Source organism: Flavobacterium sp. RNTU_13 (assembly GCF_046614455.1).
Taxonomy (GTDB): domain Bacteria; phylum Bacteroidota; class Bacteroidia; order Flavobacteriales; family Flavobacteriaceae; genus Flavobacterium.
Genome location: NZ_JBKJHB010000002.1, coordinates 1 through 57,671, shown reverse-complemented (window position 1 = coordinate 57,671; position 57,671 = coordinate 1). Strand labels below are relative to the sequence as shown.

The following is a 57,671-nucleotide window of genomic DNA, read 5'->3' as shown; positions in this document are numbered from 1 at the left end:
AACCCCTATAACCTTACCAGTACGGTTACCGCCGGTATAGTATCGGCTAAGGCGCGTAACCTTAGTAAAGACGGCATACAGTCGTTTATACAAACCGATGCGGCTGTAAACCCCGGCAACAGCGGTGGCGCACTGGTTAACACCCGTGGCGAACTTATAGGCATTAACACCATGATATCGTCTACCACAGGTTCTTACGTGGGTTACTCATTTGCGGTGCCTAGCAACATTACCCGCAAAATTGTGGAAGACCTTATGGAATACGGTAATGTGCAGCGCGGTATGCTGGGCATACAGGGCGGCGAGCTAAACAGTAATGTAGCCAAAGAAGTTGGCGTCGCAGATACGCAGGGCTTCTACGTAAACAGTGTGGTAGATAAAAGCGGTGCCGACCGTGCCGGTATACGCAAAGGCGATATTGTAAAGAAAATAGACGATAAGCCAATAAGCAACTTTGCCGACCTTAACGGGGCTATTGTTACCAAACGCCCTAACGATGTGGTTCAGGTAACGGTAAACCGTGCAGGTAAGCTTATAACCTTGCCGGTTAAGCTTACAAAAAATGAAATCAACTCCTTTAAATATGAAGGGCTGGAACTGGAAGACCTTTCGGCAAATGAAAAGAAAAGCCTTAAGATAAACTACGGGGTACGTATTAAAGAGATTACATCTGAAGAATTTATGCCGTATTATGATTACATGAAGGATGGTATTATCCTATCTATAAACAACACTAAGGCAACTGATATTAATACGGTTACCGAAATCCTTTCGCGCAAGGCACAAGGCCAGCGCATGCAGGTAGAAATGCTTACCAAAGACCGCCAGGTAATGCGCTTTATACTTTAATATTCATCTTACTTACTATAAAGAGAAAGGGCCGCCTCACTACAGATGCGGCCCTTTAATATACATTCAGAACCTAATTGAAACTGTTATTTCTTGATTACTTTAAACGAAGCCGATGCGCCGTTTACATCTGTCGCTTTTACCAGGTAAGTACCGGCAGTAAGCGAAGCGATGTTATACTGAGATACGGCTGCATTTCCGTTAGAGAAATCGGCTACTTTTTGGCCCAGCATATTAAACACTGTTACCGCAACCACTGGCTTAGACGACGACACATTAAGCACATCGGTAGCAGGGTTAGGATAGCACTTAAAGTTAGCTTTTGCTACGTTATCTGTACCTAGAGTAATGTTTATACGTACTGCAAATGGCTCGCTGGCACATCCGTTAACCGTTTGCACCGCATAGTATGTTCCACTCTCCATTACAGAATAGGTTTCAAGTAAAGGGTTAACCTGCGCCAGGGCATCCTGTAGGGTAGCATACCAGGTAATCACACCGTTTGCAGTTGCCTGCACAGCAACCTGGCTTAGAGGCTGACCTTCCGCACCTACTACAAAGTCCTGTGTAGCTTCACCTGTAGGAGCAGGTACCGTAGTGACTAATGCACTTACTGCAATACGCGGGCTTTGGCACTCGCCAAATGACTGCCCTACATAATATACCACATCATTAACTAAAGGTGTAGTGGCGCTAAGAGGTTCACCACCCTGCGCTGTAGTATACCACGCTATGGTACCATTACCATTTATTACAAAATCAGCAATGGTAGCACCGTTACAAAACACCTGGTCTGCCGTAGCTTCGGGAGCAGGTACAACATCTACCGTTACATCTACCTGTGTACGTGGGCTTTCGCACACATTAGTTATTACAGCAGCATAATATATACCGCTTACCAGGTTTGCAGAACCAGCCAATGGCTCGCCACCTTCGGAAGCACTATACCACACTACACTACCGCTGTTAGAACTTGCCGTAAGCATACTTACCGTAGCTACACCACAAAATGACTGTAACCCCGGAGCCTGAGGTGCCGGTACGCTGCATGGGGCAGCTATATTAATAGCATAATCTTCAATTTGTCCGAAGCCCAAGCCTTCAGACGCGTCGCAAGGATCTACCGCTGCAATATTGTACAACTTAAATACGCGCATAACAGTAATACCTGTTTGTACCGTAGCAGGGATTTGTATATCGGCAGTAACCTGCTGACTGTCTTCACCGGTAGAGTTACGGATAGTACCGGCTACGCTAAACATTTCGCCTTGGTCTACAAAATCACCATCTCTATTAAAATCGATATAAACCGTAAAATAGTTGGTATAATTACCGTTTGTATTTCCTTTAAGCGTTATCGTGTAAGACTGTCCTGCAACAACCTGCGCAGGTGCAAGAGAAACGAAACTTTCCATTCCCGGAGACGAAGTAGCTGCAGAGCTGGCGTTGTCTATACCCGCAAAGTTAACCAGTGTAATAGGCTCTGTACCACCGTCAAAAACTGCGTCGCAGTAACAAGGGAAGCCTGTAGAGGTAACCTGCACGGCATTAGTAGTAACGGTTTGCTGTCCTGCGGCGCAGGTAACATTAAGCCTGTACCATGTAGTTTGCGTTTGTGTAGCCGTATACGTAGCCGAAGTAGCGTTAGCTATAGGACTGAAATCAGTTCCGTTTAAAGATGAAAACCACTGATAAGTAAGGCCCGAAACCGCCTGAGGGTTAAGAGCGAGGTTGATTTGCTGGGTAGCACACGCTGCTGTAGTTGAAGATGTTATAGCCACACCAGCCGGTACGCCGGTACAACCCGGAGAAGCACCTTGTATTACTGTAACATCATCAAAAAAAGCAAGGGCATCGGTTTCTGTATTTCCGTTTACCTCAGCTACAATACGTAAGTGGATGTTTGTACCCGATGGCGGGGTGAACGATACCGTTCTTAAACCGCAAATATCTGATGGCGTGTGGTCAGCATCAGAAATAACATCAATAGCTGTCCACGGCCCATCTAATGATGTACCGTACTGAACAGTAATGGTGCCCCAGTTTGCTCCCGTAAACGCCTCCAGTGTTTCAAAATCCAAAAGCTTAAAATTGTATGTAAGTGTAGCTTCCTGCCCGTTAGAAATACCTATAGGCATAGAATAGGCATCCTTTTCAAAATCATCCAGATAGTACAAATTGGTATATATAGATACACCATTGCAACTGAATGTGTTGTCTGTATCAAAATATCCGGGGTTATACCAGTCTATGGTTGCACCGTCAAAATTTTGAGAATAGTTAATCTGAGCACTACTTTTTAACCCTAAAAGCAGAAAAGAAAGGGCTAAAACAGCCCTAAAGAGTGTAAATTTCTTTGTCATAAAACATTTTGGTATTGGTCCTGATGAGTGTAAAAATATAAAAAATAAACAGCTAAAATTACTTTTACCCTAACTCTGAAGTGATTTAGTTAAATATTTAACAATTTTTACGCATTTTACCGCAACATTAAAAATACATTATCCTCAACACGAAAACATTTTCGTGAAAAAAATATTAAAAAATATTTCACGAAAACGTTTGAAATTTTATACATTTGCCAACAGTTAACCCGAACTAAACTACAAACTCTCATGAACAACTCAGTACTGTACGAAAAGGAACTTACCTACCAGGCAGACAGGAGAAAGGCTGGCGTAGAGCTAATTACAATAGTAAGCGAACTTTGGTACGAAAAATCTATTGAACTTGTACTTTTCCGTAATCAGCTTATAGACAAAAGCGTAGGCGAAATAATGAACCTGCATGACTATGCCGGCGAATTTGTAAAAAAGCCTATCAATATTTTTGACACTGTAGAAATTGCAAGAGCTTTAAAATCAGCTGATTTACCACCAAGCAGGCTGGATTTAGGAAAGCTGACTTACGAATTTCATGAAGAAACCAATACCTGCCACGATGCAGCGGTGTTTGTAGGAAACAAACTAAATGGCGCCCGCAACAGCGGAAACATTAAACCTAAAGACGTGGTACTGTACGGTTTTGGCCGCATAGGCAGGCTGCTGGCAAGGGACATGATGGACAAAATAGGCAAAGGAGCACAACTAAGGCTGCGTGCTGTTGTAGTACGCGATAAGGCTGATGCTAAGCTACTTGCCAAAAGGGCATCGTTACTAAAACATGATTCTATTCACGGGGACTTTAGTGGAAGCGTAATTGCTGATGAAGCTAATAACACCCTGGTTATAAATGGCACTACCGTACATATTATCAGTGCTAATGCACCTGAAGAAATAGACTATACCGCCTACGGCATTAACGATGCCCTGGTGATAGACAACACCGGCGCTTTTACCACCGCCGAAGCACTGGAACGCCACCTGAAATCAAACGGCGTAGATAAGGTTATCCTTACAGCTCCAGGCAAAGGCGTACCTAATATTGTGTATGGTGTAAACCACAAAGAGTTTGACCCTGAGGAGATTGACATTTGGTCTGCTGCGTCTTGCACTACAAATGCCATAACACCTGTGCTTAAGGCAATTGAAGATACACTGGGCATTACTAAAGGCCACCTGGAAACCATCCATGCCTATACAAATGACCAGAACCTGGTAGATAACATGCACAAAAAGTACCGCCGTGGCCGTGCCGCTGCCCTTAACATGGTTATTACCGAAACCGGAGCAGGAAGTGCCGTAGCCAAGGCAATACCTTCATTATCAGGAAAATTAACAAGCAACGCTATACGGGTACCGGTTCCAAACGGATCGTTAGTGGTTGCTAACCTGGAGGTGGAACGCGCTACCAATGTAAACGAAATCAACGAAATACTGAAACACTATGCGCTGGAAGGCGAGCTGGTGGAACAGATACAATACTCTGTAAATAACGAACTGGTATCCAGCGATATAGTAGGAACTTCGGCCCCTGCAATTTTTGACAGCAATGCCTCTATTGTAAGCCCGGACGGACGCAATGTAATACTATATGTATGGTACGATAACGAATACGGTTATAGTCAGCAAGTTATACGCCTGGCTAAATATGTAGCCAAAGTAAGGCGCTATACTTACTACTAAAATTGTCTTCAACCAAATCCTTTTTCTTCATAATTGTGTGTAATCTGCCCCGCCAATCCTCCAGGGGCAGATTTTTTTATTTGTAAGAAGTCCATTATTTTTTTGCCGAGATATTCCGCAATCTGTCTGTTTTTTGAGCTTTTTTTCTAAAAAACACACGGAATAGGAAACAACAAAAACGCCTCAACCTCCTCATATTAATCACTTTACATCAAGAACCTAATTATACGTTCCGCTTTTGGTGTATTTTAAATTCGTTGCCTACGCGCACCGCCATACAACAATAATCAATACCTAGTACTGAACGTTTCTGTTCAGCAGTTTGCCCCATGGTTTATAAACGCAATTCTACATTCTTTTAACCGGGTAATTTAAGCACTTCCTTCACTACCCTATTTGCAGTTTAAAAACCCAAAGTATCCCAGAGGTTATACTCGCTACGCACCATAAAAAAACTCCTACCCAATGGGCAAGAGTTCTATATATTTATTGTAAAAAGAAACCTATTATTAAGGCTTCTTTTTACATGTAGCATCAAGGTAAAGCCTGCGGCGCGTAGCTGTAGTTTGGTCGCCACTGCAATCAGGGGCGTTATCAAACGTGTAGTAAGCCGTAGGCGATGAACCCGGTATTTTAAGCTCAAGTTTAGTGCTGGCACCGTCTCCATCATCATCAGCATCAAGATAGTTAGGAATATAGTCGCCATCGGTGTCAACCTTACCTATATCTTCATTAGGATCCTGATCATATTCGTATCTATCTGGTATACCGTCTTTATCTGTATCGGCATAGTTAACCGCATATAATTTAAACGAAAACACAAGGCTTTGGTAAGCTCCTACAGCACCAGAACCGGTATTGTAATACCCTAATCCTGAAGGAACAAACATTATACCTGCACCGTAGTTTTCATAACGCGCCGGGTTAGGGCTGTTTGGCTCTGCCACATACGTACCGGCGTTAAACAGTGGCATTACCGCCTGCCAACCTTCTATTACACTGCTAAGCGAAAGAGGGCTTTGCGGGTACGGGTCGTAGTCAAACTGGGTTAGGTCCAGCCTTGTACCGCGGTAAGACACCAGCACATCGTCTCCTCGGGTAGGCTTGTCGCCCACGCCCTGGCGGAATTTTATATAATACACCTTATACTCCGGTGTATTGGTAGTATTATGGTAATATGCCAAATCCTTTAGTTTTACCGTAACGCTATCTATAGGGTATTCGGTTTGGTCCCATATAGAAGGGCGCGGATTGTCTGGGTCTATACTATCCAGCTGCACATTAAAGTCAGCGTCTACCGTCATGTAATGTGTTTTAAGGTATTTCTTTATACTATCCTTCTCAGAGGCGTATTGTACATTATAGTCGCGTGGCGGAGTATAGTTATTATCATCCTTTTTACACGAAGCCAAAAACGTAATTAAGCCAATGATGGCAAACGCCTTTAAAAATCTATTCATATTAATTTTTTATAGGGGTGCAAGATACAATTTTCCTGTATTTTTGTGATGGTAATAACACCGTTTTTTGAGAATTAGTATGAGGATAGACAAATATTTGTGGTGTACCCGATATTACAAAACACGCAGTATAGCCACACAAGCCATACAAAAAGGCCACGTAACCATAAACGGCCAGCAGGCAAAGGCATCGCGCGATGTACTGCCCGGCGACAAGATAACCGTACGCCGCGACCAGATTAATTATGTGGTGCGCGTGCTGGATATACCCGCTAACCGCGTAGGCCCTAAACTGGTAGACCTGTACCGTAAAGACGAAACCCCGGCAGAAGCATTTGCCCACCTGGAACTGCTGCGCCTGAGTAAAGAGCACTATCGTGCAAAAGGTACCGGACGCCCTACCAAAAAGGACCGCCGCGACCTGGATGACTACGCCGATGACGAATGGCCGGATGCTGAAGAATACCTAAACGATACAGATGCTGGATAAAAACTACTGGGAACACCGCTACCAAAATGGCGAAACGGGTTGGGATGCCGGGCGCGTAACTACCCCCATAAAAACATTTATAGACAGCCTTACCCACAAGGAGCAAAAAATACTGGTACCCGGTGCGGGTAACGGGCACGAGTACGAATACCTTATACAGCAAGGGTTTACTAACGCGTATATGCTGGATATTGTTCTTGCACCACTGCAAAATGCAGCAGCCAGGCTACCGCAGGTACCTGCCGGGCATTTTATACACGGCGACTTTTTTAACCACACTGGTGCGTATGACCTGATTATAGAGCAAACCTTTTTCTGCGCTATTAACCCGGAGCTGCGCGATGCATACGTAAGCCAAATGCACAAGCTGCTACAACCGGGCGGTATACTGGCAGGGCTTATGTTTTGCTTTCCACTTACGGCAGAAGGCCCACCGTTTGGCGGCAGCATAGCCGAATATGAGCAACGCTTTAGTACCTTGTTCAACATCAAAAAAATGGAGCCTGCTTATAATTCCATTAAGCCAAGGCAAGACAGGGAACTGTTTGTTATCTTTGAAAAGAAATAAAAAACCAATGGCTCACAGGCCACTATTTTAAAAACAACAACACAATGAACATTATCCTTAACCAACAGGAAATAGCATACAAAACCAGGCGTATGGCCTACCAGATCTACGAAACCTTTCCGGATGAAACCGAGGTGGTTATTGCAGGCATAGCCAGCAATGGATATGTATTTGCGCAACTGCTGGCTACAGAACTCGAAAAGATTTCAGATATTAAAGTAACCCTGTGCGAGGTTATTATAAACAAGCAACAACCGCTGGAACCCATACAAACTTCATTACCAGCTGCGGATTATACCAATAAATCACTGGTACTGGTAGACGACGTGCTAAACAGCGGCACCACACTCATTTATGGCGTAAAACATTTTTTAAACGTACCGCTAAAAAAGTTTAAAACCGCCGTACTGGTAGACCGTAACCACAAGCAATACCCAGTGAAAGCTGATTTTAAAGGCGTATCATTAAGCACCTCTATGCAGGAGCACATTATAGTAGAACTACAGGGCAGCGAAATATATGCCGCCCTGCGCTAAATAAGCCGTAATATTTCTTCCGCTACTATTTCGGGGGTTTTAGCATCTGTTACTACAGTATACTGAGCGTGGTTATAAAAGTAACTGCGCTCAAAAATATGCTGACCCACAAATTCTTTTAGCTCCTGTGGCATTTTCCCAGCTAAAAGCGGGCGTGTATTGCCTTGCGCAGTTACACGCCGTATAACCTCATCTATACCCGTTTTAAGGTATACCGAAACCACATCGGAGTGCTGCAGTAACAAATGGTTGTTAGCGTAGCACGGTGTACCGCCACCTAAAGCCAGTACAAAATCTGTGTTTTTTTCTACAACTTCCTTTAGGGTTTGGTGTTCCAGCAACCTGAATTTTATCTCACCCTCTTCTTCAAAAAGCTGCGAAACGGTTTTTCCGGTGTTTTTTTCGATGATTTCATCCAGGTCCAGGTAGTCAATTCCTATCGTTTTGGCCAGTAAACGGGCGGTTGTTGTTTTACCGGAGCCCATATAGCCACATAAAATTATTTTTTTCATATTATTAAAGCCTTACAAAACAAGGGTTTGAAAAATTCTTTCAAAAAAAAGTCAAATTTATGACAATTTCGTTTTGAATTATAAAGAATACCTCCGTATATTTGCACCCGCAATCAGGAAGTTAACACACTTCAAGACTTGGTAGCTCAGCTGGTAGAGCACATCACTTTTAATGATGGGGTCCTGGGTTCGAATCCCAGCCAGGTCACAACAAAGAACTTACTGAAATGCGGAGACTTGGTAGCTCAGCTGGTAGAGCACATCACTTTTAATGATGGGGTCCTGGGTTCGAATCCCAGCCAGGTCACAAAAAGTTAAGCAGAAACGCTTAACTTTTTTTGTTTATATTTATACCAGAATGGCCATGTGGAGAAATTGGTAGACTCGCCATCTTGAGGGGGTGGTGCCGTAAGGCGTATGGGTTCGAATCCCATTGTGGTCACTTTTTTTGACTGTAAAATGTGTCAAAAAACATAAAAAGCTCTGCAACTGCGGAGCTTTTTGTTTAACTACCACCGGCAAAATCATACTAAATCGTACCATTAAAATGCCTCCTATTTTGACCCCCATGCCTTCTACAGCATAAATCTGACCCCTAATCTGCCCCCTTTTTTGCAAGCCGAAAACAGTAAATAACACGATTTAAAGAAAAATCTATAAAATCGGCTGGAATTACACTATATATAGTGTTTTTTCATGTTGTTTAGTATTAAGCTTCTAATTCGGAGATATTGAACACGTTAAGGCTTTAAAATATTTTAAATCATATAAAGCCATAGAATTCAAAGCATTACTCCTTGAAAACCCTGTTATTCTACTAATATTTGTTCTTGAAAATAGTGACTGCCAGCTATTACACTAAGAAATATATTTCACATGGAAGATTTCAAAGTAAAGCCAATTTTAAGAAAGGACAAAAAGAGACAAGACGGGTTATGCCCAATCTATATCAAGGTAATAATCAAAAGGAAAAACATCAAGCTGCCTACCAATATGCTTGCCGAGGAATCAGTTTGGAATACCAAACTTGGTACTTTTAAAGAGGCTGCTTCAAGCATCAAGAATAGTTTATTAAAAAAGCAAACAAGTGAAATTGACACATATCTATGGCAGCAAGTTGCAGCTGAAAATGAACCAACCCTTGAGATGGTTAAGAACCAGTTTACAAAACAAAAGAATAGCGGTTTTTATGTGTTGCTCGAGGAATGTTATCAAGCGAAGTTTAGAGAAATAAAACCTGGCACTCAAAAGCACTACTTACTTGTGAGAAAACGCCTGAAACAGTTCCAACCCAACATCAACCTCAGCGACCTTAACCAAAAGTTCCTTATGAAATTTGAAAATTTCTTGGTTAAAGAGGGCGTGGGTATCGACGGTATCTGGCAGCACCACAAAATACTTAAGTCCATCATCAATTACGGCATTAAGAGAAAAGTGATAAAAAATAATCCTTATATAGATTTTAAGGTCAAAAAAGGCAAGCCAAGGATGGAGACGCTGACTGAAGATGATATAATAGTGTTGAAAAACTTAACATTTGAAGAAGGGGCAAGGGGAAAAAATACAGGTCTGGAACTAACCCGTGATATGTTCCTGTTTAGTTGCTACACTTCTTTAAGGTATGGAGATGCTGTGAGGCTTAACAAGAAGAACATTACTAAAGACAATGAAGGTGAACTGCAAATTACAATGATTACCGAAAAAACAGGGTCAGTAGTTAATGTGCCATTATCTGATAGTGCTGTGCAACTCATTGAAAAATATTCATGTGCCGAACGCGACACTATTTTTCCTGCAAAGAAGAATCAGGTTTGTAACAGGGATTTGAAACGAATAGCCGAGCTAAGCGGCATTACCACAAACCTGCACTTTCACTTATCAAGGCATACCTTTGGTAGCTTAATGGCGAGCAGGCTAAGTGCCTTCGACCTGAGTAAAACTATGGGGCATAGTAATATAAAGACTACTATGATTTATGTAAATACCAATACTTCTAACATCAGGAAGCAGATGGCTACATCGAAGATATATTACTAAAGGTTGCTAAAGAACTCCTGAGGTGTAATGTTGTGGATTTCTAAAATCCTGAAGAACGTTTTGAGGGTAATATTTGCACCGCTTTCAACACGCCAGTATTGTACTCTGTCTAAATCATATTCATTCGCGAAGGCTTCAAAACTCGTGAAGCCTTTTGCCTTTCTAAGTTGTTTGATTTTCTTAGAAACCTTGTCTATTTGTTGAATGATTTTGTCCTCAGGATTGTCCATCCTGCGAATTTTGGGAATAAATGCCTGTCAAAAAACCGCATTAATGCGAACTTTTATTACATTAGCTCCAAAATGAATTAACAATGAAAAAACTTACATCATTTGCAACTTTACTATTATTGGCTGCATGCGGGTCTGATGATTCGCAACCTGTAAACAACATTACAGGAAATTTAATTGGTAAATGGCATGTTAGCCAGGTAACTTACAATGGGGCTGTATCAACATGGATGCCCTGTAGCTATAATAATTCTTTTGATTTTAGCGAAGATGGTAAATGCGTTACCGAAGAATTCCTTGCTAATGAGTATGGAAATTGTGAATTAGCTGAAACTATAAATAAGACCTACACTCTTGATGGCAATGATTTAACGATAACGCACGATAACGGTGAATACGGTATCGAAACCAATACAGGCGTTATACAAGAGCTAACATCAGATAAGCTTGTACTATCCACCTATATGTATAACCATCCTGATGAACTGCTGCCTTACGTTGTTACTTACACTAAAGTCAATAATTAATGGCGCGATTTCCTTTAATAGTAGAAAACAGGCTGTATGAAATGGATGCTTTACAAAGGCGTGCGTTCATGGACGAGTACGACAGGAGAAGGAAATCGGTGTTGGTAGGCTATCTACTACTTATCCCATTGGGCTGGCATTACGCCTATGTGAAAAAATGGGGAATACAGGTGCTTTGCTGGTTTACACTGTGGGGCTTTTTATTATGGTGGCTGATAGATTGGTTCAGGATACCATCAATAATAAACCGTTACAATAAAGACCTTTCTATAAAAATCATGACGGAGATATCTTTAATATATGGCAACAACCCAACACGGGCAACAGCCCCTGAACCTGAAACGGCACTGAGCACATGGCTGAAACAAAATCCGGGCAGTTCTATCAACGACTACTACAGCAAGTTCGGTAGATAAAAAAGCATTTTTATTGTAAAGACTCTATAGTGGGCAGGCAATATTTGAGCTAAAAGCAATCAAAAAAATTACTGGCGAGGGCATACCTCGCCTTTTTTTGCTATAACTGACAGTGTTGCCATGAATTTTATGTTTTTGGCTACAGAGACAGTAATCAAAAACGGCTCTATTAATCAATTGATAATCAGTGGTTATTTAGAAATAATAGAATTTGTTTTTATAATGCTATTGGAACATTTCACAACTTTGAGTGCCTCAGTTATTAAACATAGAATTTTAAACAAAATTTTATGTCAGTAAAAAATGAAATGAGGGAAGTGCTGCTGGAGCAGCTAAGCCCTATTATTGAAACAATGCTCGATACGGTATTCGAGAATTTGCAACAACGTCTACAGGAAAGGCAGGATGCTACTTCGCCTGTCGATGATGAAGTGTTAACCTTTAAAGAGGTATTGCAAAGGTACAAAATTAGTGCAACAAATTTTGAGCTTAAAATCAGGGAGCATGGATTAGTGCCAGGCCAAGCAAAAAAGAAGGGAAACAGGCGGTTTCTAAAGAGTGAGTGCGACAGAATATTCATCAAAAAAATGCTGTAGGTTATGGTTTGTTTTATGTACATAGTCAATAGTTCGGTTGAGCTTGACACAGATGTTTTAGGTTTTGTTTGGGAAGATTATTACGAAAAGAATAGAAAGGTAGGCATCTACTGTAAGATTTTCTACAAGGATGAGCATGACCCAACGGCAGATGGTTCTTTGGATGTAATTATTTACGATAATAAGCCTGGCTTCACCATCAAGGGCAGCCTGAGGAAATTCTACCATGGCAAAAGTACAGCCGTGGCAGATCTTACACTTTTACAATTTCGTCGGTGTATAACCACAATAGCAAAAAGGCTTAAAGTGCCTGTAAAAGAAATCTGGTATGCAGATTTTACGTTTATGGAATTCGGAGCTAACATTGTCTTGCCGGCAATGTATCAATGCTTACTGCTGTGTCTGAGTACTTTTACCCGAAGAAAGAAAGATGAATATAAAGGAGAAACGGTGTATTTTAAAAACCAAAGCAGGGAGAGTAAGTTTTATGACAAACTATTGGAAATACAGGGTAAGTCAGGTATGTCGAAAAAAGCATATGAAATTTTAGCAAAATTTGTCCTTGTGTTTAGATATGAGGTACGGATTAAACCTGCCAACATTAAAGATTTTAGCGAGAACAGAGTAATTGATGTTTACAACAACTGGAATCTTTTTGTTGACTACTGGCTGAAAGAATTTGAAAAAGTCAGGTTCGAAAACAAGATGCCGGTCAAGGCCACTTCAGAAGGCGGGCTGGTTGGGATTAAGGACTTCAAAAATTACTTTATGTCGGAGTCTATTAAAAGGCTTGGAGGGCTTGATGAGGCCGAAAAAATAATTCGTAACTCCAAAGCTGAGCGGAAAGCTAATATCTTTCGCCAAATATCGAAGGCATACTTGCCTAACTACGATGCTGAATTTGTTCAAATGATAAACACGTTAAACTGCAAGGTAAAAAACAAAGCAGAAGAAAAACGGAGAATCATGTGATCACTTATATAATTATATTAATTATGGCATGAAAACATACATATCTACCTAATGCAACATGTGTAATTCCATATAAGAACATGTAGGTAGAGCCGTATGGCTCTATGTTAGGGGGTACGAATGCGTAAGCATTCTACCCCTTCTTAAACATATTGGGGGGTGCGGGGGGTAAACAAGTGATTTGATATATAAACAAGTATAGCCGCCATCATGGTTTCTACTTGGTACGCTTTAAAGGTTTCAGAGACATTCGCAGGCCATTTAAGACATTTTTAGACACCTGAAGTACATAATTATATTTCTCATCTAAATGATTGCTCAAATCGACTGTTTTTAAAATATTAAAGACATCTGTTGTAAATTCAGTGTTTATTTCTGACATTTGTGTCAATAAAAATATTATGCCATGGCAAGACCTAAAGAATTTGAAATTGAAAATCTGAAAGCGGCTGCATATTATGTGTTAGCTGAAAGCAATGAAAAGCCTAATCTAACTAATATTGCAAAGCAGGCAGGTATAAACCGCACCCAGTTGCAAAACCACTATAAATTTGAAGAGCTGCGTGTTTTGGCGGTTGAGCATGCATTGGATATATTAACATCAAACATCTTTAAGATTTTTAAATCTGAAGATGGTGCTTTCGATGTGAAAATTAAAATGCTTGTAATGCATTGCATGACCAAGGCAAAGAAACACCCTAACCTTGTTTCTTTTATTGGTAAAGAATATGACTTATTGGAAATCGAAACATTAAAAAGGTTCCGACAAAAAGCAAGTCTTGATTTAAAGCCTTTCGTAAATGAGCTTGAGAGGCAGGTTGCGCAAGGAAATTTTATTGCCACTGATGCTTTGCATGTCCTTATGTATATTATGTCTTTGGCTTCATACCCTATTATTGCCGGGGATGCTATTGAAATGGTTACAGGAACCCGTTCATATGCATACCGAAGAGTTTTATCAAAACACAGGGATGAAATTGTAGCGTTCATTCTAAAAGGCTTTAGGAAATAAATGTCACTTTAGTCATGAATTAAAATTAGGTCTATACAGTCGAAATTAAAACCCAGCCGACCCAAATACCGACCTAATCAATAATATCGGTCTACACTTTAGGTTTTCATCTTAAAACGGGGCAAGCCTATCTCATGCGCTTGCGGGTACGGCGCTCTATGGGTAATTGAAACATATTCACGTATTTGCCTGTGTGCATCATACTGCCTTTCGTGTACATACACTTCTGTCCTGTAAAAGCTGCCTTAGTTATTAATGACAGAAACCATAAACTCAACAGGGTAATATACCTTTAGGTAGAGGCTTTGGTAACTTTCCACAGCATAAGAGGCAGAATACGCTTTACAAAAAGAATGGTCGGTAAAGGATTCTATTTGCCTGTATCTTCCTAGCTAAGCTGAAGCAGATGCGTTTTAGGAGCACAATAGTCGAAATATTTTTTTTTGAGCCTTAAATGAAATTTCCAGTTTGTTTGTTATGCCATATCCTATTACATAATAAATGGTCTTATAATCAATATCTTTTTCTATATGTCTATATCGGCTTAATTTTTCAGAGATACTAGCTTGAATAGAGGCATTAAGCTCAATATTATATTTTGCCTTAAGAGTTAAAGCCAAATCATGTACACGGTCTTTAATAGTTGCTGATTTTCTACTTGTGCTCAGCACGTAAGCATAAGAAATAATTCCTAAACTATTCTGGTCAGATAAAAAATCAAGTAAATCGCGATAAAAAACATCTGTTTTGTAGATGTTTAATTTTCTGTAGTCTTTACTTTTTGTTTGAAGTCTATTTCTAAACTCTTCAATTTGTAGCTTGACATCTCTTATATATTCATCGTTGAGTTCTACTTGAAAAAAAAGAAGATTGGATTTAAAACTTTTTACAGCATCATTAACAATTGAATCTTTAAGGTTTGATGAGAGTTCATTTCCGTTTACTTTTAGAGTATCTAACACAAGTTTAATATCTGATTTAAAATTTGTTCTTAAACTATCTGAGTAATCTAATTGAGTTCCATAAAATATTCCATACCTAGTTTCTTTTAATGCAACATTATACTTTTCGTATCCTTTTGAATTTATTTTAACCTTAAATTTTTTGATATTAACCGATGTAGGTTGGTCACTTAAAAGGCTTGAAATTGTATCCAAGTATTTATTGAGACCAAACTGCTTCCGTATTTTTGTTATACCACATCTCTTGTAATAGAGATAATTAATACTATCAAGTAAATTTGCAGAATCAAGATCATTTTCTGATAACAAAAAAGAAGTTGGCTGGTAAGGATTTTGTATAGAATATATTTTACCTAGTATGTTAAAAATACTGTCTTGTGGAATCGGTATCTTAACTTCAGGATATTGATCCGCTGTATTTAATTTAAAATCTTTTTTGTTTGTTCCAAAAATATCTTTTGGGGTAATTTTATGTCCAAAATAGAGATTGTTTTTTGAACATCCTAATAAGATGGAGCTTAGTAATAATAAGTATAAAATATTAGTTTTCATATTAATAAGATTTGCAGATGTTAAATTAGGGCTTAAAAAAATTATATACAATACCTAACAATAGGTATTCTTAGAGTAAGTAATTTGCAAAAAATAATTCGTTTCACTCCATGTATAGGGTATCAAAACTGACCTTGATCACACATAGATATTTAAAGCAATAAGACAAAGCCTGAAATGACATTATTTGCTTTTTTTATCTTTAATCTTGTCACATTCTGTTGTTGGCAAGAAAAACGAAAAATATTTATTGGTATAGCCTCAACAAAACCAGTCGTATACTTAGGTATAGCGACCCTGAGTTTATTGAAAAGTTAGACCAAATGAGCCTGCCATTTTTAAATAAAGGCAAATACAGGGCTTTTCCCATCGAAGGTGACTCAATGCCTCCGCATCGTGAAGGGTCGTTTGTAATCGGTGAATATATGGAAAATAAAGCCGATATCAAGGCAGGCAGTACATACGTGCTATTGACTAAGGATGAGGGCATCGTTTATAAGCGGGTACATGCGTTCAATAAAAATATCGTGTTTCTTAGTTCAGATAACAAGGCGTATAAAACCTATGGTGTTAAGTTTACTGATGTCATTGAGGTATGGAAATTTGCCTGTAGCCTTTTGAACAAAAGAGTTTGAGGCGAATGATTGGAGTACGCAGACCTTAAAAGAAATTGTTAAGGAGTTGAGGCGGGAGGTAAAAGGAATGAAATGAAAGGGTAAACTTAAGTGAATGTGGAGTATAGAGAAATACCTGTGAAAGAAAAATAGGTAAAATTACCTATTGGTAAAATTCTCAAATTGTTATATTTGTTCTTAACAATATATTAAATTATAATTTGAAAATGATTGATGTTGTGCTTATATAATATTTAGTCCCTGGACGAAACATGCACACCAAATGTTAATTTGTCTTACTATAAATCTCCTAATCTACAATGTCGAAATTAACCCCATTAATTCAAAAAGCATTTGATCAAAATCAGGAGTTAAATTCAATCATAACTTTTAAAGGTATCAAGTTGTCGGAAGTACCGAGTAATTTAAAGGAAAAATTTATCGACTATTCCTATTGGAGTGAAGACAAAATAGACAGTACTCAACTATTTTCTAGAGATGCAAAAATAAAATTGATTACAGAACTTTCTTCTAATGGAGTAAATGCGAGATTAATTTCATATGAAGCCCTGATATATGGATTTAAATTAGCAAAAGATATTGGAATAGTATCTGATATTAAAATAATCGATTTTAGCATTTATGAATTCCATAATAATAATTTAGATACATCAATTCAAAATATTGAGGATTTAAATGAACAGGGCGAAGAATTAGACGAAGAGGAATACCATGAAATTTTTGCTTCTTCAATTGTTATTGACAATGCGACTTTCGTTCAATATCGAGATGGTTTATTAATGAAGAATGCTCGTATATTACACATCTTTTCAGCAAAAGAATTTAATATTAATGAATTTACAACTATTAACGAAAACGAAATTTCAATTACTGATTTTGTCTATAACTTTGAAAACAGGGATTATATAAAGAAAGTTATTGATATTGTCCGACAGGATTATAATCCAATAAATATATTAGTTGACAACGTCTTAAAAACTGACTTAAAAGCTTCTGAACAGCTTTCTATCATATTAGATTATTTTGACCAACTAAATATAACATACACTCTAAAAAGAATTGTTTTCGACCTTTCCAAAGCTTCAAGAGAAGAACTTAATATTTTGCTTAAAAAACATTGGAATTCAGATTCATTTAGAACTTTGAAAATCTATGCTGACCCAGATTTAACAAAAGATATTATTGAAATTAGTCAAGCTGAAGTAGTTGAAGCAATTATTGATGAATACGAAAATGGTAATCTCAGAAACAAAAATATTCAAGACGTTTTTCTTACTGCTCCAACTGGGGCAGGTAAATCACTATTATTTCAATTACCCGCAATCTATCTAGGTGAAAAATATAATACTATAAGTATTGTAGTTACTCCATTAAAAGCATTGATGGTTGACCAAGTTAAACAACTACAAGAAAAAGCTAACTATAATAAAGTTGCATTTATTAATTCCGACATCACTGTAATTGAAAGAGACGAAATTTTACAGGATATTCATAAAGGAGATATAGACATACTGTACTTAGCTCCAGAATTGTTATTATCTTATGATATTAGCTATTTTCTAGGAAGACGAAAATTAGGATTATACATTGTAGATGAAGCTCATACTGTAACTACTTGGGGAAGAGATTTTAGGGTCGATTACTGGTATCTTGGTTATCATATTAGCAAAATAAGAAAATATGGAAAAGATAATGAAGGTAAAAATCTGAAATTTGTTGTTGTTGCGGTAACAGCTACTGCACCATATGGAAGTAGACATGATGTTGTCTTTGAAACTTTGAAAAGTTTACAAATGCATTATGCGAAAAAATATATAGGTTATGCGAAAAGAGATGATATTACTTTTGATATAAATCATGTAGTAATTGATGGTAACTTACAAACTCAAAAAGTAAACCGCACAGTGGAGAGATTAAGAGAATTTGAATCCGCAAATAAGAAGACAATTGTATATTGCCCTTTTACTTCACAAGTTGATGAAGTAATTAACAGAGCTCGAGAAAGTAATTTAGAAGTTTTCCCTTTTCATAGTGGATTGAATCAAAGTATTAGAGATCGCTCATATGAGCATTTTAAAAACAATTCCTCCATAAGTATGATTGCAACAAAAGCTTTTGGAATGGGAATTGACGTAAGCGATATTACCCAAGTGTACCATTTAGCTCCCACAGGACTATTAACTGATTACATTCAGGAAATAGGAAGACTTGCGAGACGAGATGATTTGCAGGGCATTGCATCTGTCGATTTTAGCACTAGAGATTTTCAATTTATCAATGTACTTCATGGTCTAAATCGAACATTTGATTGGCAGCTAAGAGAAGTAATGAATAGAATTTATAGGCTCTATGAAGATGGTGAAAAACAAAATCATTTAATAAATTCAGATGAATTTGGACACATATTTCCTGGTACAACAGGTGAGAACTTACAAAATTCCTTAAAAAATGCGTTGATGTTAATTGAAAAAGATTTAAACATTAAGTACAACCGTATCCCTGTAATCATTGCCAGGCCTAAAAATTTATTTGCAACAGTTTTCGCAAGTATTAGCAATGATAAGGTTGAATCTATAAAAAAACTACTAAAAGAAGACTGTTACCGAATAGTAGAATATGAAGGATTAAAACAACATTATAGATCGATAATTATATTAGAGTTAGATCGTATTTGGGAACAGAACTTTAGGGACAAGTCCTTTGCCCTCCTTAAACGGGACTTTTTTAAAAATACCCTTTTTGCCGATATTGAGTTGGAGCCTAAAATTAGGATTAATATATCTTTAAATGATAATCTCGCAAAAACACAAACAATTATTCAGGATTACTTTAATAGAATTTCAATGGCCTTAGCTAACCAAGCTGGCTTTTTCGAAAAAGAACAATTTATGCTTGCATTAGTAAGAAATGGTATGGAAAGAGAGATAGCTGAAAGAATTTCTGAATTCATTTTACCGATGTTTAGTCAAAGAGATAACTTAAATCTTACAGTTGCTGATGTAGCAGAAAATTCAAATTTCTTGCAATCAAAAAAGTTTGATGATCGATTGAAGTATAGAATTGTTGATGGAGCTGTAACGCAAATTATATCGAATATAAGAAGAACAATTAATACCCAATTTCAAAATAAGCGATCAATAGAAAAATACTTATCTCGTGATTCGGCACAAAAGAAGTTATATTCAAAAATTGGCCAGATAATTGAGGTTTTTGAAATCGGAACATATTCAGTTACTGGAGGCGAGAATCCAAAAATATTCGTACGTATTAATGATCCTTTCAGGCTTAGGCAAGTGATTAATACGAATTACAAAAATATCTTATTAGCTGATGTGAGGAATCGACACATATCAGGTGTAGCATTGATGCAAGAATTCTTCTCATCTACAATGTCTTCAGAAGAAAGATGGAATTTCATTGAAGAATATTTTTTAGGGCAAAGAGTCTAAATTTTAATAACCTTAATTAGTTCCACATTCAGAAAGTATCTTTGTGGACAACCTTTTCATTTAGAACTGTACAGCCAAAATCAAAACCCAGCCGAACCAAGTACCGACCCAGGCAATAATATCGGCGTACACTTTAGGTTTTCATCTTAAAACGGGGCAAGCCTATCTCATGCGCTTGCGGGTACGGCGCTCTATGCGTCATTGAAGCATCTTCACGCATTTGCCGTAGGCATAATACTGCCTTTCTGTGTTAAGTGTAAAAGGCATCTTTGCCATCTTGTGCATTGTTATGGCTGGGAAGTGGTAATCAACCTCAACAATACCCAGTAACAAATAACAGCTGCCACCCTGAAACGGATAGTGTTCCAAACAATCGGGAAAATGGGCAGTGTCAAAATAATTGCCTTCATAGTCTATTCATGTGCCAAAGTACATTTCACCTCGCTTGGTAGGCACGTGCTTGCGAGATATAAGGTAAGCCAGCATCTTCACCGTTTGCTTGTGGTGGCTTGTGAGGTCTTTTGCCATTATACTCCCTCTATATTTTGTTTGTAACAAGCTGAAGGGGCAACAAGATACAGGAAAACCAAGTAGTTCTATTTCATCAAAGGCATCTTCAAATACTGAGCGTTCCAACACGGGCAGCTTGTATTCCTTTGCAGGTTCTTTAAGTAGTTGCAGGATGCGGTTTTCAGGCTTGTAGTTCACAAGCAGCATACGGGCTATTACAAGCAGCTCATTCTTTGTTTTTCCAGTAAAGCGGAATGCACCAATAAAAATAAGCGTCTGTAATCCTTCAATACCAACAGGGATATGTGGAAAATAAAACCGATATTAAGGCTGGCTGTACATACGTGCTACTAACGAAGGATGAAGGTATAGTTTATAAGCGAGTACACGCGTTCAATAAGAATATTGTGTTCCTTAGTTCAGATAACAAGGCGTATAAAACTTACTGTGTCAAGTTTTCTGATGTTCTTGAGGTATTGAAATTTGCAGGTAGCCTCTCAACAAAAGAGTTTGAAGCTGATGATTGGAGTACACAGACGCTAAATGAGATTGTTACGGAGTTGAGGAGAGATATAAAACTCGTGAAATTAATTAAATAATAAATATTTATTTTTTTAAAATACTGATATTAAATGATTTAACATAAACTATCAACCCTGAATTGGAACTTAGCTTTAAAAAAAGTGTCAAATATTTGTTTTTTTATAATTTTTTGCGTAGTTTTGCAATGTAAAAAATGTTATTATGGTAGATATAGATACTTCAGTGCTTTTAAGGAACAATACTGGTAACAAAACAAAAGAGAGTTTGGTTGGTGGCTTTGTTGTAAGAACTGGTGTGTTTAATAGAATTTATAAAGAAGTTAGGACATCAAAGGGATTTAGACATGAGAACTATTTAATTATTGGTCAACGTGGTGCAGGCAAGACAACATTGCTGTATCGCCTAAAATATGCATTTGAAGATGATGCAAAGCTTATGGCTACTGTTATCCCTATCATGTTTAGTGAAGAACAGTATAACTTGCTTGACTTGTATAGCCTATGGCAAGGTGTGGCTGATTACCTTGAAGAATTTCCTGGGTTTGATACTCTGCCGGAAGAAATTTCAACTATAAATTTAGCATATTCGGAAAGAGAAGCCAAAGCCTTTGAGATTCTACAAAATAGATTGTTAGCAACCGGCAAGACAGTAACACTCTTTATAGAAAATATTGATGTTTTCTTCAAAAAATTAGGTAAGGAGGGGCAAGCCAGATTTAAATCGGTTCTTGTTGATTCATCTCCTGTACGCTTAATATGTTCATCTACTGTGTACTTCGAAAGTGTTAGCAGTCCCAAAGAATTATTTCACGACTTTTTCGAAATAATAGAGTTAAGGGGATTGTCTAAAACAGAAAGTTCAAAACTTTTATACCAACTTGCTGGGCAGTTTAAGCAACTGGAAAAAATAAAAATTATTATCACAAATCACCCTAAGCGATTAGAGTCTCTTAGAAGATTAACAGGTGGAAATCCGAGGATAATCTCATATTTGTTTCAGATATTTTTAGATAACGAAAATGGGAAGGCTATAATTGATTTATACAAATTATTAGATGATATTACATTTTTATATAAGGCTGAATTAGACCAATTATCACCTCAACAACAGAGGGTAATAGACAGCATTGCAAGGAATTGGGATGCGATATCTACGAAGGAAATGTCTGTAAAAACAGGTATCGAAGGGAAACAAATATCATCTATTTTAAATGTACTTGAAAAAAACCAAGTGATTGAAATAGTACCTACAAAAACGAAAAATAATTTGTATAGACTTAAAGACCGTTTTCTCAACATTTGGTATTTAATGAGGTTTGGTCGAAACCATGAAAGAGCAGATGTTGTCTGGTTAGTCCGATTTTATGATGTATGGTGTGACCAAACAGAATTGTCAAATCATATAAATGAGCATATTAAGAACCTCAAAAATGGCCAGTATGATGTTGGCGCAGCCTTAGATATGGGTAACGTGTTTTTATCCTGTGCTAATGTGCCGGGGCATGTTAAATATGATATATATAAAACCACTAAGTCCATTCTTCCTTTGCACAAGATAAAAGAATTAAAATTATCAAGATCGGTGATATATGACTCTTTAAGGGGGTTAGTGGAAGATAAGAAATTTGATGAAGCTATCGAGGTACTTAATGGACTTAACCCTGTGGAAAAATATTATGATATTGCCAGTTGGGTTTATTATATGAAGGGCGATTTAGATAAAAGCGTTGATCTATTAGTAAGATTGTATGATATTAAGCCAAGTGGAGATTTAGCAATGCAGATAGCAGGTTTATATGAAACCCAGTCGCATTATAATAAATCAATTCAATATTATAAGCTGGCTATTAGCGACCAAATATGGGAAGCATATTATCATCTTGGTACTATCAGTTACAATAATGGAAATCTTGAAGAGGCTGAAGATTATTTCCTGTCGGGAATAAATAACGGTGTAGATAAATGTTATAATTCTTTAGCAGCTGTTTATTACAATAGCGGTAGGCTGGATAATAGTGCCAAATTGCTGCAGGAAGCAATCGCTAACGGAAATACATTTAAAAGCTTAAAAATAAACTTAGCGTTGATTTATCATAAACAATTGCAAACTGATAAAGCGATAGCTTTGTTGCATGAAGTAATTAATCAGGGTGATCTGAAGGCTTACGTTAATCTTGCTACGATATATATTACTAAAGAGGAACCCGACTTGTTGACTGCAAGAATGTTACTTGAAGAGGCTATTGATAAAGGATACACTAAAGCTTATCACCATCTTGCAAGATTGTACTTGAAAGAAGACAATATTAAGCAGGCAGAATATTATTTGTTTCAGGGCTATGAACGAAAAGATGCTGAGTCAGCACATTTGTTAGGACATTTTTATTGTGAAGGTGATGATTGGTTAAAAGGTGAGGAATATTTTATAAGCGCTATTAAATGGGGTAAACTCTCTGCTCTTATGTGTCTTGGAGAATGTATATTGACAGATAAGCGTAACGACCGTAAGACTTTTATCTTGAAATTGTTTAAAAAATATCAGCAGAAGATTCATGGAGAAATTGCCATAGAGTTAACTTATATAAAGATTCTTATATGGAGTAATAATTTGAAAGCAGCAGTTGATAAATTACAACATATCGGAACTATTGTTGCTAATAAAATTGAATCCCGCAAAAGTGACGAAAGATTTGTTGATAATATAATAAACGACCTAACCACAATTTTTATTATGTTAATGGCTAAAGAGCAATATGGCGTGCTTTATAGTATGTTTAGCAATAAAGATTTCAGTTATAAAAGCATGCTGAGACCAGTTTATTTCAGTTTGATGAATTTTATGAAAGATGAATTTCCAAACGAATATCTTAAACCCGGAGCAGAATTTAGAGAAACTGTGAACGAAATCATTAATAAAGTTTTTGATTATAGAAAAGAAGAAATGTCTAATTCTAAACAAAGTAATGATATGATGTAGTAGTAAGTAATATCAGTAGTAAGGTATATTAAAGGCTCCAAGAAAGTACCAGTTTCTTGAAGCCCAATAGAAGGGATACAAGTTGAGACTTGCCTCGATAAATCGAGTGTTATCCAGTAATTCACGTACAAAGATATTGTTTCAATGTTAATGTACAACTAACTTCTCTTTAATATATTCTTAAAAGGTTCAGCAGGTCTCCGGCAAAAACTCTCTAATCCGTAAAAATTTTGAGGGTTAACCTAATATCTAACAACATGCCAGGTAAAAACCAGCACGTAGTTCCACACAAAGACGGCTTTGCTGTCAGAGGTGCAGGTAACAGTAAAGTTACTAAAGTTACTGACACACAGAAGGAAGCAATTTCTGTAGCAAGAGAAATCGCTAAAAATCAGCAGTCAGAGCTATTCATCCACAGGCCAAATGGCCAAATTAGGCAAAGGGACAGTTATGGGAATGACCCACACCCTCCTAAAGGATAAATTAAGAGCAACAGGCTCTACTGAGCCTGTTGTTTTCTACAACTTAAATTTAAGAATATGAATAGAAATTACGATGAATTAATTAAAGGAATTGAAAATAGAATAAATCCTGACGCTTATACACAAAGAACTGTTATGTTTTCAGCTGATGCGCCGCCATCTGCATTATTTGAAAGCCAAAAGGTTTTGGAATCAAAGGGGGCAATGTACATTAAGAAAGCGATGATGGCTGTAAATCAGACGTACACAATGAATAGTAAAGTCGCAGCTGAAAAAGTTAAAGCTCACCTTTTAAAAAAGCATAAAAGTACAGTGGATTATGAGTATCAAGGCTCTGTTATGACAAATACTCACATAATTAAAGATCATGATATTGATTTAGTACAATTGACATCTCTCTCAAAGGGAATGGATCATGTAGGGCTTGATAAAGCCTTATCTTCACCTTCTCTATTGAAGCCGGAAGAACATACAAATTTAAAGAAACATAAGGATAACTTCAGTCGTTACGAAGGGAGTCAAATTTCTGATTTAAGAAAAGTAAGACTGAATGCAGAAGAAGTTTTAACATCAGAATATAAAACTGTTGATGTATCTGGTGCTAAATCTATTGCTGTAAAAGTAACAAACCCTGAGCGTGATGTTGATGTCGTAACAGCTGCTTACTACAAAGGTGTAGACTATATGAAAAGCAACAAGAAGTATAGACGAGGTATACAAATATATAATAAGGACAGTGATAGTGTGATGCCCGTAGATTACCCTTTTTGGAGTATAAAAAGGATAAATGAACAAGACATATATGTAAACGGACGACTCAAAAACATGATTAGGTTTTTGAAAAATTTAAAATTTGATTCTCCAGATATAGATAATGATACTTGTTTAATTAAGAGCTTTCACATCAATGCTATTTGCTATGATATAGATAAAGAATCTTATCGTTTTTCACACTATTTGGACTTAGCGTCGATTTTACATAAACAATTATATCGTATCTTAAATGATGCAGGTTATATGCAGAATTTAAGATCTGTCGATGGTACCGAAAAGGTGTTTGAAAAGGACACTGATAAAAAACTAAGGGAGGTTAGGGTGTTGTACAATTTAATAGATGCTGTCTTAGCGGATATTCATATTCAACGTTTACTAATTGGTTAATATGGAAACTATGAAGAAAGCTATTCTGAATTGGGCAAAGCGACACCTAATACTTCTTAAGATAGTAGGTTTTATACTGAATGTCTGCACCATTTTACTCTTATTATTATGGGTGCTAAAAATGAAGGTAAATGCCCTTAGTGATTTCGATTTTGAGGCTATTTTAGCTTGTGTTTCACCATTGGCGCTATCGTTAAATCAACTGCATAGAAAATTACTCGAAGAAAATGAATACTCTCCAGCTGTTGTATTAGCTCATGGATATATATATAACTTCTTATTGCCGGTAATTACGCAGCTTAAAGAGGATGGAGTGGTCAAGCCAAAAATATGCTTATATAAAGCACATGATATTGATGACCTAACTGATAAGAAGATTGACCTGATGAAAGCGGATTTGATTAATAAAAGTTTTCAATTGTCAGAGGTAAAGCTAAATCTTAAACAAGCCAGGGCAAGAGATATATTGACTATTAGTAAGGGTTCTAACCAAACATATTTTGATTTCCCTAATACACTACTATCATTATTTAATTATATAGATTATAAGCTTGAGACTAAATCTAATAGGCATTCTGATAAACAGAAAAAAGATTTGGCAGAAAAATTGGTTGGTGAATTCTATGATACTTTAGACGATTTATTGATTAAAAATAGAATTAAGCAATATATCAAGTACTGTGATTTTAATCTTAAAGTTTTCGGTTAATTACTTGCACATATTAAAGCTTCCGAAACTAAGAGTTTCGAATACTAACCGGATTAAAGTTTATCTTGACGGAATGGCTTCAAATAAACAAGACCTCTAACCTTAAATAATAATTAAAACATTAAAATATGGCAAGATGTACAGCACCAGTTCATGGACATCGCACTGCGAGCGGGGCAGAAGCATGCCCCGCTTGTAGCAGTCGCTACAGTCGTAGTTACAATTCTTATACTTCTTATTCTTCTCACCCTACCTATTCTTCATCTTCAGGTAGTTCAGCGACTCGCAATACAGGACAATCTCGAAGTATGAAGGCTCGTTGGTCTTCACCAAGTTCAACCCTTCTATATACTCCTACAGAAATCCGAACTCTTACTCCTATACGTGAAAATGTAGAAAAACGTTCTGATTTGCCTGACTTAAGAGATGTTTTTCTTTGCCATGCTTGGGATGATAGAAGGGACGCTGCTAAAGAGTTGCATGATTTATTAGAATCTAAAGGTGTATCTGTTTGGTTTAGTGAAAAAGATGTTTTGCTTGGTTCATCGTTACTCCGTGAGAGTGATAAGGGTTTAGCAAAGTCAAGAGTTGGTCTTGTGTTAGTCACTCCCGCCTTTATAAAACGTGTTAAAGGCGAGGGAATTGCAGATAAAGAGCTTTCTGCTCTCTTGGCTCGTGATTTACTTGTTCCTATTGTGCATAATACAACATACGAAGAACTTCGCGAAGTTAGTCCTTTGCTTGGCTCTCGAAGCGGACTGAGTACTACAGAAGAGCCTATGTCAGATATAGTATCTAAGCTTGCTGAGTTAGTTACCCTTGAGCCTGCATAGCTAACGGTTCACTTGTATAAAGAATATGAAAAGCTCCATAATATGGAGCTTTTTCTTTATATTCGAGTTGCAAAATCATGTACCGAGTTCAAAGGTAATTAACACTAAAGAGTAGCTTAAAATTCGCCAGTAATAATTTTAAAAACCCCTATTCTGACCCCTACACTTTTTTACTCGGTATAAACTCCCGAAAACACTACACCTTTCAAAATAAGTTCTGACCCCATTGTGGTCACAACAATAAAAAAAGGACAAAGTAAAACGCTTTGTCCTTTTTTTGTTTGCACACCTCAGCGATGTCTTATTTGTATTGAATCATTACATTTGCTATTAGCAAAAACAACCAACCATGAAGAAACTGGCCTGCTTACTTATCTTATGTAGTCTTAATATTAATTCACAAACCTTAAAGTCCCTGCAGGCAGAAGCAGATGCGTACCAAAAATGCCTGGATAAAGGCGAAAACATGAAAGGCTGCGCAGAAGATTACTACACACTTGCCGACCACCACCTCAATACCGTTTATAAAAAGCTTATGGCTAAACTTACCGGTGCCGAAAAACTTCAACTGAAAGAAGAGCAACGGAAATGGCTGAAAAAACGTGATAATGAGTTCAAAAAAATACACCGTGAGGCAAATGAAGTATTTGACTGTGGGTATATGTGCCAAGATTATTTAATGACTGTTGCCAACAATGAAGCTGGTTTTGTATTGGAGCGGGTTAAAGTACTTATAAAACGTTTAGAAAAACTAAAGTAAGAGGATTACACCAACCGTTAAGTACGGATTTATAAATCTGGGCTAACAATTATCCTATCAATCCCAAATTTGCCGTTTTGTCTTTTGATACATCCTTGTTCCTTAAAAAAAGTGAGTCTGTTAACAATACACGCTTGGGACTTATTAATAACAATAATGGAAAGTAGATCAAATTTCCATGAAAACTTCTTCTTTCATTGTAATTCCTATTTGTACAAAACTAGATGAGTCAATATTAATTTTTCCATATAGTGAATTTAACAGTTTAATTAATTTATGTTTATTGAAAATGTTGAAATACAAAAGCTTAGTTTCTTTAATATTACCTTTTTTAATGTAATATATAGATATAATAGTATCTCTACTGCTTCCTAATCCTGCATTTTGACATGTCATCTTGACGATATTATCAATTTTAATTCTTTCCAAATAGAGAAAACTTAAATTGAAAAAAAAATTATTTATATAAATGACATGGTTGAAAATTCTTACGAATTTTAAAAATAATATAATTGAAAATACCATTCCTAAAATTCCTGCAAAACACAGTAAAATAATAATACTCAAAAATACTAGAATTGTCAAAATAAAAATGACAATAGACACATAATCGTAATGAACTATCGCTGTAGTTTGTTTTTCTCTCACTTTTTGATTTCGTTTATTTAGATACAACTCCGAACTTTGGTATAAGCTTTACACACTTGGGGGTCATAATCGGATAAAACCTAGATTTCTTAATTCTCACACCACTTCAACCACAGGCATCACTTCACGCAGCAGTGCTTTAAGTTGGGCGATTTCATGGGTGTACAGCGTATTCTTCCTGCACCCGAAATACAGGGTGTTTTGCAGCTTCTTTTTACCCTCCCATACCAGTTGCACCTTGCCTTCCTGGATTTCCTTCTGGCACAAAAAATCAGGCATTACCGCCAGCCCTGTCCCTCCCGAAAGACAGCGCACAATAGAGTTAAGGTTGGGCACTATATAGTTCGGCCTAAAATCAGGGCGGTGCCCAAAGTTCAGTTCCCAGAAGCGGAACAAATGCTCCATATCGCCTGTAGTACCGTACCATTTATGGCTTTTCAGCCACTTTTCGGCGGCTTCAAAGTCTTTTTTCGCTACTAGCGCATCAAACTCCCCGGTATCCACGTCGCCCCCCCCTACCAGCACTATGGTTTCAGAGCTAAAAGGCTCATGCCCCACCCCTGCCGACGTACCTTTACGTGGAGTTACCACCAGGTCTATTATCCCTTTATCAAGGTTATCCAGCATTTCGGGGTACTCCCCAAAACACACAATAACGTTAAACGGCAGGCTGCTGATGTGCTTTTCCAGCGTTGCCTGAAACATCTCAAAACACATCCCCACACTTATGGTAGGCGTGTTTTTCTCGGTACTTTTCTGGAAGGTTTTTTCGGCCTGTTCCAGTTTAGATATTGGTTCGTATATGGCGTTATACAAGGCTTTGGCACGTTCGGTAGGCAGCATTTTTCGTCCGGTACGTTCAAAAAGTTTGTAGCCCACGTAGCTTTCCAGCGAACTAAGGTGCAGGCTTACCCCCGGCTGCGAAATAAACAATGCATCAGCGGCTCCTGTAAGCGTGCCGGTAGTATATATTGCCTTAAATGTGCGGTACCACTCTAAATTCACCATAACCTAAATTCATTATAATTATAATACAAAGGTATAAATTATCTTATTTTAATAATATAAAAACCACCTGTAACTTTGTAGTGTATTTAAAGCAATAAAAATTATGAAACACATACTGGTAATAAACGGCGGCCAAAACTTTGGCCATTCGGGTGGAGCGTATAACAATACAATTACTTCTGTTACAGAAGATTTCTTTACTAACCACCCCGATTATACTGTAGAGGTAACGCACGTAAATAAGGGGTTTGACCCACATGCGGAGGTAGCCAAATTTAACCGCGCAGATATTATTATATACCACACCCCCATTTGGTGGTTTCAGTTGCCTTTCGGGCTTAAGAAATACATAGACGAGGTATTTACGGCAGGCCACAGAAACGGCATATACAACAGCGATGGGCGCCACGCCGATACTCCCCAAATAGGTTACGGTACAGGTGGGACCATGCACGGCAAGCACTATATGGTAACTACCACATGGAATGCTCCGTCTACAGCATTTACGCTACCGGGAGAATTTTTTAACGAAACAAGCGTAGATAATGGTGTGTTGTTTGGGTTTCACCGCATGAATGCTTTTGTGGGGCTGAGCAAAATTGATGGATTCCATTTTCATGATGTGATGAAAAACCCCAACATGGAGCTTGAAATGAGCCGCTACAGACAACACTTAGAAAATGTTTTTGCTAATAACACCGTAAACGCTTAAGCCATGAAAGTATATTTAACCGCCATTGTAAAAAGCAAACCCGAACATACTGCCGATGTACTTGCCCTACTGCAAAACATGGTAACGCACAGCCGTAACGAAGCGGGTAACCTGCAATACGACCTGCACCGCGATAAAGCCGACGAAAACACGTTTGTATTTTACGAAATATGGCAAAGCGAAGAGATACTGCAACAGCACAACGAACAGCCGTATTTAAAAGACTTTATAGATATTATCCCTTACAAACTACAGCAACCGCCTGTGATTATAAAGATGGAATTGCTTTCTTAGAAAATATAACACAGAGATACACGGAGGGAGCACAGAGATTCACAGAGTTTTTTGGAGGCTGCCTTCAGCAAAAGTTCACAGAGCTGTATGTTAAAACGTACAGCTCTGTGTTCTTATACCAGAGGTATAATCTCTTTTCTCCGTGTCGCTCTGTGCTCCCTCCGTGTATCTCTGTGTTACTGATTATTCAAGTTCATGATGGAAGTGTAGCTCCTAAAGCCATCAACCAACAACCATCAACCAAATTACAACTTACTGATATAACTACCGAAAGGATCCCTAAACTGATAGCCCTCGCTAAAGCGGTCTTTGTTTAGCTTTTTGTATTCGGCAAGTCCCCATAATACAAACTCCTTCATAAACAAGAGGTCTTCCTTAGGTGTTTCGGGAGCATATTTTTGTATCAGCTGCTTAAGCGGAATAATTTTGTCCAGTTCCTTTTGGTACTGCCTGTCGGTAGCATCATCGGTTATCTCCAGGCCTCCGCTTTCGTTAAAAAACCAGTCGATTATCTCCTGGTAAGGGCTTTTCTGGTTCTGTTTTTCCAGCTTTTCTATTTTAGGGAAATGCTCGCCAAACAGGGTTTTTACAGCACTACTGATTAAAATTTCGGCAACGGCAGCAGCACCTTCCTGCTCACCTTCGTATACCAGCTCCACCTTACCGGTAATGGCCGGTATAATACCCATAAAATCACTAAGGCGTACCGTAGTTTTTTCCTCCCCGGCACGCAGCGCTCGGCGCTCGGCAGTACTCAGCAGATTTTCAAAAGCGGTTATGCTCATACGGGCACTAACGCCGCTCTTGTAATCTACAAACTCACTATCGCGGGCTTCAAAGCCAATTTGTTCCAAAAGATCTTTGGCTAATGATGGCACATACACCGTATCGCTTTGGCGGCTGTCCAGCCTTGCCTCGTGCTCAGTGATGGTACGGGCTATTTTTATATCCTCAGGGTAGTGCGTAAGGATTTGCGATCCTATCCTGTCTTTAAGAGGCGTTACTATGCTGCCACGGTTGGTATAATCTTCCGGGTTCGCAGTAAAGATGAATTGCAAATCCAGCGGCAGGCGTACCTTAAACCCACGGATTTGAATATCGCCTTCCTGCAAAATATTGAATAGCGATACCTGTATGCGCGCCTGTAAATCGGGCAACTCGTTAATCACAAAAATACAACGGTTGGCACGCGGAATCATACCGTAGTGAATCACGCGGTCATCGGCATAAGACAGTTTTAAGTTGGCAGCCTTAATCGGGTCAATGTCTCCTATCAGGTCAGCCACAGTAACGTCGGGTGTAGCAAGTTTTTCGAAAAAACGGTCGTTGCGGTGCAGCCAGCTAATCGGGGTATCATCGCCTTTGGCAGCAAGCACCTCAACAGCATAGCGCGAAATAGGGTTAAACGGGTCGTCGTTAATCTCGCTGCCCTCTATATACGGAATGTATTCGTCCAGCAAATTCACCATAAGGCGTGCCAGCCTGGTCTTAGCCTGACCGCGAAGCCCCAGCAGGTTAATATTGTGCCGACTCAAAATAGCCTGCTCCAGTTGCGGGATTACGGTATGCTCATATCCATACACCCCTTCAAAAACGGTTTGTTTCTTAGCTATTTTGGCACGTAGGTTTTTACGCAGTTCGTCTTTTATACTAATGGGTTCGTAACCCGAGGCTTTTAGTTCGCCAAATGTTTTTATATCTGTTATAGTCATAATTGTGTGTAGTTGTGTTAAGTATTAAGATTCCGAGACGGTCTATCATCTATTACCTCTCATCTAAAAGTCTTAATACTTTGTACTTAATACTCTAATCTTTACCTTATTTAATTCTCTTTTTCCTGTTCGCTTCATAATCCTCAAAAATCATCTCACCCAAGCCTTTCAGCCCGGTATAGAATGCCTTGCCTTGATTCGCTTCGGTAAACTCGCGTACAAAGCGCTGCAGGTAGCTGTCCTGCGCTATCATAAAGGTGGTTATGGGTATATGCAGTTTACGCGCCTGTGCAGCCATGGTATAGCATTTTTCAACGATATACTCGTCCAGGCCGTTGCTGTTCATATAATAAGTACCGTCGCTCTCGCGTACGCAGCTCGGCTTGCCATCGGTAATCATAAAAATCTGCTTATTGGTATTGCGCTTCCGGCGCAGCAGGTCCATAGCAAGTTGCAGCCCTGCCACGGTATTGGTATGGTATGGCCCTACTTGCAGGTATGGCAAATCTTTAATCTCAATAGGCCAGGCGTCGTTGCCAAACACCAGTATATCGAGCGTATCTTTAGGGTAGCGCGTGGTAATGAGTTCGGCTAATGCCATGGCCACTTTTTTAGCCGGTGTTATGCGGTCTTCCCCGTACAGAATCATACTGTGGCTAATATCTATCATCAGTACCGTACTCATCTGCGCCTTATGGTGACTGTCTTCTACTACCAGGTCATCTTCGGTTATGCGAAACGCATCTACACCGTTATTTACCTGGGCGTTTTTAAGGCTTTCGGTAAGCGAAATTTTCTCCAGCGCATCGCCAAAACGATAATCGCGAAACTCCCCAGTGTGTTCGTCGCCCGCGCCGCTGTATTTGGTTCGGTGATTACCCGATCCGTTGCGCTTCAGGTTACCAAATATCTGTTTTAGTGCCTGCTGACGGATGTTCTGCTCCAACTTAGAGCCCAGTTTTATACCACTGCCCTCTCCGTTTCCATCGCCATCCGGGCGGATTTCTTCACGGATATAGCCTTTCTTTTTAAGGTCTTCTATAAAATCGTCTATGGTATATTCCGGTGTGGTAAGCTCGTATTCTTTATCCAGCTGGCGTAACCAGTCTATGGCTTCATCAAAATCACCCGAAGTATGGGTAATGAGCTCGGTAAAAATTTCCAGCAACTTATCAAAAACCGACTGGGGAGCGGCGCTGTAAGTGCTAAATTTAAACCCTTTTCTTCTTCCTGTTTCCATACCCATAAAGTTACTATATAATTAAATGCGCTGTGCATTGGTCAAAAGTTAAAATTTATTTGTAGTAAACTGTTTATATATTTTAATTGTACACTTGTACGTATCAACCTCAACTTAACATGACTTATCGCCCAATACCCCTTCCCAAACGTAAAAACCCGCTTAGACCATTAGGCCGCATACTGCTCGTTGTTTTTATACTGATGAACGTTATAGCGGCGTTTCAGGCATGGTCGTTTACACACTTTGATGATACGGTGGGCAATCGTGTAAACGCAGATAGCTTAAACGTAGCGCAGAAAACAGAAATGCTGCTTTTTGGCGCTTCCTTACCCCGGCCTCTAAATACAGCACTGCCCGACCAATCTTACGAAACGGTAAACATACAAAGCAATGTGGCCCTTAGCACATGGTACAGTAAAGCCAACACGCCCCACCCAAAAGGCACCATATTATTGTTTCATGGGTATCAGGGTACAAAATCAACCCTTATTGAAGTATCCGACGCCTTACTTAATATGGGCTATAATACCCTGATGGTAGATTTTATGGGATCTGGCGGCAGCGAAGGCAATCAGACGACCATAGGGTATAAAGAGGCTGAAAACGTAAAGGCCTGCTACGACTACGTTGCCCAGAAAGGCGAAAAAAATATTTACCTGTACGGGAGCAGCATGGGCGCAGCCGCCGTTATGAAAGCCGTTGACGATTACAAACTTTCGCCTCGTGGTATTATTGTAGGGTGTCCTTTTGGCTCAATGTATGGCACCGTTTGCAAACGCTTTGAAATTATGGGAATACCAAGGTTTCCCATGGCAGGATTGCTTACGTTTTGGGGCGGTTTAGAAAATGGCTTTTGGGCATTTGGCCACAACCCGGAAGACTATGCCAAAAACATTACCTGCCCTACCCTGCTGTTGTGGGACGAGCAGGACAACCGCGTAAGCTACGAAGAAACACAAGCCATATACAATAACCTGGCGGGCAAAAAGGAACTGCACACCTTTATACATTCCGGGCATGGGCAGTATATAGATACCGAACCTGAAGAATGGGCCACTACGGTACGTACCTTTTTATGGCAACCTTCGGGGAAATAAATTATCTTTATAAAAAAGCACTACCATGGCATTTGCATTAGAAACCGAACGACTTATTATACGCCTGTTTAAAGAGGAGGATATCCCTGTGTTTATAGAAATGCATATAAAACCTGAGGTAAACCTTTATTTGCCAAAACGCAGCCCTGAAGAACACCAAACCTTTTTACTGGAAGCTATAGGTCGTGGTGATGTACCGCTTAACCGCTGGGTAATGGAAGAAAAGGCCACCGGTAACTTTATAGGCAGTTGCCTGCTTCGGGAATTTAACGCCGGAGACCCGCAAGTGATAGAAATAGGTTATAGTATAGACACACCTTACTGGGGCAAAGGCTACGGAACCGAAATGGTACACGCGCTAAAAGCGTATGCTTTTACACTACCCCATACCAAAAAACTGGCTGCCGTTACGGTAAAAGAAAACATAGCCTCTCAGGCAGTGTTAGTAAAGGCCGGGCTAAAAGCCAAAGGCACCGTAACCCGCTACCCCGAAACACTGGAACTGGCGTATTTTGAGTGTGGGGCTGAGTAATATTTGTCAAATTACAAATACTATGGGCAACCTACCAGTCTACTACCTTATAATTTTTTAATAACACCCCGTTAAAGTCATTATTATTATATAATGACTCGTATATAGGGTGAATTATACGCATAGCTCCATCTACCGGATCCAGAGGCGGCATTTTCATATCAGAAAAAAGCCGTTCGCGCTTTTGTTCGCCAACTCCGGTAGATACCCACCCTACATCTACGGCTGTCATATAAATACCATCGTTTGAAAACTCCTCTGCCGATGTCCTGGTAAGCATATTAAGCGCGGCTTTGGTCATGTTAGTATGCGGATGGTATTTAGTTTTGTTAGTATAACTAAACTGTCCTTCACTACTGGTTACATTAACAACAAACCGTTTAGGGTGAGCACTGGCTTTCATAAGTGGCTTTAAGCCTGCTATAAGTCGGTAGGGTGCTATATGGTTTATTAAATTCACTTCCAGCAATTCTTCCAGGCCTATATCTGTGAGTTCAGAATTCCAACTGTTTTTATCCCTGTAGTCTACTGGTTGTCCAAAACGGTTTACAGGAAATTCAAATCCGCCTGGCCCCGGGAGTAACTCAATTCCTGTTACCGGCGTGCCATTAGGAAATAAATTACCTTGCTTTGTAGCGAGTAGTTGCTGTTCTCCAGCTATTAGAGGCGTGTAGTAATCTGTTGGATATTTTATAGTTTGAGCCGCGTTATTTATCAGTATATCTATTTGTGAAAAATTACGATGACAATAAAGCACAAAATCCTCTACTGCTTTAAGATTTCGAAGATCAAGACCATAAAGTAATACCCTTTCTTTAAAATCATCATAGTTTTGCTCCTGCTGTAACTGTTTAAGAGCAAGCGCCGGGAAACGCGTAGTAAGCACTACAGTTGCTCCAAGGTTTAAAAGTGTCAAAACCGTAGCATACCCTATTTTTACCCGTCCACCGGTAACCACAGCAGTATAACCAAACAGGTTAGGGCTAAGGCTACGTTTCTCATAATTTTCAAGGGCGCAGGCCGGGCATAACTTATGATAAAAAAAATGAACCCGTGTATATGGCTCACTGCAGCAATAGCACCACGCAGGCGAAGCTAATTCATTAATAAAAACATCAGGATTTTGTTGCGCATTATGAACAAAATCTGTTGTTTTTGCAGCGGCATTACCGGCAATTACGGTTTGCTGTAATATCTCTACATCCGAAAGTCTGCGGTTAACACGCGCTTCTCTTTTTTGCTGTTTTTTCGCTTGCCTGTAAATATCAGTTACCAGCGTCTTAAAAGTGAGATTATCAGGATTATTAAATGGATCGTTTTTGAGGATGTTTAGTACCTTTAAGCATGCTTCCCATTCATCTGTAGTAAACCCGTGTTCCATACTTTAAAAAAAATTAGCATACCCGGAATCGAACCGGGACCCCGGCACTGCCTGTAACCGCGTTCTTCCGTTAAACTATATGCTATGTAGGTGTTTAAAATATTCAATCCGTAGCGGGCAAAAAAGGGCTCGAACCTTTATCTCTCTCATAGCATAAGAGTACTTTTCCTTTAAGCTATTTGCCCTAAGCCAAATATATAAATTTATTGACCTATGCCTAATATTATTTTTTCACCCTTTACCCCTTTTGATGTAGCACCGAGTTCTATAGGCTTACCGCTGCCATCGGGCTGTACAATGATTTGGGCATAGCCATTAAATAACTTTCGCGTGTAAGGAGCAGCGGGGGTTACTACCTGTAGTACGCCGGGATCGGCGTTAATAACATCCCAGTCGTGTACTTTATGCTCGGGTGTGGCTACAATGTGCATGGTGTTGCTGCCCTGTTTCAGTATTTTTGCATCCAGCACAAATTTCTGAGCATCATCGGTAGACGCCGAAACCTTAACACCGTTTACAAACACCACAGCGTCTACGCCTATCTTTTTGTAATAAAACGTTACCTGTACCCCCTCTAATTTATCCAGCACAAACGATGTTTTATAAGCATACGCAGGAGCCAAATTTTTATAATCGCGGTCTTTAAAACCCTCTTTCCAGGCAGTTTCTTCGTATGGAGCAAGTACGCTTGGCAGCACGCTCGTACTAAGCGCCTGTTCTTTTAAACCGGTTAGAGGAACCAACTGTACATCATCTATAAACCGGTCATTTTCCAGAGAAGTAGGGTCGCCATTACCCACACCCAGTACTGTACCGTTTTTTATACTGAAAGTAATCAGGTTATCAGCTACCGGTACATGCAGCCCTTTTTTATCTAAAACAGCTACCGTAACCACAGCTACATCTGTTGCGCTTTTTAGGGTAGTTTTATGAGGCGTTAGCTTAATCGCGGCAGGCGTGCCTGTTGTTTTTTGCACATCTGCCATTACCATTTTACCGTTTTTATAGCCCACCGCCTCAAGTGTTCCGGGTTGGTAAATAACGTTCCATTCCAGGTGGCTGAACTGTTTTACACTTTTTTTGCCAAGGCTTTTTTTATTGAGAAACAGCTCCACACTATCGCAGTTTGTGTGCACCCACACGTTTATTTCTTTACCCTCTTTGCCCGGCCAGTTCCAGTGTGGCAGCAGGTGCACTACGGGCGCTGTACCCCACCACGATTTCAAGTAGTATACATTATCTTTAGGGAAACCGCACACGTCCATCATACCAAAATACGATGTAACCGACGGCCAGCCGTACGGCGTAGGCTCACCACGATAGTCAAACCCGGTCCAGATGAACATCCCGGCAAGATACGGGCGTGTGGCATAAAACGTCCAGCCTTCTTCTATGCTGTAAAAAGACGGGCGCGGCTTACGGTCGTAAGCACTTTGGTAATGCCTGGCGTCATCTGTAACATACACGCCCCGGGTGGCAAAGGTAGAACCTTCCTCTGTGCCCATACCCGGCTGGTTTTTAAACTGGCTACGGTGGGCGTCAATATCGCCATTGCCCAGGTAATTATAACCCATAACTTCTACTACAGACGAAATCCCACTCCGGAAGCCACTGCTTATACCTACCGTTACAGGGCGTGTGGGGTCTATGCTGTGGGCAAAATCCTGCATGACTTGCGTAATGCGCTCGCCGGTTATGTTTCCTTCTATGGCCCACTCCTCATTACCTACCGACCAGCAGAACACACTCGGGTGGTTGCGGTCGCGCTCTATCAGGCGTTTCAGGTTGCCCAAATGGTATTGGTTAATACCCATAAGGCGGGTTTCGTCAATCACCAGCATACCAAGTTTGTCGCACGCATCGAGCAACTCCGGTGTAGGCGGATGGTGCGAACAGCGGTACGCATTACTGCCCATGTCTTTTAGCTGCTTAATACGCCAGTACTGCAACTCATCGGGTATTGCCGTACCTACACCGGCGTGGTCCTGATGGTTATTGGTCCCTTTTAGTTTTACAGGTTTACCGTTTAGAAACAAGCCTTTTTCGGCATCAAAATGAATTTCGCGAATGCCAAATGTGGTTTCGTAGCGGTCTACGGGTTTACCCTCCTGTAGCACTTCGGTAACCAAAGTGTAAAGGTCAGGATGCTCTATATCCCAAAGCTGCGCATTACTAATTGTAAGGCTCGATTTTTTATCTGCCGTTTTATAAAAACCGGGAACTGTTACGGGCTCTGTAATTGTAGCAACCGCTTTATTACCCGTATCGTAAACCGTATGGCGCAAAGCAACAGCACCTGTATAACTGCCCTGATTAAGCAGCGTAGACACTACACTTATTTCAGCATTGGCTCCATTAATTTGGGTAGTTATGTAAGTGCCGTTTGTAGCTATGTGCAGCGGTTGTGTCTTTTGCAGGTACACGTGGCGATAAATCCCTGCCCCTTCATACCACCAGCCTTCTTCCATAGAGGCATCTACACGTACGGCAATGGTATTTTTTTCGCCATACTTTACATACGCCGTAACATCATATTCAAAGCTGTTGTAACCACTTTCTTCTGTTCCAAGGAAATGCCCGTTAAACCACACCTTACAATTACGGAACACTCCGTCAAACTTCAGGGTAATAATACGCCCCAAATCCTCTTTGGAAATATTGATTTGTTTTCTATACCATCCAATGCTTTTGTCCGGAAAACCTTTTCCTGCCGCATGAAATCCGTGGCTGTAGCTGGCTTTTTCACTAAAGGGTTGCTCTACCGCCCAGTCGTGCGGTAGGTTTAACTGTCGCCATGCACGGTCGTCAAAACCAGCACCGGCAGGCCCATCGGCACTACCTGTTTTGGCCAGATAAGAAAAATACGCTTCGGCATGGCCAAAGTCTTTAGCGGCATCATTTGGATGGCCAAAGGCAAATCGCCAGCCGGCATCTATATTTATCGTTTCTCGGGAAGTTGGATTTTGGCTATAGCCGAAAGATACTACAAAAAGCAGCAGGAATAAAAACATCCGGTTTGGTTTCATAAAAAGGGTTTGGTTAACGGTGTATAACCCACTAAAGTACATTTTTACCCATAACCAAACTGATACTATTTTGTATAGAAGTGATAAAAAACTAACAGCTTACTCTACCTTGCGGTAGTTTTTCATTACAAACTCCAGCCCTATTTCGGCTATGTCTCCCATATTTTCACAAAGGCGAAACTTAGAGTCATAAGTAAGCTTTTGTAAAGCGGTGCGCAGTTCTGTTACGTGGCTTTTTGGGGCTATGTTGTCTTTTTTAAGGATGCTTACCAAATCCAGGTAACGCTCGTGGCTGTTTAGCAAACGCTTGGCAATAACTGAGCGTACTTCTTTGCGGTATTGCTCTACTGAATTTGGTTTAAGCTTATCCATAACCAGCTTCACCATCCTGAAGTTTTCTTTAAAATACTGTGGCAGGTAAATTTTAAGGTTCCCTTCATACGACTGTTGGTCGAAATCTATGGCACGTATACGGTACACTACATGATCGTAATCGTGGGTAGGAATTACCACATAGTTATACGAGCGCATATCACCTAAAAGCCCTACCATGCAGCGCTCGTTAAACTTTACAAACTCTTTGGCCAACTGTGATTTTTCGAGTTCGGTACATTTATCCAGATGTTGTTTTATAAAAACATCGCCCGGTATGCCGAGGATGTGCTCCTCTATAAGCGTGTCTTTGTACACAAGGTAATTTACGCGGTTAGGCGATAGGAGGTCTTCCATTTCCAGCCCGTAAATGCGCGAGGCATCGGCCTTTTTTATGTAAAAGTTGGTATAATTATCATTAAGAATATTCCGAACCCGTATACGGAACGGTTTAGAATTACCGAAGGTGCAGAACTCAATAGAATCTACCGTAAGGTACGGCAGGGTATCTTCATCACCATCAGAATGTAAAAGGGTGTAAATTTTGTTAAGGCCTGCTTCTATCTCTGCCTGTTCAAACTCGGGATAAAAAACGCGTAACCAAAGGGTGTCGTTTCCCTCCTTGTCATACACCGAAATACCTCCCGAAAACCTCAGCAAATCATCATACAGCAAGGGCGACTTTGTGGTACGGTTGTATTTTTCCAGATACTCCATAAGTTCAGGTATTATGGGGTATGCCGGTTTACGGAAAGCTATCTTTACGTCGGTTTTAGACTCTTTTATCATCGCCACGGTTATTGCTATTGCTAAAGATACTTAATGCGTTTTAATCGTGATTAATTCCTAAGGAAATATTTCAATCACGATACCGTTTATACTATAAAACCAACCTTTATGAAACAAGCAGTAATACTATTTACACTTTCAATCATTTCATTTACCAAGGCACAAACCATAGGGCAAAACTACAAAAGGCTTACCAACCTCGCTGAACTAAGCATTACCGAAGCCCGATACTACGATGCTTTAAGAGAATACAACGAAGCTTTTGAAATAGCCAATTTTTCGGTAGACCTTTACAATGCTGCTGCTTGTGCGGCAAAACTGAACGACACCAAAATGGTATACTCCTACTCTCGAAAGTTGGCTGAAAAAGGCGTTGGAGAAAAGTTTTTCAGGAAAAAGATTTTTAGTCCCTACAAAAATGACCCGGCATTTATTAAAATAATGAAACTGGCAGAGCAAACCAAACAGAAAAACATGAAGGTAAACGGGACTTACAATAAACAAATACAAGAATTTGTTACCCTAGATTCTACCTACAACAGACTACGCCTCACAAAATATCGCGAGCTGGGCCATACCCCTGATACCTTAGAGAATCTATTTAGAACTAATACGCAAAATATAATGGCATTTATTAAAGTGAACGGTGTTTATTCAGAGGAAAAAATGGGAGCTCGCATTAGTAATGACACCATAATCAGATATATGAGCAAGGGCGATATTGTACTGCTGCATTATCTTGAAATGGGACGTGACAGACAACTGATTAATGAAATAAAAGCACTATTTATTAGTAACTTAAGCAATGGCACTATTACTCACTATAATGTATCCCAGATTATGGAAATGACCGATACTGTTTTTGGAGATACTGGTATGTGGCTATTTAAAATAAGCCTATGCAAACTCTATCGTAAAAAAGAAATTGAACAACTAGCCGAAATAAACCAAACTAGAAGGAAATGTTTCCTTGAAAACATCACCGACCTTGAAAAAAAACTCATTTTTAAGTACGGAACCCGCAATAATTTTGACTTCAGGTACAATATCACCCCCTCCCCTGTTTATGATAAGGAGTTTTTTTACAGTGCCTTTGAAGAAGTTGTCGCATTACATGACTGTAATTAATCGCCTGTATCTCCGCCTGTTCAAACTCGGGATAAAAAACACGTAGCCAAAGGGTGTCGTTTCCCTCCTTGTCGTACACCGAAATACCTCCTGAAAACCTCAGCAAATCATCATACAGCAAGGGCGACTTTGTAGTACGGTTGTATTTTTCCAGATACTCCATAAGTTCAGCTATTATGGGGTACGCCGGCTTACGGAAAGCTATCGTTACGTCGGTTTTAGACTCTTTTATCATCGCCGGGGTTATTGCTATTGCTAAAGGTAGCCATTTCTGTAAACCTATACCACTGTAAACCAAAAAACCTCCCGATTGCGGAAGGTTTTTGTATCAGAAAATAAAAAAATGGATTACCTGGATACCGAAGATATAAGGCGTTGTGCATTGTTAAGCCTTTCTTCCTGTTCATGCAAATTACGCTCTGCTTTATTTAAAAATAGCAGGTTGTTGCTCTTTTTTACTTTAGACAAATATTTGTCTGACAAGTTATACACGTGGTTACTTTTTAGCTGCCTGTACAAATCAGCACAGGTTAGCTCACCGCTAAGCAGCCTTTTATCTGCATCATCGGCAAGAAGGTAGTTACTTACCACTTCCTGAAGCGTAAGCGACTGCCTGCGCAGTTCTGAGTACTTGCTAAGCATTTGCTCTTTTTTGTTTACAGAAAGCTTTTGTATGCAAAACGCCACAAAAGCGTACAGCCCGCAGGCGGCGCCAAGGGCTACCAAAATCATAAGATCATTTGTCAGTAACATGTGTTGGAATATTTAGTACTGCTAAGCTAATTATAAAGAAAATACTGCGCTTAATTTTTCGACAAACGGCTTTTTTATAAGATAAAGCGCATAAAAATTTTGTTAAATAAATTAAAGCGTAACTTTTACAAAGCTAAAACACAAATAATCAATACTGTAACAAAAAAAAGCAGGGTAGAAGAAAAAGCGGCGCAACGCACCTGTTGGCTGTGGCGATTCGAATTATAAAAATCAAAGTATAGTTGACAATTAAACGAACATTTCATAAAACACAGATTACAAAAATCTCTTACCAAGTAATTTCATTTAAGGCGAAAAGTATTCCTATTATTATAAGTAATAAACCTCCAATATACCCTTTTAAATCGGAGCTAAAAAATTGAGAATCATTGTTTTTAAAAGTAAAGATAATGGCTACTATTCCAACACCAACCATTATTAATCCAGTAATTATTGACATAATTAATTGTTTTGTTTTTTTTCTTTAGTTAAACTTGCATCTTTAACCTGATCTACCACAATGCCCCCCGTTACTTTACCAACAAATTTATTAGTTGAATTTAGCGATGAATTATCCATGGCGTTATCAACAACCTTTCCTGTTATTAAGGCCGATGTTCTTACTAATGCATTTGTAGTACTACCTGCTTTACCATTCACGGCATCAACTACATCACTGTAAGCTTGAACGCCTGTGCCGACATCATCCATAGTAGCTCCGATATCATACATGACCATACCACCTGCTACAACTTCTGGTTGTAAAGACGCGGTTCCTATGCCAGCAACGACTACACCTCCCGCCTTTACATACGTACTACTATTGCTTAAATCTTCACCTAAAGCTCTCATTCCCTTAACACCACCATACTCACCACCATAATTGGCTCCGTCATAACTACCCTCCATAGCTTTATCAAAACCTTTTAGGGTCTGACCAAAATTTTTCCAACTAGAAAAATCACCAAATTTATTTGTAGAATTTATTGTATAGCCATCCTCTCCTTTTGTCAAGTAATTAACTCTTGGTTTACCATTCTCTCCAATAACAATACTACCTCCTGTTTTCTCAGCAAATTTTTCAGCTCTTGCCAACCTACGTTCACTCGCTGTGCTACCAAATAATCCAAACAAATATCTTCCATCTGGGTCAATAATATTAATGGGATTATTACCTATTCCTGTATAGGGAGACATATCATAATACTTCTCCGCCAGCGGGTCAATATTCATCCATCTACCTAAAGCAGGGTCATAATTACGTGCACCGTAGTCGTACATGTTAAGCCCCAACTCGTCTTGCAGCTCTGCGCTGCGCGCGGTATGTTCGTTTGCAGCTTTCTCAAAGCTGCATCCTCCATAATCGTTGTACTTATACTTATCAGCTACACCTTATCAAAACAAATATAAAACAAAAAAGCCCTCCGGATACCGGAAGGCTTTCTGTATATTGAATACTAAATTTAAGTCTTAGTTAAGAGCCGCAACGTGCTTAGTAAGTTTAGACTTAAGGTTAGACGCTTTGTTAGCGTGGATGATGTTTTTCTTGGCAAGTTTGTCGATCATAGAGATAACACCTGCAAGTTTTTCAGCAGCTTCAGACTTCACAGTAGCTGTACGTATAGCTTTAATAGCGTTACGTGTAGTTTTGTGCTGGTATTTGTTAAGTACCCTCTTCTTTTCGTTGCTCCTTATTCTTTTTAAAGCTGACTTATGATTTGCCATTTTATATTCTTTCTTAAAAATTATTTTAATTGTAGTCCGTACGGGAATCGAACCCGTGTTACCAGAATGAAAATCTGGCGTCCTAACCCCTAGACGAACGGACCAGTAAACTATCCTTTTAAACTAAACCAGCACTGCCGGTGTTGTTTTGTAGCCCGTGAGGGAATCGAACCCTCCTTACCAGAATGAAAATCTGGCGTCCTAACCGATAGACGAACGGGCCATTGAATTTGTTTGTTCCTCTAATGCGGATGCAAAAGTACAACTTATTTTCACTTCTGCAAGAGCAGGAACAAAAAAATTCAAAAAAAATTTTAAAAAATTTCTAGTACGCCTTAGCAAAAAGCACCCTGCCGGCACTTGGCGCACCCGTAAGTACACATATACCAGCCTCTTCCTTTCTATCTAGCGGAATACAGCGTATTGTAGCTTTTGTAAGCTCTTTTATCTTCTCTTCAGTCTCAGATGTACCATCCCAGTGTGCAGAAACAAATCCGGTCTTGTTATCCAGCACGTCTTTAAACTCATCCCACGAATTTACTTCGGTAATATGAGCTTCCCTAAAAGCATGCGCTTTGTCAAAAAGGTTCTTTTGTATTTGCTCCAGCAGGTCTTGTATGTACGTAACAATATCGGCACTTATTACAGTCTCCTTAGTAAGCGTATCGCGTCTTGCCACTTCAAAGGTACCGTTAGCCAGGTCATTTGGCCCTATGACTATACGCACCGGCACCCCCTTAAGCTCGTATTCGGCAAATTTAAAGCCCGGCTTGTGCGTATCCCTGTCGTCATACTTAACAGATATACCCAGCTTACGCAGGCGTGCCATAAGTTGTTTTGCTTCTTCGCTTATGGCATCAAACTGCTCATCGCCTTTATAAATTGGCACAATAACCACCTGTATAGGCGCCAGGTTTGGCGGCAGTACAAGCCCGTTATCATCAGAGTGCGTCATTACAAGCGCCCCCATAAGGCGTGTACTAACACCCCACGAGGTAGCCCATACGTGCTCCTGCTTGCCTTCCCGGTTTGTAAACTTAACATCAAACGCCTTGGCAAAGTTTTGCCCTAAAAAGTGCGACGTACCCGCCTGCAGCGCCTTACCATCTTGCATAAGGGCTTCTATACAATACGTTTCTACCGCGCCGGCAAACCGTTCGTTAGCAGTTTTTACACCTTTTACCACCGGTATTGCCATAAAGTTTTCGGCAAAATCGGCATACACGTTCATCATTTGTTCCGCTTCTGCTACAGCTTCCTTTTGGGTAGCGTGGGCGGTATGCCCCTCCTGCCAAAGAAACTCAGCCGTACGCAGGAACAGGCGCGTACGCATTTCCCAGCGCACCACGTTTGCCCACTGGTTTATAAGCAACGGCAGGTCGCGGTAGCTTTGTATCCATCCGCGGTAGGTATCCCATATAATAGTTTCAGAGGTAGGCCTTACTATAAGCTCTTCTTCCAGCTTAGCATCAGGGTCTACTTCTATGGTTTTTCCGTCTTCTCCGGTTTTTAGCCTGTAGTGGGTTACTACCGCGCACTCTTTTGCAAAGCCATCTACGTGGCTTGCCTCCTTGCTAAAATACGACTTGGGTATAAACAGCGGGAAGTACGCATTTTGGTGCCCGGTTTCCTTGAACATCCTGTCCAGCTCTGCCTGCATTTTCTCCCATATTGCATATCCGTATGGTTTTATAACCATACATCCCCTAACCCCTGAATTTTCAGCCAGGTCAGCCTTTACAACCAGTTCATTATACCATTTGGAATAATCTTCTGACCGCTTCGTTAAATTCTTACTCATCGTATTTAAATTGGCACAAATATTGTTTAACTTTATAACGTAAAATAGTTTAGCAAAACTAACTATTTTTAGAAGTTCAACAATAAAAAAAATGCACAGATGAAAAGTGAATACTTTAATATGCGTCGTTTAACCCTGGTAGCACTGCTTGGGCTGCTTGGCATTACCGTAACTTCCTGCGGTACATACCAAAGCGCCAGCAGCTATGACTCAGACGGGGTGTACGGTTCTGTACCGCGCGATGCTAACGGACAGCCGGTATACCGATACAATGACGGCTCGGTTAACAACTACTCTAACGGTCAATCGGCAGGGCAAAACGCTAATGGTTACGCCGCTTATTTTAATTCGCTGCAAGATAATTACCCTCCGGTTACTGATTCTAATGCATATAACGGCACCTACGATACCGTAAGCAACAACTATGACCGCGCCTACACCACCAATACCTATGGCGGATGGGGCGACAGCACCAGCAATGTTAATGTAAACGTATATGGCGGATACGGCTGGGGCAACAACTATTATGGTTGGGGCGGCTATCCTTACTACGGATGGGGCGGTTACTACGGCTACCCTTACTATGGTTACAACAGCTACTGGGGCAGTGGTTGGGGTATAGGCTTCGGCTGGGGATGGAATAACTGGTACAACCCTTACTATGGCGGATATTACGGAGGCTACTACGGCTGGGGTGGTTACCCTTACTACGGTGGTTACTATAATAACTACTACAGTCATCCACGCTATTATGCCGGAAACAACAACTACTATGGCGGAAGAAACGTTACCTACTACAACGGTAACCGCAGCTACTACAATAACGGACGCTACCTTAACTCAGGGCGCGGCACCTATTACAACAACCGCAGCAACTATTTTAATGGCGGAAGAAACGGCTATCAGCTAAGCAACGGTCGTTCTAACAATAATTACAACAACGGCGGTAGAAACAGCTATTATAACAACACCCCATCTAACGGAGGCAGAAATAACAGCTACTACAACAACTCTACAAGAAGTAACAACTATACCCCTCAGCAAAGCAATCCGGGCAGAAGTTACTCACCAAGTTACAGCAGCCCAAGCAGGGGCAGTAACTACGGCGGTGGTGGCTTTGGCGGCGGAAGCCGTGGCGGCTTCGGAGGCGGAGGCGGTGGTGGTTCCCGTGGCGGCGGGGGCGGCCGCAGGGGCTAATAGCCAAACACATACAGTCCTATGTTTTTTAAACAAAAACATAGGACTTTTTTCTTTACCACACATCATTACACCTTTTTAGTTCTTTACGCTATGAAAAAACTATTATTATCTGCTGCCGGGCTACTGGCTGCTACAAGTGCTATGGCACAATATGACATAAACACCGCACAGGATGCCGAAAAATACGCTACAGACAACCTTACGGGTTCTGCCCGCTTCAGGGGGCTGGGCGGCGCCATGGGAGCTGTGGGTGGCGACCCATCTGCTGTAGGGATTAACCCGGCGGGTTCGGCTATATTTAATTACAACACCGGCACCGCATCGTTAAGCAGCTACAACCGTAGCAATAATGCCAACTTTTTTGGAAACAACAACCGCAAAAACGATAACAACTTCGACCTCAACCAACTGGGGCTTTTTATGGTCTTCAACAACGGTAAAGAAGGCGCAGTTATGAATAAGTTTGCCTTCGGGTTTAATTACGAAAACACCCAGAGTTTTTATAATGCGGTTTCTATAGCAGGCAATAACCCTGTGGGCAGTATAGCCGATTATTTTGTAAAATATGCAAATGGCTTTGGTAACGTGGGCGGCGTAGGTACAGGCTTTCTTAACAACAGCAACGTATACGATTTCCCAAACATGAGCTACATAGACCAGCAGGCCTATTTAGGATATAATGCGTATGCGTTTAACCCGGTTACTAACACATCAGACAACACCTCGTATGTATCTAATGTGCCGGCAGGACTAAAGCCAATGCAAAGCAGTTATATAAGAACATCGGGGTATAACGGCAAGGTAGCACTCAACTTCGCTGCGCAGTTTTTTAGCAAGCTGTCTTTAGGGGCAAATATTAACCTGCATTTTACCGATTATATAAACAATACCAATTTTATAGAAAATACCAATAACACCAGCGGCAGCGGGCTGCAGTACCTGGAGTTTAACACCCAAAGGTATACTTACGGTGGTGGCGCATCATTTAACCTGGGTGCCATTTATAACATAGCCCCTTACTTAAGGCTGGGCGCAGCCTATGAAACCCCTACCTGGCTAACCCTACAAGACGAGGTTACCCAGCGCATAAGCAGTACTGCAAACAATCAAACCTATTTTACTGATCCCCAAGCTACCATGGTAGGCGACAGCTACACCATAAAAACCCCTGCAAAATATACCGGAAGCGCCGCGTTTATCTTTGGTAAAAAAGGACTTATAAGCGTGGATTACGGGCTTAGAAACTATGCCAATACCAAATACAGCAACGGGCGCTACGCCGAACTTAATACCGAACTGAGCCAAACCCTGGACTGGGCAGGCGACCTGCGTATAGGTACTGAGTGGCGGGTTAAGGCCGTAAGCCTTAGAGCGGGTTACCGCAACCTGCAAAGCCCTTATAAAAACGGCACTACCCTGGGCGATCTTAACAGTGTTTCGGGTGGGCTTGGGTACAGCTTTAACGGTGCCCGTGTAGACCTTGCCTACACCTGGCAGCAACGCAAAGCCGACGTTTCTACCCTGCGCCCTGATTTTACACAGGCGGCTCAGGTAAAAACCACAGGCAATAACGTTACGCTTTCCTTTACACTGGATTTATAATTTTTCATCTTACGCAATAACGAAGAACGCCATCCCGAAAAGATGGCGTTCTTCGTTATTGCGTTTAAACTTAAGATGTAAGAAATCCATTAGTTATTTTGACCAATGAGGTTGATTTTTAAAATTTTAAGGATGTTTTTCTGTTACTTTAGCCATTGCTTCTTGCCAAATGTCTCGTCCATCACTCTGAGAAAACAACTCACGTAAAAAATCAAAATACTCTTTATTTTCCCTATTGAGTGCTGATACAAAAACCATCAGATTATCATAGGCAAGATCGGCTTCTTTTTTGGTCTTAAAAGTAGTCTTACTCAAATTAGCTTTTACCCAACCTTTAACATCTGCAGAGTTTTTTATTTCTTTATCATTTGCCTTCATATTCACCTTACTGTCATAAACTTCTTGAGCCTTTCGTAGTGCTATATAGCTTTCTGAGCTAACTAATTTATAGTAGTGCTTTTCCATTTTGGCAATCAAAGAATCCCTTGTTGCACTGGTATTGTTTGTGTTGTTTGTGTTGTTTTCTTGAGCATAAGAAGTCATGCTCAAAAACAATATACTTAAAATAACAAGCGTGTTTTTCATTAGGTAATGTTAGTTGATAATTTGGTTGGTTAGTTTAGGAGCAAAAAAAACAAATTTGTTCCATATTCTGTTACGGGAAAACCGTAATTCTTTACCTAAATATAAAAATTAAGAACGCCATCCTTTTTAATAAAAGGACAGCACCTTTATGTTTTAGTAAAGAAGCCAGACTATGACTAGTGGCGCAAAAGTCTCCTTCGCATTTTAGCCTCGGGGCTTTCAACTATATCGGGATATTCCCTGGCAGTATCTTCAACTACTTTTTTCCAGATTTCGCTACCTTCTTCTGTACCCAAAACACTCACAAGCATATCAAAATACGCTCTGTTTTCAGCTGTACAATCGGCTATAGCCTTAGAAATTTCCTTATATGCAAGCTTGGCCTCATCTAATGTAGCATAATCCGTTTTCTGTATATTGCTGTTTAACCACGCATCGAAACCTAATGACGTAATTTCAGAATGGTAATCTTTAAAATGCATCTTTTCTACAAACCGCTCCTCCAGGGGCTGAAACTTGTGATAGCTTTCAGAGGTAATGTACTTTATATATAAGTTCTTTAGCTTAATGTATGTAGAATCTGCCTTTACCGGTGTAATTTCGGAAACCTCAAAGCTTTTAGCAGAGACCGGGTGATAGGAAATCGTTAAAAGAAGTAACAGTGAATACAATAATTTCATGGTGTTGGTATATGTGTAAATTGGTTTCAGCACAAAGAAAACAAAAATACACCATACCCCGCTACGTGAAAACCGTAATTAACAGTAGTACCTAAAAATAAAAAAGCCATCAAGAAAACTTCCGATGGCTTTGATTGGGATTTGTAATATATATGAACGGGATTCATTCATTTAACAACACCGTGTACAGATACACAGCGTATTAACTGCACTGCAAGTACGTAAATATAACAACACCTTATAATTAAAGAAATGTTAAAAATCAATAATTCATACACATACAAAAATTTTGCCGCTTACCTATAAATTTAAGCACATTTAAATACAACATATCGACTTTAAATGTTTTTTTACTTTTTAACGCCTGCCAGTTGTTTGAAAACCAATAAAAAGCGTACTTTTGCACCTCAATTTTTTTGAGTATTATGAGGACTAAATCTTTAAAAAAGAACAAGATAAACGTTATTACCCTGGGCTGCTCTAAAAACGTGTATGACAGCGAGGTACTTATGGGCCAGCTGCGCGCCAGCGGTAAAGACGTTACCCACGAGGCTACCGGCAAAGACGAAGGCAATATTATTGTTATTAACACCTGTGGCTTTATAGACAATGCCAAAGAGGAGTCGGTTAACATGATACTTAATTATGTAGATAAAAAAGAGCAGGGCATTGTAGACAAGGTTTTTGTTACCGGGTGCCTTAGCGAGCGCTACAAGCCGGATTTACAAAAGGAGATACCCGATGTAGATCAGTATTTTGGTACCACAGAACTTCCACTATTGCTGAAAGCACTTGGTGCCGATTATAAGCACGAACTACTGGGAGAGCGCCTTACCACTACTCCTAAAAATTATGCATACCTTAAAATAGCCGAAGGCTGCGACCGCCCGTGCAGTTTCTGCGCAATTCCGCTTATGCGTGGAAAACACGTAAGCCAGCCCATAGAAAAACTGGTTAAAGAAGCAGAAGGCCTTGCCCGTAACGGCGTTAAAGAGCTTATACTCATAGCCCAGGATCTTACCTATTACGGCCTTGACCTATACAAAAAACGTAACCTTGCCGAACTGCTTGAAGCACTGGTTAAGGTAGAAGGCATTGAGTGGATTCGTCTGCACTATGCATTCCCCAGCGGTTTCCCTATGGATGTGCTGGAGCTTATGAACCGCGAACCAAAGATTTGTAACTACATAGATATTCCGCTACAGCACATTTCAGACAGCGTACTGAAATCAATGCGCCGGGGTACCACTAAAGAAAAGACTACTAACCTGCTCCATGAATTCCGTAAGGCAGTACCGGGCATTACCATACGTACCACGCTTATTGTAGGCTACCCTGGCGAAACGGAAGAGGATTTCCAAATCCTTAAAGACTGGGTAAAAGAAATGCGTTTTGAGCGTTTAGGATGCTTTACATACAGCCATGAGGAGAACACCCATGCCTACCTGCTGGAAGACGACGTACCACAGGAAGTAAAACAGCAGCGTGCCAATGAAATCATGGAACTGCAAAGCCAGATTTCGTGGGAACTGAACCAGGAAAAAGTGGGAAAAACCTACCGCTGTGTTATAGACCGTAAGGAAGGCAGCCACTTTGTAGGGCGTACCGAATCTGACAGCCCTGATGTAGACAACGAAGTACTTATAGATGCTACCAGTGTGTACCTTAAAACCGGCGAGTTTGTAAACATAACCATAACAGACGCCACCGAGTTTGACCTGTACGGTGTACCGGCAGCAAGCGCTAATTAAAATTTAAGAAAGCCGAAGCACCACGCTCCGGCTTTTTTTGTATGTTTGAGATACTAATAAACAAGCAATGAAAAAACATCTTATAGCCCTTACCCTGCTTTGCCTTACGCTGCCCACTATAGCTTTTGCACAAATGAACAGACGCGTGGGGAGACAACAGTACCAAAACGGCCCTACAGGAAAATCAAACCAAAAACCAAAAGACCAGGCCGAATCTGCATCAGAATATTATGCGAAAGAGTTAGGGCTTGATAGTTTTCAGGAAGCGGCTGTACTACAAATTTACAAGGACGAAGACAATAACGTAAAAGCCATTATTGAAGACCTTGAAATGACTACCGACATTAAAAACGAAAAAATATACCAGATTACAGAACGGGTAGATGCCCGGATAATGAAACTGCTAACCCCTGAACAAATTGAAAAATTTGAAAAGCTGAAAGCAAAACGCAAAAAGCGTTAAAGTACTAAAAGCCCGTATTCGCGTAATGTGTTTACGGGTTTACTGTACCAAAACGGTTCAAATTCTTCCAGCCCGGCATTTTCGTAATCTTCTTTTACCTTACCAAAAGTCATTGGTTTTTCAGTTACAGATATTTTGGGTAAAAGTTGCTGAAGCCATTGCCCCTGCCCCTCCGTTACCTGCACAGAAAAACTTTCGCGCCTGCTATGAAACGTTAATGCTGCCATAGGGAACGTTCGACCTTTTTTACTTTTAGTGAAAAACTCCACAATAGGTGTAGTCCCTGTCCACACCACTTTAGCCGTTGGCTTTATGCCAAAGGTTTCATCTGCCAAAAGCGCGTTGTGTATGTAATCGTGCGGTACTTTTGTACGTGGTATTTTAAACTCAAACCAATCCTGTAACGGATAGTCGAAACAAATCCCGTGCATAAAGTTGAACAGCGATTTCTTAAGCCCAAAGCTAAACTTATCGTGGTTAGCGCCAGTGTTATCAGAAAACATAATATCGTTATTGGCAAAGGTGCCCACAATATCACTATCCTTAACCACCCCAAATTTAGCGGGCTCTATACCCACAGGGCTGTGCGCCGTCATGGCAAACTGGTGCCAGAAGCCACTTTGCAATATACCCAACTCAAACATTTGGCGTACCATTTCCAGCGAGTCTATGGTTTCCTGTGCGGTTTGCGTCGGGAAGCCGTACATAAGGTACGCGTGTACCATAACCCCCGCTTCGGTAAAGTTGCGCGTTACGCGGGCTACCTGGGCTACGGTAACGCCTTTCTGTATCAGCTCTAAAAGCCGGTCTGAAGCCACCTCTAACCCACCCGAAACCGCAATACACCCCGAGAGCTTCAACAGGCGGCACAAGTCGGCCGTAAAGCTTTTTTCAAAACGGATATTCGTCCACCAGCTTACCGATAAATTACGGCGCAGGATTTCCAGCGCTACCTCACGCATCAGCGCCGGTGGTGCAGCTTCATCTACAAAATGAAAACCGTTTTGCCCGGTCTGTGCTATGAGTTCTTCCATGCGGTCTACCAGCAGTTTGGCAGCCACAGGTTCGTATACCCTTATATAGTCGAGTGAAATATCGCAAAACGTACACTTGCCCCAGTAGCAGCCGTGCGCCATGGTGAGTTTATTCCACCGGCCGTCACTCCACATACGGTGCATGGGGTTTACCACTTCGATCACCGAAATGTATTTATCCAGCGGCAACCCTGTGTAATCAGGCGTACCTACTTCACTTTGCTTATAATCCCTGCAACCCGAATTGTCTATGTATTTTACTTCCCCATCTTTCAGGATAAAAGTACGTTTCAGTTGGCTTAGCTCACGCTTACCATCGAGTTGCTCTATGATGCACTCCACAGGGGCTTCACCATCGTCGAGCATTATATAATCAAAGAACTCCATCACACGGGCATCGCTTAGTGAGCGTAATTCCGTATTTGGGAAACCACCACCCATAGCCGTTTTAATACCCGGAAAATGCTTCTTTATATACTGCGCCGAACGGAATGCCGCGTACAAATTCCCCGGAAACGGCACTGAGAAACCTATCAGCTGGGCATCGGCTTCAAACACATATTCGTGTAGCAGCTCCAGCATTATCTCATCGATAAACGTATAGGGTTGTTGCAGAGTTTCGTAAAGTTCGTCAAACGAGTTGGCCGAACGCCCCAGCCTTTCAGCATAGCGGCTAAAGCCAAAATGCGGGTCGGCGCATTCCACAATCAGGTCGCTTATATCTTCCAGGTACAGCGTAGCAAGGTGCTTTGCCTTATCCTGGGTACCCATAGCGCCAAATGCCCAGTCCAACTCCTCCAGCTGCGCAAAACGAGATGCTTCGGGCAGGTATTCCTCACTGCAAATCAGGTGTGCCAGCGTAGGATTTTTACCCTGCAGAAACAGTATAACGGCATCTATGGTCTTTAAATATTCGTTTTTTAGGGCAGTAATCCGCTGTGCGTTTTCGGTTTGTGGTTTATGGTTTGTGGTTTGTTGTTCAATCCTGTTAAACAACAGGGTAAGCCCTTCTTTAGAGAACAGCTTAAGTATTACATCTATACCCAGGTCGGCCTGCGCGGCGGCGATACCTTTGGTATTTAGGAAACCTTTCAGGTAGGCTGTGGCAGGGTATGGGGTGTTCAGCTGGGTGAACGGCGGGGTAATGAGTAATACTTTGGTGCTCAAAACATGCATGGGTTTAGGCTGCAAAAGTACGTGTTATTTGGCAGATGGCAAACGGCGGATTTTTTTGGGTATATTTGGGAGATAAACCAAATACCGATTATGAGAGGAATTTGTGCGCTATATGGAACAGAAACTGATTTGAGATTAAGTCATATTATTCCCAAATTTGCAATCGATTACATGAAAAAAACCGGTACACAATTTTTACGAAAAATAGATGAGCCGGACAAGCGTATCCAAGATGGTTTAAAACTTTATTTGTTAGGAGAAAAAGCAGAACAAGAATTTAGTAAAAGAGAAAGATGGTTTGCTAATTCGATATTCTTTCCTTACTTACAGACCAATCCAAAAAGCTTAACTTATGATGAAAACCTTGCATACTTTTTAATATCTGTATTATGGCGCGTACTTTTAGAGCAATTAACTCATGAAGAAGTAAGTAATGATACAAGATTGTCATTTTTACGTTCTGTTAGTGAAGAATGGAGATTATTCTTAAGTGAATATAAGTTCCCATACCTATACAATGATTTGCATATTTTTTTCACGGACAGAATAAAGTTAAACACTTCCGAATTGAAGAATGCAGATGTTTTTTTCACTAGAAATATTGATGCAACTATTGTTGTCAACAAAGACTATTCGGAAGTTGTTATTTATGCAAAATTCTTGCGATTTATTTTTTGGTGTAATGTAAAAGGAATAAATAACAACGATAAATCTACAAAAGTTGACTATTTGAGCGGGACCATAAATTTTCCTCAAGAAATGCATCATGATTTTATGATAGGATTCTTCGGCAACCGAATAAGGACTTTCAATAGCATACCAGATTTAAGTGATGAAAGAAAAAAGAAAGTCAATTCATTTATAATGAGAAATGAAGAAAAATTTTGGGAAAGTGATTTGGGACAAGCATTAAGAAATGATTCAAACATCAACAAACCTTCTTAAATAGAAAACCATCAATACATTTATTTTTCCGTACCTTTGTGTAAAATTTAAACACGATGCCCACGGACTGTATCAGCTATCAAAATTCAGGTTACTTTACACCATTAATGGTAGATTACCTTAACCAAAAGGATTCCCTGAAACCGCTGTACCACCGCTTCCCTACCCTACAAAACTTTGGCGCGCAGATTACCGAAAAGCAACAGAACTTTCCGCACCACCCCCGTAATGTACTGGTAAGTGCCCTGGAGCAACAATACAAAAAAGTTGAAGGGTGTCAGGTTACGTTGCAAAACATACAACTGCTGGCTCAGGGTACTACGTTTACCGTAACCACTGGCCACCAGCTGAACCTCTTTACCGGCCCCCTTTACTTTTTATATAAAATAATATCGGCAATTAACCTGGCTAAAGAACTAAAAGCCGCTTATCCGCAGTACAACTTTGTGCCCGTGTACTGGATGGCCACCGAAGACCACGACTTTGAGGAAATAAACCATTTTACCTTCCGCGATAAAAAAATATGCTGGAACCGTGAAAGTGCAGGCCCTGTAGGCCGGCTTTCTACCACTGGGCTGGCTGCAGTGCTCGAAGTATTTACTAAAGAACTTGGCCCCGGTATTAATGCCAAATGGCTTACAACCCTGTTTGAAAACGCGTACCTAAAGCACGAAAACTTAGCCGATGCCACGTTCTATCTTGCCAATGAGATTTTTAAAGATCATGGGCTGGTGATTATAGATGCGGATAATCGCGAACTGAAACAGTTGTTTGCTCCTTATGTAAAAGAAGAATTGCTACAGCAAACGAGTCAGCAAAAAGTAGCCGAAACCACAGCCCTGCTTAAAGAATATAACGTTCAGGTAAATCCGCGCGACATTAACCTGTTTTATATAGAGGATAACTTGCGTGAGCGAATTATTCTACAAGACGGTACTTATTATATAAACAATACCCAACTGAAATTCAGCGAAAGCGAAATCCTTACCGAGCTGGAAAACCATCCGGAAAAATTTAGCCCGAACGTGATTATGCGCCCGCTATACCAAGAGGTTATTTTGCCCAACCTTGCCTACATAGGCGGCGGGGGCGAACTGGCATACTGGCTGGAACTGAAGTCGTTTTTCGATTCGCAAAACGTTACATTCCCTATGTTGCTGATGCGAAACGGAGCGCTATTGGTTACCGAAAAGCAGGCTTGTAAGTTGGACAAACTAAATCTTACCTGGGCCGATATCTTTACCAAACAACAGGCGCTGCTTAATAAGCGTGTTCAGGAGTTTTCAGAATTTAAACTTGATTTTTCTGACCTGAAAGCAACACTACAAAACCAGTTTGCCCTAATGCGGGAAATGGCTGCTAAAACCGATATTACGTTTACCGGGGCGGTAAAAGCGCAGGAGTTAAAGCAGATTGAAGGCCTTGCCAATTTAGAAAAACGCCTACTGAAAGCGGAAAAACGCCACCACCGTAACCAGCTGGAGCGCATAGCTTCTATACAAAACGAGCTGTTCCCTAATCAGGGATTACAAGAGCGCCGCAATAACTTTAGCGAGTTTTACCTGGAGTATGATGGCAGGCTGCTTACCGAACTTTTTAAAAGGCTCAAACCACTGGAACAGGAGTTTAATATAATTATTCTCTAAATTTCAATAAATAACGGTTTCGTTATTGAGGAAAATCCAACAGAAATAGTAATTTTGCCAAAAATTTAAAACAAGTTATGGCAACAAACAGGACCTTCACCATGATTAAGCCGGATGCTGTTGAAAAAGGACACATCGGTGGTATTTTATCTATGATTACAGAAGCAGGCTTCAGGATTGTATCTCTTAAGCTTACGCAACTTACTGTAGCAGACGCTAAAGCTTTTTACGCAGTACACAGCGAAAGGCCATTTTACGGTGAACTAGTAGAATTTATGTCTCGCGGCCCTATCGTGGCAGCTATCCTTGAAAAAGACAACGCTGTTGAAGACTTCCGTAAACTTATTGGTGCTACTAACCCAGCTGATGCTGCCGAAGGTACTATCCGTAAAAAATACGCTACCTCTATGGGCGAAAATGCGGTACACGGTTCAGATAGCGATGAAAATGCTGCTATAGAAAGCGCATTCCACTTTGCTGGAAGAGAGCAATTCTAGTCGTTAGGATACACGCAAAAAAATAATACC

At 40.1% G+C, this 57,671-nt stretch carries 49 protein-coding genes, 6 tRNA genes and 3 pseudogenes (1 of these 58 running past the window's edge); 34 read left to right on the top strand and 24 right to left on the bottom strand.

Annotated features, from left to right (window positions below; genetic code table 11):
- Positions 1-849, top strand: the 3' portion of a protein-coding gene (locus tag ACLI08_RS05325) for a Do family serine endopeptidase (protein ID WP_411427429.1). It extends 546 nt beyond the left edge of the window; 849 of the gene's 1,395 nt are visible here — the last part of the coding sequence; the start codon falls outside the window, past its left edge; the stop codon is at positions 847-849.
- A gap of 86 nt (positions 850-935) precedes the next feature.
- Here ACLI08_RS05325 and ACLI08_RS05320 read toward each other — a convergent pair whose 3' ends face one another.
- The gene (locus tag ACLI08_RS05320) at positions 936-3,212 is read right to left on the bottom strand and encodes a T9SS type A sorting domain-containing protein (protein ID WP_411427428.1); all 2,277 of its coding nucleotides are present in this window, start codon (positions 3,210-3,212) and stop codon (positions 936-938) included.
- Positions 3,213-3,464: 252 nt separating this feature from the next.
- Here ACLI08_RS05320 and ACLI08_RS05315 point away from each other — a divergent pair, with 252 nt between their 5' ends.
- The gene (locus ACLI08_RS05315) at positions 3,465-4,913 is read left to right on the top strand and encodes a glyceraldehyde-3-phosphate dehydrogenase (RefSeq protein ID WP_411427427.1); all 1,449 of its coding nucleotides are present in this window, start codon (positions 3,465-3,467) and stop codon (positions 4,911-4,913) included.
- Between the two features lie 509 nt (positions 4,914-5,422).
- Here the strand turns inward: ACLI08_RS05315 and ACLI08_RS05310 are convergent.
- Positions 5,423-6,373, bottom strand: coding sequence for an FKBP-type peptidyl-prolyl cis-trans isomerase (locus ACLI08_RS05310; protein ID WP_411427426.1), 951 nt, complete (start codon positions 6,371-6,373; stop codon positions 5,423-5,425).
- A 79-nt stretch (positions 6,374-6,452) separates the two neighbouring features.
- On the opposite strand from ACLI08_RS05310, the gene ACLI08_RS05305 reads away from it, so the two are divergent.
- From ACLI08_RS05305 to ACLI08_RS05295, 3 genes are read left to right on the top strand one after another with little or no spacing between them, the layout of a single operon-like run.
- Complete coding sequence (locus tag ACLI08_RS05305) at positions 6,453-6,863, top strand: RNA-binding S4 domain-containing protein (RefSeq protein WP_411428004.1); 411 nt, start codon at positions 6,453-6,455, stop codon at positions 6,861-6,863.
- Positions 6,853-7,431, top strand: coding sequence for a methyltransferase domain-containing protein (locus tag ACLI08_RS05300; protein ID WP_411427425.1), 579 nt, complete (start codon positions 6,853-6,855; stop codon positions 7,429-7,431). The genes ACLI08_RS05305 and ACLI08_RS05300 overlap by 11 nt, the downstream gene beginning before the upstream one ends.
- Positions 7,432-7,475: 44 nt before the next feature.
- Positions 7,476-7,967: a phosphoribosyltransferase domain-containing protein gene (locus tag ACLI08_RS05295; protein WP_411427424.1), complete on the top strand. Its 492-nt coding sequence runs from the start codon at positions 7,476-7,478 to the stop codon at positions 7,965-7,967.
- Here ACLI08_RS05295 and ACLI08_RS05290 read toward each other — a convergent pair.
- Entirely contained in the window at positions 7,964-8,479 is a 516-nt protein-coding gene (locus ACLI08_RS05290) for a shikimate kinase (RefSeq protein ID WP_411427423.1), read from the bottom strand. The two genes, ACLI08_RS05295 and ACLI08_RS05290, sit on opposite strands and share 4 nt — an antisense overlap.
- A gap of 135 nt (positions 8,480-8,614) precedes the next feature.
- Between ACLI08_RS05290 and ACLI08_RS05285 the strand changes: the two genes are divergently transcribed.
- The 4 genes from ACLI08_RS05285 (at position 8,615) to ACLI08_RS05270 (ending at position 10,516) form a co-directional block, all read left to right on the top strand.
- Positions 8,615-8,687, top strand: a tRNA-Lys gene (locus ACLI08_RS05285).
- A gap of 26 nt (positions 8,688-8,713) precedes the next feature.
- Positions 8,714-8,786, top strand: a tRNA-Lys gene (locus tag ACLI08_RS05280).
- 53 nt (positions 8,787-8,839) lie between these two features.
- Positions 8,840-8,921: transfer RNA gene (locus ACLI08_RS05275), tRNA-Leu, on the top strand.
- Between the two features lie 434 nt (positions 8,922-9,355).
- Positions 9,356-10,516: a tyrosine-type recombinase/integrase gene (locus ACLI08_RS05270; protein WP_411427422.1), complete on the top strand. Its 1,161-nt coding sequence runs from the start codon at positions 9,356-9,358 to the stop codon at positions 10,514-10,516.
- Here the strand turns inward: ACLI08_RS05270 and ACLI08_RS05265 are convergent.
- Positions 10,513-10,746, bottom strand: coding sequence for a helix-turn-helix domain-containing protein (locus ACLI08_RS05265; protein WP_411427421.1), 234 nt, complete (start codon positions 10,744-10,746; stop codon positions 10,513-10,515). The two genes, ACLI08_RS05270 and ACLI08_RS05265, sit on opposite strands and share 4 nt — an antisense overlap.
- Before the next feature lie 83 nt (positions 10,747-10,829).
- On the opposite strand from ACLI08_RS05265, the gene ACLI08_RS05260 reads away from it, so the two are divergent.
- The 5 genes from ACLI08_RS05260 to ACLI08_RS05240 all read left to right on the top strand — a co-directional run bounded on the left by ACLI08_RS05260 (position 10,830) and on the right by ACLI08_RS05240 (position 14,269).
- Entirely contained in the window at positions 10,830-11,273 is a 444-nt protein-coding gene (locus ACLI08_RS05260; RefSeq protein ID WP_411427420.1) for a lipocalin family protein, read from the top strand.
- On the top strand, positions 11,273-11,689 hold the full coding sequence (locus tag ACLI08_RS05255; RefSeq protein ID WP_411427419.1) for a TM2 domain-containing protein: 417 nt from the start codon (positions 11,273-11,275) through the stop codon (positions 11,687-11,689). Before ACLI08_RS05260 ends, ACLI08_RS05255 begins: the two co-directional genes overlap by 1 nt.
- Before the next feature lie 290 nt (positions 11,690-11,979).
- Positions 11,980-12,285: a hypothetical protein gene (locus ACLI08_RS05250; RefSeq protein ID WP_411427418.1), complete on the top strand. Its 306-nt coding sequence runs from the start codon at positions 11,980-11,982 to the stop codon at positions 12,283-12,285.
- A 15-nt stretch (positions 12,286-12,300) separates the two neighbouring features.
- Positions 12,301-13,257, top strand: a complete 957-nt coding sequence (locus tag ACLI08_RS05245) for a phage/plasmid replication protein (RefSeq protein WP_411427417.1) — start codon at positions 12,301-12,303, stop codon at positions 13,255-13,257.
- Positions 13,258-13,663: 406 nt separating this feature from the next.
- Positions 13,664-14,269, top strand: coding sequence for a hypothetical protein (locus tag ACLI08_RS05240; RefSeq protein WP_411427416.1), 606 nt, complete (start codon positions 13,664-13,666; stop codon positions 14,267-14,269).
- A 413-nt stretch (positions 14,270-14,682) separates the two neighbouring features.
- Here the strand turns inward: ACLI08_RS05240 and ACLI08_RS05235 are convergent, their stop codons facing one another.
- The gene (locus ACLI08_RS05235; protein WP_411427415.1) at positions 14,683-15,783 is read right to left on the bottom strand and encodes a hypothetical protein; all 1,101 of its coding nucleotides are present in this window, start codon (positions 15,781-15,783) and stop codon (positions 14,683-14,685) included.
- Positions 15,784-16,106: 323 nt separating this feature from the next.
- Here ACLI08_RS05235 and ACLI08_RS05230 point away from each other — a divergent pair, with 323 nt between their 5' ends.
- Both ACLI08_RS05230 and ACLI08_RS05225 read left to right on the top strand, forming a co-directional pair.
- Positions 16,107-16,418, top strand: a complete 312-nt coding sequence (locus ACLI08_RS05230) for a helix-turn-helix transcriptional regulator (protein WP_411427414.1) — start codon at positions 16,107-16,109, stop codon at positions 16,416-16,418.
- 299 nt (positions 16,419-16,717) lie between these two features.
- Entirely contained in the window at positions 16,718-19,867 is a 3,150-nt protein-coding gene (locus tag ACLI08_RS05225; RefSeq protein WP_411427413.1) for a helicase-related protein, read from the top strand.
- A 133-nt stretch (positions 19,868-20,000) separates the two neighbouring features.
- Here ACLI08_RS05225 and ACLI08_RS05220 read toward each other — a convergent pair.
- A pseudogene (locus tag ACLI08_RS05220) lies at positions 20,001-20,680 on the bottom strand (DNA polymerase III subunit alpha); the annotation flags it as partial.
- A 441-nt stretch (positions 20,681-21,121) separates the two neighbouring features.
- Here ACLI08_RS05220 and ACLI08_RS05215 point away from each other — a divergent pair.
- The 6 genes from ACLI08_RS05215 to ACLI08_RS05190 all read left to right on the top strand — a co-directional run bounded on the left by ACLI08_RS05215 (position 21,122) and on the right by ACLI08_RS05190 (position 27,841).
- Positions 21,122-23,896 carry a hypothetical protein gene (locus tag ACLI08_RS05215; protein WP_411427412.1) on the top strand — a complete coding sequence of 925 codons (2,775 nt, stop codon included), beginning with the start codon at positions 21,122-21,124 and terminating at the stop codon, positions 23,894-23,896.
- A 257-nt stretch (positions 23,897-24,153) separates the two neighbouring features.
- Positions 24,154-24,378, top strand: a complete 225-nt coding sequence (locus tag ACLI08_RS05210; RefSeq protein ID WP_411428003.1) for a DUF2188 domain-containing protein — start codon at positions 24,154-24,156, stop codon at positions 24,376-24,378.
- Between the two features lie 57 nt (positions 24,379-24,435).
- Entirely contained in the window at positions 24,436-25,539 is a 1,104-nt protein-coding gene (locus ACLI08_RS05205; protein ID WP_411427411.1) for a hypothetical protein, read from the top strand.
- Between the two features lie 10 nt (positions 25,540-25,549).
- Entirely contained in the window at positions 25,550-26,248 is a 699-nt protein-coding gene (locus ACLI08_RS05200) for an STING domain-containing protein (protein WP_411427410.1), read from the top strand.
- A 308-nt stretch (positions 26,249-26,556) separates the two neighbouring features.
- The gene (locus tag ACLI08_RS05195; protein WP_411427409.1) at positions 26,557-27,081 is read left to right on the top strand and encodes a toll/interleukin-1 receptor domain-containing protein; all 525 of its coding nucleotides are present in this window, start codon (positions 26,557-26,559) and stop codon (positions 27,079-27,081) included.
- Between the two features lie 349 nt (positions 27,082-27,430).
- On the top strand, positions 27,431-27,841 hold the full coding sequence (locus tag ACLI08_RS05190; protein ID WP_411427408.1) for a lysozyme inhibitor LprI family protein: 411 nt from the start codon (positions 27,431-27,433) through the stop codon (positions 27,839-27,841).
- A 744-nt stretch (positions 27,842-28,585) separates the two neighbouring features.
- Here the strand turns inward: ACLI08_RS05190 and ACLI08_RS05185 are convergent.
- Positions 28,586-29,497: a LysR family transcriptional regulator gene (locus ACLI08_RS05185; RefSeq protein WP_411427407.1), complete on the bottom strand. Its 912-nt coding sequence runs from the start codon at positions 29,495-29,497 to the stop codon at positions 28,586-28,588.
- A 103-nt stretch (positions 29,498-29,600) separates the two neighbouring features.
- On the opposite strand from ACLI08_RS05185, the gene ACLI08_RS05180 reads away from it, so the two are divergent.
- On the top strand, positions 29,601-30,209 hold the full coding sequence (locus tag ACLI08_RS05180; RefSeq protein WP_411427406.1) for an NAD(P)H-dependent oxidoreductase: 609 nt from the start codon (positions 29,601-29,603) through the stop codon (positions 30,207-30,209).
- Positions 30,210-30,212: 3 nt separating this feature from the next.
- Entirely contained in the window at positions 30,213-30,503 is a 291-nt protein-coding gene (locus ACLI08_RS05175) for a putative quinol monooxygenase (protein ID WP_411427405.1), read from the top strand.
- Between the two features lie 245 nt (positions 30,504-30,748).
- Here ACLI08_RS05175 and ACLI08_RS05170 read toward each other — a convergent pair whose 3' ends face one another.
- Positions 30,749-32,215: an AAA family ATPase gene (locus ACLI08_RS05170; protein ID WP_411427404.1), complete on the bottom strand. Its 1,467-nt coding sequence runs from the start codon at positions 32,213-32,215 to the stop codon at positions 30,749-30,751.
- Between the two features lie 106 nt (positions 32,216-32,321).
- On the bottom strand, positions 32,322-33,455 hold the full coding sequence (locus ACLI08_RS05165; protein WP_411427403.1) for a vWA domain-containing protein: 1,134 nt from the start codon (positions 33,453-33,455) through the stop codon (positions 32,322-32,324).
- 119 nt (positions 33,456-33,574) lie between these two features.
- On the opposite strand from ACLI08_RS05165, the gene ACLI08_RS05160 reads away from it, so the two are divergent.
- Both ACLI08_RS05160 and ACLI08_RS05155 read left to right on the top strand, forming a co-directional pair.
- The gene (locus ACLI08_RS05160; RefSeq protein WP_411427402.1) at positions 33,575-34,555 is read left to right on the top strand and encodes an alpha/beta hydrolase; all 981 of its coding nucleotides are present in this window, start codon (positions 33,575-33,577) and stop codon (positions 34,553-34,555) included.
- 25 nt (positions 34,556-34,580) lie between these two features.
- Positions 34,581-35,087, top strand: a complete 507-nt coding sequence (locus ACLI08_RS05155) for a GNAT family N-acetyltransferase (RefSeq protein ID WP_411427401.1) — start codon at positions 34,581-34,583, stop codon at positions 35,085-35,087.
- A gap of 31 nt (positions 35,088-35,118) precedes the next feature.
- On the opposite strand, the gene ACLI08_RS05150 is transcribed toward ACLI08_RS05155, so the two are convergent.
- The 4 genes from ACLI08_RS05150 to ACLI08_RS05135 form a co-directional block, all read right to left on the bottom strand.
- Positions 35,119-36,468: an SDR family NAD(P)-dependent oxidoreductase gene (locus tag ACLI08_RS05150; protein WP_411427400.1), complete on the bottom strand. Its 1,350-nt coding sequence runs from the start codon at positions 36,466-36,468 to the stop codon at positions 35,119-35,121.
- 114 nt (positions 36,469-36,582) lie between these two features.
- A tRNA-Ser gene (locus tag ACLI08_RS05145) sits at positions 36,583-36,653 on the bottom strand.
- A gap of 18 nt (positions 36,654-36,671) precedes the next feature.
- The gene (gene galA / locus ACLI08_RS05140) at positions 36,672-39,494 is read right to left on the bottom strand and encodes a beta-galactosidase GalA (RefSeq protein WP_411427399.1); all 2,823 of its coding nucleotides are present in this window, start codon (positions 39,492-39,494) and stop codon (positions 36,672-36,674) included.
- Between the two features lie 99 nt (positions 39,495-39,593).
- Complete coding sequence (locus tag ACLI08_RS05135; RefSeq protein ID WP_411427398.1) at positions 39,594-40,655, bottom strand: hypothetical protein; 1,062 nt, start codon at positions 40,653-40,655, stop codon at positions 39,594-39,596.
- 108 nt (positions 40,656-40,763) lie between these two features.
- Here ACLI08_RS05135 and ACLI08_RS05130 point away from each other — a divergent pair, with 108 nt between their 5' ends.
- Positions 40,764-41,783, top strand: a complete 1,020-nt coding sequence (locus ACLI08_RS05130) for a hypothetical protein (RefSeq protein ID WP_411427397.1) — start codon at positions 40,764-40,766, stop codon at positions 41,781-41,783.
- Position 41,784: 1 nt separating this feature from the next.
- Here ACLI08_RS05130 and ACLI08_RS05125 read toward each other — a convergent pair.
- From ACLI08_RS05125 to proS, 8 genes and pseudogenes are all read right to left on the bottom strand, one after another.
- A pseudogene (locus ACLI08_RS05125) lies at positions 41,785-42,018 on the bottom strand (hypothetical protein); the annotation flags it as partial.
- 113 nt (positions 42,019-42,131) lie between these two features.
- Positions 42,132-42,536, bottom strand: a complete 405-nt coding sequence (locus ACLI08_RS05120) for a hypothetical protein (RefSeq protein WP_411427396.1) — start codon at positions 42,534-42,536, stop codon at positions 42,132-42,134.
- Positions 42,537-42,825: 289 nt separating this feature from the next.
- The gene (locus ACLI08_RS05115; RefSeq protein WP_411427395.1) at positions 42,826-42,996 is read right to left on the bottom strand and encodes a hypothetical protein; all 171 of its coding nucleotides are present in this window, start codon (positions 42,994-42,996) and stop codon (positions 42,826-42,828) included.
- Positions 42,997-42,998: 2 nt separating this feature from the next.
- A pseudogene (locus ACLI08_RS05110) lies at positions 42,999-43,895 on the bottom strand (RHS repeat-associated core domain-containing protein); the annotation flags it as partial.
- A gap of 111 nt (positions 43,896-44,006) precedes the next feature.
- Positions 44,007-44,261: a 30S ribosomal protein S20 gene (gene rpsT, locus ACLI08_RS05105; RefSeq protein ID WP_411427394.1), complete on the bottom strand. Its 255-nt coding sequence runs from the start codon at positions 44,259-44,261 to the stop codon at positions 44,007-44,009.
- Positions 44,262-44,293: 32 nt separating this feature from the next.
- A tRNA-Glu gene (locus ACLI08_RS05100) sits at positions 44,294-44,365 on the bottom strand.
- Positions 44,366-44,412: 47 nt separating this feature from the next.
- Positions 44,413-44,484: transfer RNA gene (locus ACLI08_RS05095), tRNA-Glu, on the bottom strand.
- A gap of 102 nt (positions 44,485-44,586) precedes the next feature.
- Positions 44,587-46,062: a proline--tRNA ligase gene (gene proS, locus ACLI08_RS05090; protein WP_411427393.1), complete on the bottom strand. Its 1,476-nt coding sequence runs from the start codon at positions 46,060-46,062 to the stop codon at positions 44,587-44,589.
- 99 nt (positions 46,063-46,161) lie between these two features.
- Between proS and ACLI08_RS05085 the strand changes: the two genes are divergently transcribed.
- Together ACLI08_RS05085 and ACLI08_RS05080 are read left to right on the top strand one after the other, a co-directional pair.
- Positions 46,162-47,259, top strand: coding sequence for a hypothetical protein (locus ACLI08_RS05085; protein WP_411427392.1), 1,098 nt, complete (start codon positions 46,162-46,164; stop codon positions 47,257-47,259).
- 93 nt (positions 47,260-47,352) lie between these two features.
- A complete protein-coding gene (locus ACLI08_RS05080; RefSeq protein WP_411427391.1) occupies positions 47,353-48,864 on the top strand; it encodes an OmpP1/FadL family transporter in 1,512 nt (503 codons plus the stop codon).
- Between the two features lie 126 nt (positions 48,865-48,990).
- On the opposite strand, the gene ACLI08_RS05075 is transcribed toward ACLI08_RS05080, so the two are convergent.
- Both ACLI08_RS05075 and ACLI08_RS05070 read right to left on the bottom strand, forming a co-directional pair.
- The gene (locus tag ACLI08_RS05075; protein WP_411427390.1) at positions 48,991-49,449 is read right to left on the bottom strand and encodes a hypothetical protein; all 459 of its coding nucleotides are present in this window, start codon (positions 49,447-49,449) and stop codon (positions 48,991-48,993) included.
- A 176-nt stretch (positions 49,450-49,625) separates the two neighbouring features.
- The gene (locus tag ACLI08_RS05070; RefSeq protein WP_411427389.1) at positions 49,626-50,129 is read right to left on the bottom strand and encodes a hypothetical protein; all 504 of its coding nucleotides are present in this window, start codon (positions 50,127-50,129) and stop codon (positions 49,626-49,628) included.
- A 425-nt stretch (positions 50,130-50,554) separates the two neighbouring features.
- On the opposite strand from ACLI08_RS05070, the gene rimO reads away from it, so the two are divergent.
- On the top strand, positions 50,555-51,880 hold the full coding sequence (gene rimO / locus ACLI08_RS05065) for a 30S ribosomal protein S12 methylthiotransferase RimO (RefSeq protein WP_411427388.1): 1,326 nt from the start codon (positions 50,555-50,557) through the stop codon (positions 51,878-51,880).
- Positions 51,881-51,947: 67 nt separating this feature from the next.
- Positions 51,948-52,343, top strand: a complete 396-nt coding sequence (locus ACLI08_RS05060; RefSeq protein WP_411427387.1) for a hypothetical protein — start codon at positions 51,948-51,950, stop codon at positions 52,341-52,343.
- Here ACLI08_RS05060 and ACLI08_RS05055 read toward each other — a convergent pair.
- Entirely contained in the window at positions 52,340-54,544 is a 2,205-nt protein-coding gene (locus ACLI08_RS05055; protein ID WP_411427386.1) for a B12-binding domain-containing radical SAM protein, read from the bottom strand. The two genes, ACLI08_RS05060 and ACLI08_RS05055, sit on opposite strands and share 4 nt — an antisense overlap.
- 99 nt (positions 54,545-54,643) lie before the next feature.
- On the opposite strand from ACLI08_RS05055, the gene ACLI08_RS05050 reads away from it, so the two are divergent.
- From ACLI08_RS05050 to ACLI08_RS05040, 3 genes are all read left to right on the top strand, one after another.
- Positions 54,644-55,498, top strand: a complete 855-nt coding sequence (locus ACLI08_RS05050; RefSeq protein ID WP_411427385.1) for a hypothetical protein — start codon at positions 54,644-54,646, stop codon at positions 55,496-55,498.
- A gap of 56 nt (positions 55,499-55,554) precedes the next feature.
- Positions 55,555-57,144 (top strand): bacillithiol biosynthesis cysteine-adding enzyme BshC, encoded by a 1,590-nt coding sequence (gene bshC / locus ACLI08_RS05045; RefSeq protein WP_411427384.1) that lies wholly within the window; start codon positions 55,555-55,557, stop codon positions 57,142-57,144.
- Between the two features lie 77 nt (positions 57,145-57,221).
- Positions 57,222-57,641 carry a nucleoside-diphosphate kinase gene (locus ACLI08_RS05040; protein ID WP_411427383.1) on the top strand — a complete coding sequence of 140 codons (420 nt, stop codon included), beginning with the start codon at positions 57,222-57,224 and terminating at the stop codon, positions 57,639-57,641.
- Positions 57,642-57,671: the final 30 nt, after the last annotated feature.

Excerpts from the sequence above, each read along its gene's own strand:
- ACLI08_RS05320 (WP_411427428.1), bottom strand. The coding sequence starts at position 3,212 with ATGACAAAGAAATTTACACTCTTTAGGGCTGTTTTAGCCCTTTCTTTT.
- ACLI08_RS05315 (WP_411427427.1), top strand. The coding sequence starts at position 3,465 with ATGAACAACTCAGTACTGTACGAAAAGGAACTTACCTACCAGGCAGAC.
- ACLI08_RS05310 (WP_411427426.1), bottom strand. The coding sequence starts at position 6,373 with ATGAATAGATTTTTAAAGGCGTTTGCCATCATTGGCTTAATTACGTTT.
- ACLI08_RS05305 (WP_411428004.1), top strand. The coding sequence starts at position 6,453 with ATGAGGATAGACAAATATTTGTGGTGTACCCGATATTACAAAACACGC.
- ACLI08_RS05300 (WP_411427425.1), top strand. The coding sequence starts at position 6,853 with ATGCTGGATAAAAACTACTGGGAACACCGCTACCAAAATGGCGAAACG.
- ACLI08_RS05295 (WP_411427424.1), top strand. The coding sequence starts at position 7,476 with ATGAACATTATCCTTAACCAACAGGAAATAGCATACAAAACCAGGCGT.
- ACLI08_RS05290 (WP_411427423.1), bottom strand. The coding sequence starts at position 8,479 with ATGAAAAAAATAATTTTATGTGGCTATATGGGCTCCGGTAAAACAACA.
- ACLI08_RS05270 (WP_411427422.1), top strand. The coding sequence starts at position 9,356 with ATGGAAGATTTCAAAGTAAAGCCAATTTTAAGAAAGGACAAAAAGAGA.
- ACLI08_RS05265 (WP_411427421.1), bottom strand. The coding sequence starts at position 10,746 with ATGGACAATCCTGAGGACAAAATCATTCAACAAATAGACAAGGTTTCT.
- ACLI08_RS05260 (WP_411427420.1), top strand. The coding sequence starts at position 10,830 with ATGAAAAAACTTACATCATTTGCAACTTTACTATTATTGGCTGCATGC.
- ACLI08_RS05255 (WP_411427419.1), top strand. The coding sequence starts at position 11,273 with ATGGCGCGATTTCCTTTAATAGTAGAAAACAGGCTGTATGAAATGGAT.
- ACLI08_RS05250 (WP_411427418.1), top strand. The coding sequence starts at position 11,980 with ATGTCAGTAAAAAATGAAATGAGGGAAGTGCTGCTGGAGCAGCTAAGC.
- ACLI08_RS05245 (WP_411427417.1), top strand. The coding sequence starts at position 12,301 with ATGTACATAGTCAATAGTTCGGTTGAGCTTGACACAGATGTTTTAGGT.
- ACLI08_RS05240 (WP_411427416.1), top strand. The coding sequence starts at position 13,664 with ATGGCAAGACCTAAAGAATTTGAAATTGAAAATCTGAAAGCGGCTGCA.
- ACLI08_RS05235 (WP_411427415.1), bottom strand. The coding sequence starts at position 15,783 with ATGAAAACTAATATTTTATACTTATTATTACTAAGCTCCATCTTATTA.
- ACLI08_RS05230 (WP_411427414.1), top strand. The coding sequence starts at position 16,107 with ATGAGCCTGCCATTTTTAAATAAAGGCAAATACAGGGCTTTTCCCATC.
- ACLI08_RS05225 (WP_411427413.1), top strand. The coding sequence starts at position 16,718 with ATGTCGAAATTAACCCCATTAATTCAAAAAGCATTTGATCAAAATCAG.
- ACLI08_RS05215 (WP_411427412.1), top strand. The coding sequence starts at position 21,122 with ATGGTAGATATAGATACTTCAGTGCTTTTAAGGAACAATACTGGTAAC.
- ACLI08_RS05210 (WP_411428003.1), top strand. The coding sequence starts at position 24,154 with ATGCCAGGTAAAAACCAGCACGTAGTTCCACACAAAGACGGCTTTGCT.
- ACLI08_RS05205 (WP_411427411.1), top strand. The coding sequence starts at position 24,436 with ATGAATAGAAATTACGATGAATTAATTAAAGGAATTGAAAATAGAATA.
- ACLI08_RS05200 (WP_411427410.1), top strand. The coding sequence starts at position 25,550 with ATGAAGAAAGCTATTCTGAATTGGGCAAAGCGACACCTAATACTTCTT.
- ACLI08_RS05195 (WP_411427409.1), top strand. The coding sequence starts at position 26,557 with ATGAAGGCTCGTTGGTCTTCACCAAGTTCAACCCTTCTATATACTCCT.
- ACLI08_RS05190 (WP_411427408.1), top strand. The coding sequence starts at position 27,431 with ATGAAGAAACTGGCCTGCTTACTTATCTTATGTAGTCTTAATATTAAT.
- ACLI08_RS05185 (WP_411427407.1), bottom strand. The coding sequence starts at position 29,497 with ATGGTGAATTTAGAGTGGTACCGCACATTTAAGGCAATATATACTACC.
- ACLI08_RS05180 (WP_411427406.1), top strand. The coding sequence starts at position 29,601 with ATGAAACACATACTGGTAATAAACGGCGGCCAAAACTTTGGCCATTCG.
- ACLI08_RS05175 (WP_411427405.1), top strand. The coding sequence starts at position 30,213 with ATGAAAGTATATTTAACCGCCATTGTAAAAAGCAAACCCGAACATACT.
- ACLI08_RS05170 (WP_411427404.1), bottom strand. The coding sequence starts at position 32,215 with ATGACTATAACAGATATAAAAACATTTGGCGAACTAAAAGCCTCGGGT.
- ACLI08_RS05165 (WP_411427403.1), bottom strand. The coding sequence starts at position 33,455 with ATGGAAACAGGAAGAAGAAAAGGGTTTAAATTTAGCACTTACAGCGCC.
- ACLI08_RS05160 (WP_411427402.1), top strand. The coding sequence starts at position 33,575 with ATGACTTATCGCCCAATACCCCTTCCCAAACGTAAAAACCCGCTTAGA.
- ACLI08_RS05155 (WP_411427401.1), top strand. The coding sequence starts at position 34,581 with ATGGCATTTGCATTAGAAACCGAACGACTTATTATACGCCTGTTTAAA.
- ACLI08_RS05150 (WP_411427400.1), bottom strand. The coding sequence starts at position 36,468 with ATGGAACACGGGTTTACTACAGATGAATGGGAAGCATGCTTAAAGGTA.
- galA (WP_411427399.1), bottom strand. The coding sequence starts at position 39,494 with ATGAAACCAAACCGGATGTTTTTATTCCTGCTGCTTTTTGTAGTATCT.
- ACLI08_RS05135 (WP_411427398.1), bottom strand. The coding sequence starts at position 40,655 with ATGATAAAAGAGTCTAAAACCGACGTAAAGATAGCTTTCCGTAAACCG.
- ACLI08_RS05130 (WP_411427397.1), top strand. The coding sequence starts at position 40,764 with ATGAAACAAGCAGTAATACTATTTACACTTTCAATCATTTCATTTACC.
- ACLI08_RS05120 (WP_411427396.1), bottom strand. The coding sequence starts at position 42,536 with ATGTTACTGACAAATGATCTTATGATTTTGGTAGCCCTTGGCGCCGCC.
- ACLI08_RS05115 (WP_411427395.1), bottom strand. The coding sequence starts at position 42,996 with ATGTCAATAATTACTGGATTAATAATGGTTGGTGTTGGAATAGTAGCC.
- rpsT (WP_411427394.1), bottom strand. The coding sequence starts at position 44,261 with ATGGCAAATCATAAGTCAGCTTTAAAAAGAATAAGGAGCAACGAAAAG.
- proS (WP_411427393.1), bottom strand. The coding sequence starts at position 46,062 with ATGAGTAAGAATTTAACGAAGCGGTCAGAAGATTATTCCAAATGGTAT.
- ACLI08_RS05085 (WP_411427392.1), top strand. The coding sequence starts at position 46,162 with ATGAAAAGTGAATACTTTAATATGCGTCGTTTAACCCTGGTAGCACTG.
- ACLI08_RS05080 (WP_411427391.1), top strand. The coding sequence starts at position 47,353 with ATGAAAAAACTATTATTATCTGCTGCCGGGCTACTGGCTGCTACAAGT.
- ACLI08_RS05075 (WP_411427390.1), bottom strand. The coding sequence starts at position 49,449 with ATGAAAAACACGCTTGTTATTTTAAGTATATTGTTTTTGAGCATGACT.
- ACLI08_RS05070 (WP_411427389.1), bottom strand. The coding sequence starts at position 50,129 with ATGAAATTATTGTATTCACTGTTACTTCTTTTAACGATTTCCTATCAC.
- rimO (WP_411427388.1), top strand. The coding sequence starts at position 50,555 with ATGAGGACTAAATCTTTAAAAAAGAACAAGATAAACGTTATTACCCTG.
- ACLI08_RS05060 (WP_411427387.1), top strand. The coding sequence starts at position 51,948 with ATGAAAAAACATCTTATAGCCCTTACCCTGCTTTGCCTTACGCTGCCC.
- ACLI08_RS05050 (WP_411427385.1), top strand. The coding sequence starts at position 54,644 with ATGAGAGGAATTTGTGCGCTATATGGAACAGAAACTGATTTGAGATTA.
- bshC (WP_411427384.1), top strand. The coding sequence starts at position 55,555 with ATGCCCACGGACTGTATCAGCTATCAAAATTCAGGTTACTTTACACCA.
- ACLI08_RS05040 (WP_411427383.1), top strand. The coding sequence starts at position 57,222 with ATGGCAACAAACAGGACCTTCACCATGATTAAGCCGGATGCTGTTGAA.